Here is a 57,671-nt window from a genome sequence, read left to right as displayed (position 1 = left end):
ATTCGTTCGCGTGAAAAAGTCAGTGCACTAAATAATGTTCCGCTTAAAATCCCGATAAATATCACAACATAAAGAGGTACAAACTGATCAGGTCCCATTCCCATGGCTTTTAAGAAGTTAACAGCAGCATAGCTTTGCTCTGACATTAGAAGCCGAATCGCAAAAGCACCAAAAATAAAACGTAGTGTCGAAGCAGTACCTAACCAACGTGTCATAATTAATGGATTGGCACGGTAGTGTTCGTAAAGTAAACCTAAAACAACTAAGCTAAAACCTGCAATTAATATATAAGCAAGCCATTCGCTATTAAACCACCACAGAATTGGTCCTTGTGTAAGCACAATACATAAGCATGCAAAACCAGGAGCCAGTAAAGCAAAGGTAAAGAAATCCTGCTTCTCAAACACATAAATACGTAAGCTGCGTGGTAGTTTTAATGAAACAACCATAGCTAAACAACAAAGTGCTAAACCAAGCTCAAAGGTATATAGAACAGACCAACTGTCTGTACTAACAAGAAATGGAGAAATAATCCAAGCGAGAGGAACACCTAACTGCTGAAAACCAAAGGCAATGTATATACCTTTTGCCATGTCAGCTTTTTTAAAAGCTTGCATGGTGTAATACATACCTAAGGAGCTTAGTGGTGCACCTGCTAAACCAGCTACAACCCGTGCGAACAGCGCCATTTCATAGGTATGTACAAAAATATGTAAAACAAGAACCGCAATAAAAATGACGAGACCTATTTCTGAAAATACTCTCAGACCATATTGTTGACGGGCCTTAAACAAAATCAGGTTTGAACTGACATTTGCCATAACATATGCAGCAGGCAGCCATGCAGCTTCGGAAGGGGTTAGGCCATACTCACCTTGAATTAAAGGCAAATTTGCCGTGATAAAGCCATTACTTAAGCTTGCCGAAAGAGCAACGAATAGCCCAATGAAAAAATAGATAAAACGTTTAGGTACAGAATGTGCAATCGCTGCTGGTGAACCAGGTAGAGTCGGTTGTTCCTCTGGTGTCCAGTCGGGTGGTGTTTCTAAATAACGAGGCGTTTTACTCATTCTATCCCTCGAATTTTTTGTATTTGAATACCATTAAATAGTAATTCAATTGCTCGTTTTGCTAAGCGAGTCTGTTCTTCTGGCTCATGTCCTTGAAATGAAGAACCTAACATTGCAGTGACCATTGCATAGTCATTAGCAGTCAGATCAGCTCGACACAATTTTTGTTCTATCGCATTTTCAATCAGTGGTTTAAGTGCATTATTTCGCCTTTCATAAATTTTTAACATAATTGGATCTTGTCGATCAATCACTCTCCAAAAATCTTGCAAAATTGCGAGTTTGGGAAGCTGTGCAATATGTCCTTCAATTAAACGAAATAATCCATCCTCGAATTGTTGAAAATGAGCAGCTTTTTGCTCTAGCTGTGTAATCGCGCGCTCTAAAAGAGCGCTAATTAAAGCCTTTCGATCACAAAAGTTTCGGTAAAAGGTTGCTCTACCTACACCTGCATGGTCAATGACAACTTGTAAAGGCACATTAATGCCATGAATACGGAAACATTCTTCGGCAGCAGTGAGTAATTCATCCCGATTATGGGCTGCAATTTTTTGACGCTTACTCATGTCATGGATTGGGGGAGATTTAAAGATGATATATTTAACGGACATTTTTGTCCGTTGTGAAGAGATAAATTGTAAAAACATGAAAATTCAATTTTTATCATTTATATTTTTCCATTTTTATATGTGTCATAAAAAGCTGCTAGAATATCGCCAAATTGCATGATGCTAGGTCAATACAATGTTTGAGTCCCTTATTCCTCTTTTTTCAATTGCGATGGCATTGATGCTTGGAGCAATAAGCCCTGGGCCGAGCTTTATTTATGTAGCGCAAAATTCAATTTCTAAATCACGTAAACATGGTTTGTTTACTGCTTTAGGTACAGGTACGGGGGCTGCTCTTTTTGGTTTTTTAGCCGTCATGGGGTTACAGGCAGTTTTGTTGGCAGTGCCTTCAGCTTATCTAATTTTAAAAATTGGTGGTGGACTGTATTTACTTTGGCTTGCTTTTAAAATTATCAAACATGCCAAAGAACCAATTGCCATGGAAAATGATGGCAAATCAAAAATGACCTATAAACAGGCATATCGATATGGCCTGATTACACAGTTAAGTAACCCGAAAATTGCTGTTGTATTGGCGAGTGTATTTACTGCTTTATTGCCCAAAGAAATCCCAAATTATTACTATGTTGCATTGCCAGTGATTTGTTTTATGATCGATGCGGGGTGGTATTCATGTGTTGCAATGCTGCTATCTTCAGAGAAGCCAAGAACAATGTACCTAAAAGCAAAAACTGGCGTTGACCGGGTAGCTGGAAGTATTGTGAGTATATTGGGCTTAAAGTTAATTTTCTTCAAATGATAAGTCTTTAATTAAAATATCTAAAAAATGCAGAGCCAGATATTTATAGACTGGCTTTATTTTTGAGTAAAATATATACAAATTGAAATATCTTTTTTAGTTCTTAACCATTTAAAAAGTGGTAACTTAATAAATAAAACAAAAAGAAATGAGGGTCACGCTATGAAAAAATTAATAGTGAGCATTTCTGTAGCTTTTCTTATCTTAACGACAGGATGTGAGATGAGAACAATGAGCAAGCAACAGCCAGCCAATGAGCGGACTATGAGCATAGTTGGTACTCCTGTTCATGAAAAAGATTACAAAATTTCTGATTTACAAGCCAACAATCATGAGCAATCTAACTATTAAGTTACTCATAGGCTGCATCACTTACTGCATTTTAAATGTAGTAAGTGCCTGTGAGCCTGCATCTTTAGATTGGAAGCTTTTTCAAGAAAAATATGATGTAAATCATGATGGTTTGTACAGCTTAAAAGAGTTTCAACAGGTACAAGATTTCTATCCTTATCGTTGGCCTACGGATAAGCGTTTTCAGGGAGAGAATAAGCAAACAGAACTATTTCATTATTTAGATAAAAATAAGAATGGTTATTTAACAAATGAGGAATTGGGGAATATACACGTTTTACTTAGTAACCCTTGTGAAGGGCGGCCATGGACATAATTTAAATCTTCTTATAGATGTTTCTAGAAAATTTATAGTTAAAAAAAGCCCCCAAATTAGGGAGCTTTTTTATGAAGGCAAATTAAGACACTTTATCGCCAGGTTTTGCACCACTATCTGGAGAAATAATGAAAATACCTTCACCATTTCCAGCAGCAAGTACCATACCGTTTGAAATACCAAAACGCATTTTACGTGGTGCAAGGTTGGCAACCATAACAACCAGCTTACCTTTTAGGTCTTCAGGCGCATATTGACTACGAATACCACTAAATACATTACGTGGTTCAGCTTCACCTACGTCTAACGTCAGTTGTAGCAATTTATCTGAACCCTCAACTGTGCCTGCTTCAACGACTTGAGCAACACGTAAGTCAACTTTTAAGAAATCTTCAATACCGATAATTTCAGCTTCACCCACTGCTGGAGTAGGGGTTGCTTTTTTCTCGGCAGATTTCTCTTTCTTTGCTGTTGCTTTAGTTGCTTGTGGAGCTGGAGCACCTAAAGACTCTTTCGAAGCATCAACCATTGCTGCAACAGCTTTTGAATCAACACGCTGCATAAGTGGCTGGAACTGCGCAATTTCATGGCTTACAAGAATTTGTTTGCGTGACTCGAAATCGAAGCTTTCAAGTTTTAAGAAATCTTGAACTTGCTTAGCCAAAGTTGGAAGAACTGGCGCCAAGTACACTGCGAGTTGACGGAATAAGTTGATACCAACTGAGCAGACATCAAGAACTTGTTGTTCTTGACCTTCTTGTTTAGCAAGAGCCCAAGGCTTTTTCTCATCAATATATTGGTTTGCGCGGTCAGCAAGCGCCATAATTTCACGAATGGCTGTAGAGAATTCACGTGCTTCATATGCTTTAGCAATTGAATCACCGGCATCAATAAAGCTTTGTACTAACTCAGATTCAGCACATGTACTTGATAGCGTATTGTTAAAGCTACTATTAATGAACTTCGCACAGCGACTTGCAATATTGACGACTTTACCAACTAGATCTGAATTTACTTTCTGAACAAAGTCATCAAGGTTCAAGTCAGAGTCTTCAACTTTATCTGAAAGTTTAGAAGCGAAGTAGTAACGTAAATACTCTGGGTTTAAATGCTGTAAATACGTCTCGGCCTTAATGAAAGTACCGCGAGACTTAGACATTTTTTGTCCATTTACAGTCAAGAAACCATTTACGAACAAGCCTGTTGGAGTGCGATAGTTCGCACCTTCAAGCATTGCAGGCCAGAATAAAGCATGGAAGTAAACAATATCTTTACCAATAAAATGGTAAACCTCATTTTGACTATCTTTTTTCCAGAAATCATCAAAGTTTAAGTCTGGACGTTTAGTTTTGATATAGTTTTCAAAACTAGACATATAGCCGATTGGGGCGTCTACCCACACATAGAAATATTTATTTGGGGCGTCTGGAATTTCAAAGCCAAAATATGGTGCATCACGAGAAATGTCCCAGTCTGCTAAACCCGCTTCAAACCATTCGTCTAATTTATTGGCAATTGAAAGAGGTAGACGACCTTCATCACGCGTCCATTTCTGTAAATATTCAGAGAAGTTTGGAAGCTTAAAGAAATAGTGATCTGATGATTTTTCAACAGGTGTTGCACCACTTAAAGTCGAACGCGGGTTAAGTAATTCGGTTGCGTTATAAGTTGTACCACAAACTTCACATGAGTCGCCGTATTGATCTTCTGATTTACATTTCGGGCATGTGCCTTTAATGAAACGGTCAGACAAGAACATACCTTTTTCTGGATCAAATAATTGAGTTACAGGGCGAACTGCAATATTTCCAGCTTCACGGTTTTTAATATAGATATCTGTTGAACGAGCTTTGTTTGCATCACTATGAGTTGAATCATAATGATCGAAATGTACGCCAAAACCGTCAAAATCACGAATGTGCTCTTTTTGAACATTCGCAATTTGCTCTTCTGGGCTAATACCATTTGCTTCGGCACGTAGCATAATCGCTGTACCGTGAGCATCATCCGCACATACATAAGTCACGTCATGACCCATTGCCCGCATGGCACGAACCCAGATATCTGCCTGGATATAACCGAGTAAATGACCCATATGAATTGGACCATTGGCATAAGGGAGGGCATTGGTGACTAAAATTTTACGCACGGATCTCATTCTCTCATTCGTATTTATAAGGTGGAAGATTTTAACTGATGCAGGGAGATAAGCAAAGATTAATAATCTTTGTCTAAAGAGAAGAGGTAGCTACAGAAATGGGCCTAAAGCCAGAAAGGATTTCTCTTTAGAACAGATAAACAAATCAAAAAATATTTGAATCTTCCTGTATTGTCTTTGTTTCAAATTGCAGTTACGGTCAGAAAACAAGCCATAACGATGTATAACTAATAACTTATTCAGGTAATTTTTTTAATTAACGATGAGGATAACAACGATGACTACTGAAAATAAATTAGATGAATTAAAGGCAAAAGCGGCTGATGCAAAAGTACAAGGTGAAAAAGCTTTGGACGATTTAAAAGAAAATATAAAAGAGAAACAAGCTGCTGGCAAAGAAGCAGTTGAAGATAAAGTAGATGAATTGAAAGCAAAAGCAGCAGATGCAAAAGCCCAAGGTGAAAAAGCCTTGGAAGATTTAAAAGAAAATGTAAAAGAGAAACAGGCCGATGGTAAAGAAGCTGTTGAAGATAAAGTAGATGAACTAAAGGCAAAAGCAGCAGATGCAAAAGCCCAAGGTGAAAAAGCCTTAGATAATTTGAAGGATAATGTAAAAGAGAAACAGGCGGCTGCAAAAGAAGCAGTGGAAGAGAAAGCCAGTGATTTGAAGAGCAAACTTGATGATGCTCAGCATAGTCTGCAAGACAAATTTGATCACCTGCGAACTGAAGCAGCTCATAAACTTGATGATGCTAAAGCAAAAGCAGCAGAATTAAAGGAAGAGGCTGCATCAAAATTAGATGAGTTAAAAACTCAAGCAACTGCAAAGTTTGATGAATTGAAGAAAACGGCAACAGATAAACTCAATAAATTGAAAAATCACGATTCTGCTGAATAAGCTGATTTAAACAAAAATTCGTGCTCCTCACTCAAATGATGAGGCTTTAAAATTAGCAATTATTCATTTCGAGTTGAGCGAGTGCGGATCAATACTGTTACACTAGCTCCAACAAGCTGTAATGATCTGTTTTTGGAGTAAACAATATGTCTTGGCTTTCTTCATTAAAGTCCGTTTTTTCACCCGCACAAGAAGTGAAAGAAGATGAAATCCAAACCGTACTCCAAAACTATTTACTACCCCATTCAAAAGATGCCTTAAAAGAGCGCATTAGTCAGCTTCAGGTACAAGGCCGAGTTTTACAGCTCACCATTAATACCTTTCCAGATGAAAAAGAGTATTTGCAACAAATTCATGATGATTTGGCTGGAGCTTTACAAAAGTGTGGTATTGAAGAACTTAACTTACATGTAGTTCAACAAAAACGTCCTGCTCAAGAAAGTTCAGGCCAAGGCTGCTCATCTAAAGCACCTAAAGAAAGTGCGAACTTACCTCCTGTGCTTGATGCCTCACCTAAATCTGAACCTGATCCAAACAATCCTCCGATTCAAAAAGCTGCTCCACAACAAAGAGATGTTCCACTTCATCCTCGGATTAAAAACGTCATTTTAGTTTCATCTGGGAAAGGTGGAGTTGGTAAGTCAACAACTACTGTCAATTTAGCACTTGCCTTACAGAAAATGGGGCTTAAGGTTGGGGTATTAGATGCCGATATTTATGGCCCAAGTATTCCAACTATGCTGGGTAATGCAGGCAAAACACCTCTTATTGAAAGTGAAAACTTTGTACCTTTGGAAGCATATGGTATGGCTGTGCTTTCTATTGGACATTTAACAGGTGACAACAATACTCCTGTTGCATGGCGTGGACCAAAAGCAACCGGTGCTTTAATGCAATTGTTTAACCAAACACTTTGGCCAGATTTAGATGTACTCATGATTGATATGCCGCCGGGTACCGGTGATATTCAACTTACGCTTGCACAGCGTATTCCGGTTACAGGATCAATTATTGTCACTACACCACAAAATGTTGCTTTACTGGATGCGACCAAAGGAATTGAGCTGTTTAATAAAGTTGGCATACCTGTATTGGGTGTAGTTGAAAATATGTCGACTCATATTTGCTCGAATTGTGGACATGAAGAACAAATTTTCGGCATTGGTGGTGGTGATAAGCTTTCCGAGCAATACCATATTCCATTATTAGGTCGTTTGCCTTTAAATGCTCAAATACGTGAACACGCTGATGAGGGTAAACCAAGTGTTGTAGCAATGGATGACGCAGCTGATAGCTACATTGATATTGCGAAAGCTGTGTGGCAACAAATTGAAAAAATTCCTCAACGCACGCGTGATGATAAACGAATCTTTTGATTCCACTGACCCAGCTTTAAGCTGGGTTTTTTATTGGTTGGTTAAAAGAAAAAATTAAATTACTGAATCTAAATAACAAAGCTGAACTTGAAATTGGCATATAGATTGCTACTTTACGCTTTTAAAAAGAAATAGGTGAGAAATGCAATTTAAATATACTTTTGGCGTTATCAGTTTATGTAGCGCTTTATTTTTGGTTGGATGCAACGACGATCATTCAACAGTGTCCCAAACAACGCCAGTTGAAGAGCAAAAACAGAAATTACAGCCGATTATTATTCAAGGCGCCTTACCTGTAGAGTCAAAACAGATGGCTTCTAAATTACAGAATGTGACTGTTGAAACAGTAGGTGGGTGGACATTCTGGAAAGGAACTTACAATGGTTACCCAATTGTGATTTCTAAAACACGCATGGGCATGAGTAACTCTGCTGCTGCAACAGCTTTGGCCATTGAGCGCTATAAGCCGATTGCAATTATTAATCAGGGGACGGCAGGTGGTCATGACCCAGATCTACACGTTTATGACATTGTTTTAGGAAAATATGCAACCAATATTGGTGCGTTTAGAACGCCTAAAGAGCCATTAGGTGGCGGTTCAAACTCACTTACATGGGTTGAGGCCTTTGATGTTTTGCCAACAGATGAATCTGACCCAGAACCGATCGCAATACGCAAATTTGAAGGTGATCAAGAGCTATTAATGGCGGCGCATAAAGTCCGTTATGATAAAGGTGAGGTAGTCGAAGGAACGATTGGCTCGGCAGATGTGTGGAATAATGAGCTTGACCGAATTCAATTTTTCCATCAGCGTTATGGTACTTCTGTTGAGGAAATGGAAGCAGCATCTGTTGCACAAATCGCAAGTCAGTTTAATGTTCCTTTCTTAGGAATTCGGATTTTATCTAATAATATTACTAATAATGGAGCGTATGATCCTGGTACAGGAGAGGCTTGCCAAGACTATGTGCTTAATGTGGCAGAAGAATATATGAAATCTAAACTACCAAAATAATAATTTAACTATAGGCAAGAAGATGGGTTCTTATAGGGCATCTTCTTGTCTTTTATGACCAGGTCTACTTTTCCAATTTCGGATGACCATCCAACGCCAGAAAACTTCAGTCACTATGTACAGTATGATTGCAAAGACAAAAGCTTCAACTATAAGCCCGGTCATTAAAATTTTAGCGAGGCTGAAATCTATATGACCATGACCCAAATGAGTAATCCATCTAGAAATCTGATGAAGTACGCCTAGGAGCATCTTTTTATTGATCATATGTACATGATAAATATGTGAACCAAACCAGAATCCAACATATAAAATAGGAACTAATGTGAGAGGGTTACTAAGCCAAGCAAGCATTAGGCTGATGGGTAAATTCACCTCAAACAGCAATACGGCCATCACAATAAAAACGCTATGAAATGGAATAGGCAGTAAACCGAAAAATGTTCCTACAAAAACCGCTCTTGTAATCGATTTACGGTTGACATACCAAAGCACTGGATTAAGGGTTTTTTGCCCAAAAATCCTTAAAAATTTCATATTTGAAACTTTCTCTGGAGAAGGAAGCCAAGACTGAAAAAATTGCTTTGCCATAATCATAGGATAGTAGAGTCTGGTGACTCATATAAACACAAAAAAACAATATATTAATTGAAACTTATTAAAAGCTTAAAAATTAAACTTACTGCTGTAATAATTCATTATAGATCTTTTCAACTTAAAAATAGATTTAAAATAAAAATACTTATATTACTTAATACAATTTGGCACGCAAAGCTCGACAACTGACTCTAAAGTTTTTTAGCTTAAGCTTCTTTACTTTTTTGTATCTATTTGTTTAATAATAATATTTACTTTTACCGTGTTAGTGTTTTAAAAAATCGTCTTACAATTAGATTTTGCCTTCATAAAAGATATCTATTAATCTGAGATGACTACATTGTGAGGTCATTCAATGATTTCATGGCTTTTTATTGGCTTAGTTGCCACAATTTTACTTACCCCAGGCCCAACCAATACTTTACTGGCATCATCTGGTGTACAAGTTGGTTTTAGGAAGTCTGCTAAGTTAATTCCAGCAGAAGTTCTTGGATATATTATTTCGATTTCCGCTTGGGGCATGTTAATCGGGAAAGTTTCTGCAACACTTCCTTTCTTACCTCCTATGCTTAAATTGCTAAGTGCTTGTTACATTATTTTTTTAGCGATTAAGTTATGGCACACAGCAAATCAACAATTTGAGTTAGATCAGCCAACTATTCGACCACGTGAATTATTTTGTGCAACTCTATTGAACCCTAAAGCATTACTTTTTGCTTCTGCAATTTTTCCTGTTACAGCATGGACTGATTTTCATATTTATCTCATTCATATGCTGGCTTATTTGGCTTTAATTACACCGATTGCTTTATTTTGGATTTTTTTAGGATCAATCTTGGCGGCTAATAAAGTAAGTTGGTTAAATCAGACGAATTTACAAAAAACAGCTTCGCTGGTTTTGGTCAGCTTCTCAATTCCGATTAGCTATTCTGCTTTATTAAACCTTTAAAAGTCTTGCTGGGCTATTCTTGTCACGAAGAGTAGCCACCATTGTTTTCATAATTGCTTTTTTACGTTAAAGTACGTCGCAATCAATGAAATTACCTTTTGGATAGAAAATACATGGCTATTAAGTCTGATCGTTGGATTCGCGAAATGAGCGAAAAACACGGCATGATTGAACCTTATGCAGAGAATCAAGTCCGTTTTGATAAGAATGGCGAAAAATTGATTTCGTACGGGGTCTCTAGCTATGGTTATGACGTACGCTGTGCACGTGAATTTAAAGTTTTCACCAACGTACATTCTGCAATTGTTGATCCGAAAAATTTCGATGAAAAAAGTTTTATCGATATTGAGTCTGACGTTTGTATTATTCCGCCAAACTCATTTGCCTTGGCGCGCACAATTGAATATTTCCGCATTCCACGTAATGTTTTAACTGTATGCTTGGGGAAATCAACTTATGCACGTTGCGGAATTATTGTAAATGTGACGCCTTTGGAACCAGAGTGGGAAGGTCACGTTACTTTAGAGTTTTCAAATACGACGAACTTACCTGCACGTATTTATGCGGGTGAAGGTGTTGCACAAATGTTGTTCTTTGAAAGCGATGAAGTTTGTGAAACATCTTATAAAGACCGTGGTGGTAAATACCAAGGACAAACTGGTGTTACACTTCCTAAAACCTAAGTTGTTCTAACGTAGATTAAATTCTAAAAAATGGGTCACTTGAAGTGGCCCATTTTTGTTGAAAAATAAAGAAAGTGGCATTCATCGGAATATTTATAAATGAACGTTTTCTTTTGTAAAAAATGATATAAAATGATCAATAATTGATTTGTTTCTTTGAGTTGTATCACACAATTTAAATGGACTTAAATCATAAAAATCAGCTATAGGCATTTCTTTGTTTATTCAATTTAAGATTAGATTAAAGAAAGGAAAGCCAAATAAAAAGAAATTAAATTAGATTATGCCCCCAAGGATACGGAGGTCGGTCATGCGACAGTTTAAGTCTCTTCATTTAGCTATTCTAGCGCTTGGAAGTTTATGCTTTTCTTCAGCTTATGCTGGTTCTACCTTAGTTCCAATGTCTGATGCTGAATTGTCAGCTACTCGTGGCCAAGCCTTGATGAGTATGTCTTATATCGCACCTACCGATGCTGCAAGTAACTCAAGTACTAACGGAAATATGGGCTTTTATCGACTTGCCCTAGATGCCCAGTTAGAACTGAATGCCAACATTAAAAAATTACAATTAGGTTGTGGTGGTGTTAATGGAGCAGGGGCTTGTGATATTGATATCGATTATTTGAGCCTAAGTGGTGGTACGGTCGATAGTACCAGTGCGGAACGAGCTGCATCTTCCGCCGTTATTACAAACCCATTTTTAGAGTTCGCGGTTAAAAACCCAAATTCAGCTTCTACACGTGAAATACAAGGTTTCCGATTAAGTGCGAAATCTCTTTCTGGCCTACTTACTTTTGGTTTACAAAATGGCGATGCGGCGAGTGGTATTAACTCTTTGAGTGGATATATGGTAACTAAACCAACGGGTGGGACGGTAACTACCAATCCATACTATGGGATTACTCAAGATGAGACAGGAACAGCAATTACAGGGCGAGCGCAAGTTCTCGGTAATGTATATACAGTTCCGTTTACCTCCAATTCGTATAATTTAAACTTGGGTAGTGGTACTGGAACTCTATCTATGGGGCAACAAGTTATTACGGGTAAACGTATTAATACAGCTAATTTAAATGCGACTGCAAGGGTTGGAGGAATTGCAGTTACGGGCACTTTAGATGCAACTGCTTCAGTACTAGGTCTTCCCGTTGCGATTTCAGGTAATGTAACTGGAACAGTAAATAATTTAGATGTAAATGTAGCTATTAAACAAAGCCTGGGCTATTTCCATGCTGCGCAATTAAATGGATCTGCTGGTTATTTATCTGTGCAGGGGGTGAATATTCTGTGGCCTGAGGCTGCGTCCACCGCTCAAACAGGATGGTGGTTAGAGCTTACAAACCCGATTGATATTGGTCAAATTACTCCTACAGGAAGTGTGGATATTGCTCTAGCTACTATTAATGATGCTTTAGGACAAGTCAGCTCATATCTAAATAGTAATCCTGTTCCATGTGGAGCACTTGCGTACAATTGCTTACTTTTAGGTAATCTTCCAATTGGAAATGTTGATTTAGCAGGAAAAACCCCAGCTTCTATGAGCTTAACTAATGTGGTTTTACAAAAGCAAAATTTCTCAGCTAACTGTTATGGTTCTTTAAAATTCTGCTAATTAAGTTGTTTGTTTTAACCATTTTTCATTCATCGGAAAAATGCATTTTTGCTGATTTAATTTTGCATTTGAATAAATATTCAGCATAATAGAAATGTGGAAAGGTTGGCAATTTTTTTTAAAGTTTGCCCCTTGTGAGATGGAAAAGGAAGTGATTTCATCACACATCAAGGACTGTTAAAGAAAAAGAAATATGGTGCGCGGCATCGTATAAAACAGGAAGGTCACGATGACTACACTTAATTATACGGTCAGTTTTCAAAAAACCGTTTTAGCAAGTTTAATTGGACTTTGTTTAAGTCAATCGAGTTTTGCTCTTGAAGAACTTTCTGATGCTGGTTTAAGTGAAACTACGGGTGAGGGGATCGCAATATTACCCCAAAATGCATTTATGGTGTTTCGCGGTGCTGGTCCCAATGAATCTGTAAATCAAATTATTACCGACCGTAGTAAAGATACTGGTTATATTAACTATGTACCTGTAGGCCCTTTAAGTGTCGCAGCCGCTGATACTAGTGGTAATGGCTCTGTTGGGCCCGAGGATAAAGCAGTCGGGAAAGCGGATATCTTTCTTTATGGTTTAGCACTTTCCAAATCGGACGGTGATGCAAACTCACGTATTGCCAATACTGCAACAGCAGCAGCGATTTCAAGCTGGGGAACAGGTGCGAACCCTTGGGTATTTAAAGTAAAAACTGTCAACAATATTCCTAACTTTAGTACTACAGATAGTGGGGGGTATCCTGTTACCTATTTATCTTTAGAGGCTCCTTTATATCAACCTACTATTGATGGTGCAGAGGGTGCAGACGCATATAATTTAAAATTAGGTTTATGGGCGGATGCATTTGTACGGAATCCTAATATTGTGGCAACGACAAATGGTTCTTTAGCACAATTCCAATATGGCGATAGTAATGGATTAATTGGTACCAGTATTGATACAAGTCGTGCGAACCGTTTACGGTTACAAGGAATTCTAAATGGCTTTAGTCTCAATGGCAGCCAGATTAGCATGTTCCAAACACTAGGTGGCGCAACCTCTGTTGGTGGAATGAGTCCTTTTTATAACAATACCTTGGGGATGTCTGGCTTAGTTCGCTTAAATACAGGTGATAGTAAAGACACAAGTATTGTGACTGAAAATGTTACGAGTCAAACCCAAACCTATGCAACGAGTGCGAATAATGGTTGGCAAACAGTACATGCTGGGGCAAATTCGACTTTAAGTACAAGCAGTAGTGGCGACTGTGGTAATAGCAGTACAGGAAGTTTTAGTACATCACGTGGCTGTCGTTATTATGTAGAAAATCGAACTAGAACAGATACAAAAACATCAAGTAAGACACGAAGTGCCTTTAACGATACCAGTAAAGTTTTACGATTGAGTACTCGTGAAACCTCTGACTCTCCGAATGCATCAAATAACTTATATACGCCAGCGTTGGATTCGACAGGTGCTATAGCACCGAAATTTGCAGATACTGAAGGCTTATATCTATATAATCCCAATATTAACTTAGTGTTAGGTAATTTATATCAACCCCTTATTTTGGGTTCTGATGGTAAAAATTTTAGTATAGAAATTGCACGAATTGCCAATAAGCCAGAAATATATAAGCAGATTTATACCGATTACACGGGTGCTGATGCTACTTACAAAGGATCTACCTGTAACGTTTACTCATGTGCTAATCCAACACACAGTAGTATTGCAATTGGGACAGTTTATAGCCCTGATAATGGGAAAACCTTGTTAGCAAACACAAGTGAAGGCGCAATTGGAGTTTCCTTTGGTCGTTTAATTTCAACTGGAACACAAGTTTCTGGAACTTCAGCTGGTAGTTTAGTGTCATTGACTAACTCTGTGTCTGGTACTACATCTGCTACCATGACAGAAGTACGTTTTAAACAAAGAGAGCAAAATACTCAAACATGGAATCAAACCTATAGTTGTGGTTTATTTAATTCCAACTGTGGTTATACCACTGTCGGGTATTTATATCAGTGGGAATATAACCAAGGTACAGGCTCTTGGGTGATTACAAATCCAACAGCTAAACCAGCTGACGCAGCGAAGTGTTCTGGTGCATTAGGATGTACGAGTACATCAGGTTCAACCCCAATGTATGGAACGGTTTCAAACCGTGACTGGAGTAACTCTTCTATTCCATGGCTCACATCAAGAAATGCTGTGGTCAACGATTTAATTGGAAGCAGTAACGGCACCACAGGCTATGTGATTCCAACTGCTAATCAGGCACCAGCATTAAATAACATTACTCCTCTCAATAATTTAGGTTCTGCTGTGGTGGATGGCTTGCTCATTCAGCATTTAAAGCTCACTACAAAAGGTCTATAAGAGGAGAATAATGCGATGAAAAAAATAACTGCTTTACTCCTTGCTCTTTGTGCAACTGTGACTCATGCAGAATTACAAACTTTGGACAACGACGCTTTACAGGCGATTAATGGTCAAGCTGGTGCTGATTTGTCTTTAATGCTTAATTTAAACCAGACCAGTAACGGTATATTTGATAATGGTAGTGGCGGCGTTTGTGAAAACGTAGAGTTCTGCCACATTGGTTTAGCAATTAATAAACGCTTTGTGCAAGCAGACGCGACTAAACCAAGTGGTTGGGCTGAAAATAGTGATAGTGGTAATAAGCTTTGGTTGGTGTTTAAAGGTGTACAAGGAACTTTAAACATCCAAAAAATGGGTTTGGATGGTGCTGATTTGAAGTATCTCGATAAAACCAATACCGAAATTATAAAACCTGCTATTCAACTAAGTTTTAGTGCTGCACAACCAATTTTAATTCGTAATTTTGGTTTTAATGCTTTATCCATTGAGCAAGATAACTTTACAAGTTCAACAACGACCCAAGGCTCGAGTACGAATATGTATGATTATGCATATTTCAAAAAACCAACGTATGCTGCAACTGCAAACAGTGCGACTCAGCAAGTGGCCACAGCAACGCCTTCAGCCTATGACTATGGACGTGAAACAGGTTTTATGGGTTTAATGATGAACGGCAACTTGGCTATTCAAGGAAAAGTCATGGTGTTTAGCTGTGATGGTAGCCATCCCCGTTGTTAACGGTTAATGTAGATTTCAAAGGAACTGAAGTGATGAACAAAAATAAAGAAAGTCACGGCTCAAAGTTTATTTTAAATACATTAACAGCCAGTATGTTGTTAGTGAGTGGACAAGTTTTTGCTTTAGAAGCTTTAACCGATGCCGATCTGAGTGCAGTCAATGGTCAAGATGGGATTTCAATTCAAACGACTTTCAACGAAATTAATGTTGATAATGCTTATTGGGATGATCATGCGGGCACGCCAACAAGTGCTGATCAGGTTTTAAGAGCTCAAGCGAGCGGTGTAAAAATACAAAAAAGTAATGCCTCTACACAAGCTTTAGGAACGAACTACCGTTTAGATGTGGGGAGTAATACGACTACAGGTAAAGCTGGTGTTGATTTTTCTATGCAAAGTAGTCCATCCCTCATTACGGTAAATAGCGTTAAAGTTTGTAATAGTTCTGCTACATGCTCACCTACGTTAGGGCAGTTGGCTATCCAAACAACATCACCTTTAAATCTAGCATTGACTACTCAAGATGGCCTGTTTACTCCAAATAGCCAGTCAAATATGACATTGGGTATAAATAACGCAAATATTTATTTAGGACAGTTAGATGCTCGTAGTCAACTCAACCAACTAATTTTAAAGAATTTTAACTTTAATTTTGTGGGTAAAGGTGTCATGTTTATTGACCCTATCCGTGGCTTAGTTTTACAAACTAATACTGGGTCAAATGTGGCTGCTATAGGACAAACACCAAATAGTACGTATGGCTATGTCGACTTTAATCGGGTGGCAGACTCAGCTTCGGGTTTAACGGCAGGTACCTATGTTGATAGCAATGGCAAAGTGACTAATTCAGGTCTGAACATTGAAGTAATGCTCAGTTCTAATGTAGATAAAACCAATCCTTATGGGCTAGATGCTACGAATACACCGCAAAATTCAAAAGGTTTAATTCGTGTAGGCGCAAGCGGACGTATGGTAAATAGTTATTTACAAGTCCGTGGTATGGATGGCTCTTCGGACACGACAACCTTAGGTACAGCAAATACTGCCTCAGGCACCACCTCAAGTAATAGTATTTTGGGTAATACTGGAATTGCCTTTCGTATGAAAGGTGAGTTCACTAAAGATAACGATTCTATGCTAGGCGCCGATGGCAAAGCCACGACTTTAGAAATTGGTGGGGCAGGGCTGAATGCTTATGGTTTTGAGTTTGGTAATTTAACTGGGCTGAACTCAGCTACACGTGGTTACTTTGATAGCGGGAATATTTATCTAAATCTTGCTGATACAAAAACTTTATTAATGCCGAATAACGCAACGTTAAATGCAATTCGTTTAGGATCTGGCACTTTAACAACCGCTGCCGATTATCAACATAATATTCACCGGGATACGGTGACTAATCCATTTAGTCTAATTCTTGCGATGCGTGGAGCAGAGTTTCAGGCATTTTCTAGACGTGGTCGCTTTACTACCAGTGCAAATGTCGCTGCAGCTAATCAATTTGCAGATAATGGCTTAAGTAATCAATGGGGCTTGGCGTTACCTTTTTATAATTTAAATGCTAATGCCGCAGTTTATGGGGTAGATGCACCTGCGAATAGCGCTTTTTACTATACAAAAGATGCTAATGGTAGACCTGTTCAGAATGCTGTAGGTACCTCGGGAACGACTTCGCGTTTAGGATTTGGTGTTGCTGTTGGCACAACAGGACGTGACTCAGGCGGTACAAAAACAACTTCAATTTTATTAATTGATGGTTCTCCAAATGCCAATAATGCGGGTAATCCTACCGATTACTATATGGGCTTACGTAATATCGATATGTTCTTAAAAGGTAATGGCACTATCGGTTTAGAAAATGGCAGTTTAAATATCGGTTTAAAAGATATGTTACTTGCCTTATCAACTGAAATTGCAGCGGGTTATTTACCTGGGGCTAAATATAAGACTTGCCCGGCAACAGGATCTTGTACTTCACCAATTGATAACTTTGCCAGAAATAATGACGTTTTATTTGGTCTTAAACTACGCTTAGGCGGTGATTTAAATTTATCGATTGTACCAAATAGTTCAATTGCCGATGGTAGTGCGCTCACTGTTTTGGGTGATTTTACAATGCCTGCCACAGCAACCGGAAACTCAGTTCAAATTAGTGACCCGATTGATGGCTCTGCAATTGGTCTGGAGAACATGACTGGAAAGCTTGCGTTCAATACAGCATTAGTTGTTGGAAAAGACAGTGCGAGCGGACTAGGCAAAGTGGGTGTAAATACCGCAGTGTACTTTAACCCTGATAAGAATATTGATGGTGCTTTACGTGTTAAAGATATTAATTTCTATCCACCTTCAACAGGGGCGGGTGCACGTTTAGGTGAACTTGCAATTACTGGTGGACGTTTAAATAGTAACTTTAGCATTGTGCCGAGAAATGGTGCTTTTAACTAATAAATAAAAGTGGAGATATCGCCACTTTTTTAAAATTTAATTTTTGAATGTGATTGGATTTGCATTCGTCGGGTTATAGGGATAATTGTTTTGTACTCATCTATTATTCTGATAATCTGAACAAATAATAAACGTTTGTCTCTTAAGGATTAGAGCAACATGAAAAATAAAAATATAGCCTGTTGGTTATTATTTGCCAGTAGTTCAAGTGTTTTTGCGATGCAGCCTTTAGATGACCAAAGTCTTTCAGCAACGACGGGTCAAAATGGTTTAACGCTAGGCATTCAGGCAGATAAAGTTAAATTTAATCAAGTCGCCTTGATTGATACCAATGGTATTGCGTCTACGTCTTACAACAGCAAAGCTGGTCTCGTCATTGCGGGGAACTCTACTAATCCTGTTCCAAGTATAGAATTTATTAAAGCAGCTGTATCGACCAATCCGTCTTTCAATATTGCTATAGATACCGATGCAGGTGCAGGTAAGCCTTTTGTGAACTTGGCTGTCACAATGGGAAGTGACGTCAATGGTATTCGGCTTACACCATTTTCAGTTTATTTAGCGCCTAATACATCAGTTTCTAGTCCTTCGGATTATGCGGTGACTAGTTATGCACCAAAATCAATTTTCAGTTCGGGAACAACGGTAAATACAGGAGTGAAAGAACTTATTCGCTCTACCGGAAATTTAGATATTAACTTTGTACAGACCAATAAACCTCGTTTAAACATTCAATTGGGGCATGCTGCCCAGTCTGTCATGGTCAAATTTGGTGGAGCTATTCAATCGATTTGTTCTGCTGCATCTGGTTGTCCAATTACTTTAGTTTCTGATAATACCGGTGCGAATTTTGGATTTAAATTTGCGGGAACAAATACATCTACAGGATTTGTTCTTGATGGGTTTTATGCTGGAGTTGACCCAACAGGGCTAACTTTTGGCAATACAGGTGTCTCTAGTAAATTTGATGCATCACTTAACAATATAACTTTAGGAAATGTGGGAATACAAAGTCCAACAACGTTTAATAATTTACCTAATGGGTCGATGGGAAGTTTTGGAGTCACGGGTGCTTCGGTAACCGACTTTAAAATGAAAGTAAGTGGTTTTTAAAAATAATCACTGAACCTGAAATACAAAAAAGAGGGTGGTTGTCTAAACAGCCACCCCCTTTTATAAATTTTAAGTAATTAGTTATGTGATGAACTGGTTTGTTGTAACTGTTGAACAATTTCATCTAAAGCTTTAATACGTTTTACTTGGTCCCATAATTCTTTCGCTTGTGGATAGGCTTTGGTCATCATACCTAACCATTGCTTATAACGACCCACCATTCCAATTTCTGTTTTTGCTTGTCCGTTTAAAAATCGAATTTGTAAGTCAACCAGTTGCTCCCAACTAAATAATGCCTCATCCATATTATTACGAATGCATTGTGTTAAATCTGGAGTCGTCACAGCACCACGGCCAATCATTAAATCTTCACAACCAGATTGTTGTTGGCAGGCTTTGGCATCGGCATTGGTCCAGATTTCGCCGTTAGCAATCACATTAATTTTTAAAGCTTCTTTAATCGGTAGAATTTTTTCCCAATAAGCTGGTGGCGTATAGCCATCTGCTTTCGTTCGCGCATGTACTGTTAGCCAGCTTGCGCCAGCATCTTCGACCGCATGCGCATTTTCCATGGTGTGGTTTTCATCAAGATAACCCAAACGCATTTTTGCTGAGACCGGAATATGTGCTGGTACTGCATCGCGAACAGCTTTAATGAGCATATGTACCACGTCTGGTTCATCAAGAAGTACCGAACCACCTCTATGACGATTAACTGTTTTGGCTGGACAACCAAAATTAAGGTCGATCGCTGGAGCACCTAGTTCAACCACTTTTGCTGCATTTGCAGCCAGCATATCTGGATTGTTCCCTAAGAACTGAACATGCACAGGTGTTCCAGCAGCTGTTTTACCATCATTTTTAAGTTCAGGGCAAAAGCTATAGTAAATGTGGTCTGGCAAAATACTGTCTGTAACGCGAATAAACTCGGTTACACACCAGTCGAAGTGACCAACAGATGTGAGTGTATCCCGCATGATCGGGTCAGTTAAACCTTCCATTGGAGCGAGTATGAGTTTCACAGCCTGAGTCACCTGAGCAAAACAAAAACAGCGTTATACGGGATATGTATAACGCTGTCTAGTAGTGCTGAAATTTTAATTATTTTATCGGCCCAATATCATCTCAAGCACAAATTTACTGCCAATAAAACCAATCGCTAATAATGCAAAACCAATTAAAGTAAAACGAATCGCTTTTTGACCGCGCCAGCCAAGTTTGTAATGGCCAATGAGTAATGAGCCATAAATAATCCATGAAATGATACTAAATACGGTTTTATGAGCGAGATGCTGAGCAAAGAAACTATCAACTGTTAAGAAGCCAAATGCCAGAGCAATGGTTAATAAAATAAAACCGGTAATAATTAAATCAAATAACAAGGACTCCATGGCCTGAATGGGCGGGAGTAAATTGACCCAGAAGCGTTTTTTTTGTTTCTTTTTGAGTTCACGGTTTTGGAACCATATCAAGATTGCATGTATGGTTGCCATGAGTAGAACCGCATAGGCCGAAAGTGAAAGAATAATATGCGTATCTAAGCCTAATGAGTGTTGTTCAATAAACTGATTTGGTTTACTAAATGCAAAACCTAAAATAAGACCAATGGCCGCTACAGGAATGCCTAATAAGTTTAAAGGTACAATCGGACGAAAAGTACTAAAAATTAAACTTAACAACAACATAAGCCATGATGTAAAAGAGACTAAATTAAAAACATCATAGTTAATTCCTAAAGGCGTGAGCATTGCATGGCATAGAACTGTGCCGTGCAGTAGCAGAGCTAAGGTCGTAACAAGAGCAAATAACCATGGGTTTGGTTCACGTTTTGACATTAAACGTATGAACAGATACCAGAAAGAAGTGGTATATGCGATGAGTGCCAAAATTGTGTAAACCAAGGGGAGGCTAATCATGTCAAACCTTTTTCAGGATTAATTCATCTAGATAAGATATAAATTCGCTGCGAACTAAAGTATCCTATAGCATTCTATGCATAAATTTTCTATTTCGAGAAAGATTTTTTTGCAACTAGCCATTTTAAGCGGATTTTGCAATGTTTGATACCTTAACAGAACGACTCACGCAGAGTTTAAGAAATGTTACTGGCTCAGGGCAGCTGACCGAAGACAATATTAAAGATACCTTACGTGAAGTACGTATGGCTCTTCTTGAAGCCGATGTCGCGTTACCTGTAACTCGTGAATTTATCGCGAAAGTTAAGGAAGAGGCATTGGGCCAAGAAGTGATGACCCAGTTATCTCCAGGCCAGGCATTTGTAAAAATTGTCTATGACGAACTCACCAAGATGATGGGTGAGGCAAATGAAACACTGGATTTAAGTGCTAAGCCTCCAGTTGTTGTATTGCTTGCTGGTTTACAAGGTGCAGGTAAAACTACAACTGCTGCCAAGCTGGCACGTTTTTTAAAAGAACGTCAAAAGAAAAAAGTAATGACCGTTTCTGCCGACGTTTACCGTCCGGCAGCGATCAAACAGTTAGAAACTGTATCAGCAGAAGTTGGTGCAGGCTTTATTCCTTCAGATCCTTCTGAAAAGCCTATTGATATCGTTAACCGTGCAATTGAACAGGCAAAAATCCAGTTTGCCGATGTGTTGATTGTCGATACAGCAGGTCGTTTACATGTCGATGAAGACATGATGGACGAAATTAAAGAATTGCATGCAGCAGTTAAGCCGACTGAAACTCTGTTCGTGGTTGATGCTATGACAGGTCAGGATGCTGCAAATACTGCTAAAGCATTTAACGATGCTTTGGCACTTACGGGCGTGATTCTTACTAAAACTGATGGTGATGCACGTGGTGGTGCAGCGCTTTCTGTTCGTGCTATTACTGGTAAGCCAATCAAGTTCTTGGGTATGGGCGAAAAGCTTGATGCCTTAGAGCCATTCCATCCGGATCGTGTTGCTCAACGTATTTTAGGTATGGGTGACGTACTTTCTTTAGTCGAAGAAGTTGAACGTAAAATCGACAAAGAAAAAGCCGAAAAAATGGCGAAAAAATTGCAAAAAGGCGGTAGCTTCAACTTTGAAGATATGCTGATGCAATTTGAGCAAATGAAAAAAATGGGCGGCATGATGGGCTTCTTAGACAAGTTGCCTGGCATGAGCGGTGCAGGAATCCAGCAAGCGATTGAGCAAGCGAATCCTGAAAAACAAGTCAAAAAAATGGAAGCAATTATCCAGTCGATGACTGTTAAAGAACGCCGTAACCCAGACTTGATGAACCCAAGTCGTAAAAAACGTATTGCGGCAGGTTGTGGTATGGATGTTGCTGAAGTGAATAAGCTTATTAAGCAACAAGCGCAAATGGCTAAAATGATGAAGAAGTTTGCGAATCCATCTGGTATGAGCAAAATGATGCGTTCATTAGGCAATATGCAAAAACAATTTGGCGGTGGTGGCGGTATGGGACCACTGTTTGGTAACAACGACCAAAAGAAATAAAACCATAAAATAAAAGGCGCTTAGAGCGCCTTTTATTTTGTTCTGTATTTTAGTCTTTAGGATAATGAGCAATATATTGTTGTAGCCCTTTAAGTAAAAGATCTTTTTCAACAGTTGGCTGGTACTTCTGTAGAAATTTAGCAAAAAGAGGAGCATCTCCACCTGTGAGGAGCAGCTTTTTAGGAGATTGCTGCATGATGCTTTCAATTGTACTAATCAGGCCTAACAAAATACCGTGGTGTACTGCATCGACTGTGTTATTGCCCGGGTTTAGATTATCAAAAGCTGAATCGGGAATTTTAATACCTTTAGTATTTTGAATGAGTGCATCGCGCTGCAAATAAAGGTTTGGCAGAATATAACCGCCTAAATGCTGTTTGCCCTTGGTTAAATCAATAGTAAGCGCTGTTCCGCAACCAATAATACAATAGTTTTCTTTTTCCTCAGCAACAGCCAATACTTGTAACCAGCGGTCAATCCCGAGCTGACTCGGGACTTCATAGCCACATTGTAAGCCTGCATATTCCGAATGAACTTTGGCAAAAACAACAGGAATTTCAAGCCATTTTAAAATCTGCTGAATACGCTGATTGTTTTCGGTATCGAGAACCGAAGAAATCCCAATACGATGTAAACCTTGATGCTTAAAGTGTTGGATTAATCCAAGTAATAAATCGGCAGGCGACTGCAAATGTAACTCAGCTGCATGCTCAATAATTTGCTGATTTTCAGTAATCCAGTATTTTAAACGGGTGTTTCCGATATCAAGCCATAAACTTTTCATGGGAAAAATACCTGATTACTGAGTGGTTTGTGGTCTTAGACGACCTTGATAAAACTGCTGTGGTTCAGGAGTTTCAAGAATCACCGCACCTTCATTAGAGATTCCAACGAAACGGCCATATATCAGTCCTTGACTATGTTCGAACTGAACTAACTGATTAAGCCATGCTGCATGGTGGTTAAAACGGCCTGCCAAGTTGTAGCAACCATGATCAAACCAGCGAGCTGCATTTTGAATTGCAACATAAAGTTCTGAAATTAACTCAAGACGACCCATTTGTTCTAGACCTAAATCTTCTAGAGACGTGATCGATTGATCGCTATCAGTTACTGGAGGTGTTTTTAAATTAATACCTACACCCACAATAGCCTGATGCTGGGAAAGTGGTTCGACCAAAATTCCGCCCCATTTTCCTTGCGTACTGTACAAATCATTCGGCCATTTTACTTGTAAGCTTAAAGGCTGTAACTGTGGAATTTGCAGAATATTTAGAGCAACTTCAAGTGCTAAGCGACCATCTAAGGGTGTTCGAGTTTGCACCAATGTGCTTAAATAAATGTTTCCTTCAGGTGAAATCCATTGCCGTTGATGTTGACCTCGCCCTTGAGTTTGTTGAGCACTGCAAACCAAGCCTGTTGTAATGCCTTTTTGGGCAATTTCACGAATATCATCATTGGTCGAAGTTGTGGTTGCTTTTAATAAAACCACTTCTGGAAGCTGGTTTTTTGCGCTTAAAAGTTGTTGTAGTTGGCGAGTCTCTAAATCCATGTTGAATATGAGCAGAGTGGTAAAACATTTATGGAGTTAATCATATATTTACTCATTGGCGCAATTGCTGGTTTTACTGCCGGATTGTTTGGAGTTGGCGGTGGACTAATTATTGTACCAATCCTCTATGTCGTTTTTACCCAGTTGCACTATGATCCGGCAGTAATCATGCATATTGCAGTCGGAACCTCCTTAGCAACCATTATTGTGACGTCTTTTAGTTCTGTTTCTGCCCATCATAAAAAAGGTGCAGTTCTTTGGCCTGTTTTTCGTAATCTAGCACCCGGTCTTGTTCTAGGCTCATTTTTAGGCGCAGGCATTGCCGATCTTTTATCTGGTCAGCATTTACAGCTTCTGATTGGTGTTTTTGCAGTTGTGATGGCCTATCGCATGTTTAAAGGCGCAAATGTGGTTGTTGACCCAACACGTCAGCTTCCTTCAACACCTATGCAATTTATGGCAGGTGGTGGTATTGGTATTGCCTCTGCAATTTTTGGTATTGGAGGCGGTAGCTTAACTGTTCCATATTTAAACCGTCATGGTGTAGTCATGCAAAAAGCAGTCGCGACTTCTGCCGCTTGTGGTTTACCTATTGCTGTAGCGGGTGCAATTGGCTTTATGTGGTTTGGTGCTAAAGAGCACATTTCTGTACCTAATACGATTGGGTATGTGCACATCTATGCTTTTATTGGTATTAGTGTCATGAGTTTTGTGACCGCTAAACTTGGGGCCAAGGTTGCACACGCATTGTCACCACAAATGCTAAAAAAATGCTTTGCTTGTTTGTTAGTCGTGGTAGGCAGTTATTTTATTTATAAAGGTTTTATGAATTAAAAACGTTTTATTAAAAAATATAGAAAAGGAAGCTTAGACTCTCACAGTTTAAGCTTTTTTTATTTGAAGATTTAAACAGACTAAAGCTGAGTTTTTCATCCGATTTCTGTATGGATTTTGGGCGGGTTGGCTTAAAATGCAATAAAATTGTCAGACAATGACATAGTTTTTAATGGATGGGATCAGTTAAAAACAAGGATGCGAAAGAAAAGCATGGATTAATGCATATAAAAAGTAGCGGGTGATTTATGAATCTCGAAGAGACAGAGAGTCTTTCTGAGCAAATTGTCAAATATATTAGCGAACAGATTATTAGCGGCGAATTGGTCGAAGGCGAACGCATACAAGAGCTTCGTATTGCGAAAGAGCTTGATGTAAGCAGGGGGTCAGTTCGTGAAGCATTATTATTGCTTGAACGTACGCATCTCATTGAAATTTTTCCACGTCGGGGTGCAATTGTTTCAGAAATGTCGGCACAACAGGTTAAAGCGTTATTTGATACAAATATGATGTTATTGGGGCATATTGTACAACGCATCAGTGAAACATGGCGCGCCCATGAAGCTGATCAATTACAGCTCTTGTTAGAACAGCTTCTTGAGCATGTAAAAGCAGGCGATATCGAAAAATTCTACGATGCCATTTTCCAATATCTGGCTGAACAGCAAGATATGGTCGGTAATCCTTATTTAATGAAATTTTATAAAGAATTATTACCTTCGCTACGTCGTAGTTATTTTTTGACGCTAAATACCTCTAAAAGGGAACTGCAAGAAGCGTTTGCATTATTTAAACTCGTGACTGATGCAATTTTGATCCGAAAATCACAACAAGCCGCTTTATTTATGGAAGATTTTTGTCGACACTTACGTAACCTTGTGTTGGAATCGCTGACACGAATGAAACAGATTGAATTGGCTTGGGCGAGACGCTCACGCCGTTAGTTAGGGCATTATGCGTTTAAGCAGTTTAAAACTTTCCGGCTTTAAATCTTTTGCAGATAGTACAACTTTAAATTTTAAGGCGAACCGCACAGCAGTGGTTGGTCCAAATGGTTGTGGCAAATCCAATGTTATTGATGCGATCCGCTGGGTGATGGGGGAGTCAAACGCTCGTCAGCTGCGTGGTGGTAGCATGCAAGATGTTATTTTTACCGGAACATCCAAGCGTAAGCCAGTGGGTGTTGCCAGTGTAGAACTGCGTTTTGACAATACCTATGGCAAATTAGGCGGAGCTTATAACGCTTATAATGAGCTCGCTGTTCGTCGTCAGGTGACTCGAGAAGGTAAATCTGAATATTTCTTAAATGGTACACGTTGCCGTCGCCGTGATATTACTGACATTTTCTTGGGAACGGGTTTAGGGCCACGCTCTTACGCAGTCATTGAACAGGGCATGATTAATCGTTTGGTTGATGCCAAGCCTGAAGAAATGCGTATTTTCATTGAAGAGGCAGCGGGTGTTTCCCGTTATCAGGCACGTCGCCGCGAAACCTTGCAGCACCTTGAACATACGGAGCAAAACCTTTCACGCTTGGAAGATATTGCGCTTGAGTTAAAATCTCAGCTTAAAACACTTAAGCGTCAGTCAGAAGCTGCGGTTCAATATAAAACATTAGAAAGCCAGATTCGTACACTCAAAATTGAAATTTTGTCTTTCCAGGCAGAGAAAAGTGTACGCCTACAAGAAGAATATACAGTTCAAATGAATGAACTGGGCGAAACTTTTAAATTAGTTCGCTCTGAGCTAAGTACGATTGAACATGATTTAGAATCTACCAGTGCTTTATTTCAGCGACTTATTCAGCAATCTTCACCACTACAACAAGAGTGGCAGCAAGCTGAAAAAAAATTATCTGAACTTAAAATGACTCTAGAACAAAAACAGAGTTTATTTCAGCAAAACAGTACAACTCTTGTTCAATTAGAACAACAAAAAGCTCAGACGAAAGAGCGTTTACAACTTTCCGAACTACAGCTTGAAACACTGAATAGTCAGTTAGAAGAACAAACTGAAGCTTTAACGGCAATTGAGCATACAGCAGCTGAAGCAGAGCAAAATTTTGCCGGTTTACAATCACAGCAGCGGCAAGCGCAGCAACAATTTGAGCAAGTAAAAGCTCAGGTTGAAAAACAACAGCAGCAAAAAATGCAAATGTCTGCTCAAATCGAGCAATTAGGCAAAAATGTTCAGCGCATTGAACAGCAAAAAGAAACACTGCAACATCAAGCCAACCAGATCCAATCGAAAGTACATGAAGATGAACAAGGCGAGCTTGAGCAATTGCAACAGCAGCTTAGTCGTGAAATCTCGACCTTAGAGGCTGATATTGAGCAGTATGTGCAGCGTATTGAACAAGCTCAACAAGTGCATCAAGCAAATAAAAACCAGCAGCAAACGTTAAAAACAGAAATACAGGTTTTATTATCTGAGCAGAAAAACTTAAGCCAGCTTGTTGCTAAACAAAGTCCAAAGCAAAACCAAGATACGCTACGTTTAATGCAGGCTCTAGAGTTAACGGAGCAGGGTAAGCCACATGCACAGATTATTGAAAAGTTTTTAGCAAAATGGTTGCAGGCACATATTGTTGAAACTGAACAAGCCTTTCAGGAAGGAATTGCTCGCCAGTTAAAACCTTCAGAGCAATCAAGCAAATTTAAGGGCAACCTGACTTGCTTGAATGATTGGATTGCGTCACCACAGCTTTCAATATTTTCCAATGTGGCGATTGCACAAGATTTATCTCATGCTTTAAATGAACAAAAGCAATTGCAACATGGCCAGTCTATTTTGACTTTAGATGGTTATCATGTTGGGCAAGATTGGGTAATTGCTCTTATGTATGATGACGAAAGTCAAAGTGCGCAAGGTATGCTCAGTCATCGTATTCGTCTAGACGAAATTGAACAAGTTCTTCACAAGCAGCAACCTGAACTACAAGCATTAGATGAAACGGTAGTTCAGGAAAAAGAAAAACTTACACAGCTACAAGCTGACTTACAGCAGAAACAACAAACCATTAAACAAAAGCAAAAAGACTTGCAACAGCTAGATGTTCAAATTGCTAAACAGCAAACCGCAGCACAAGCATTTTTATTACAAAAACAACAATTGAAAGATCAACTCGCTCAGTTAGATATGCAGCTTGAAGAAGATGCAATGCAAAAAGACGATCTTGAAATTGATTTGCATGCATTAGCAATGAAGCTTGAAACCATTTTACCTGACTATAAAACTTTGCAATTTCAGGTAGAAGAATTAACAGAGCAGCTTGAAGAACAGCAACAAGTCTTGCAACAGCAACAACAAGAACGTGAGATTTTACGACGTAATAGTACGCAGACAACTCAACAGATTGAACTACTTGAAAAAGATATTTCGTTCTTGCAGAGCCAATATCAACAAATTACAGCGCAAATGGAACAGGCGAAAAAGTTTGTTGACCCTATTCAGTTAGAGTTGCCAAACCTTGAGTCAGAGTTTCAACAACAATTTGCTCAAACCGAAAAGCTGCAAAAGACATGGAATGAATGGCAGATTGAGCTTAATAGTGTCCAAGAGAAGCAACAAACGCTTACAGACCAACGCCATCAATACCAACAGCAAGATGAAAAGCTTAGAGAGCAGCTTGAAGCCAAACGTTTAGCATGGCAAGCAGCCAAGTCGGATCGTGAACACTATCAAGAACAGCTCAAAGAGTTAAATGCCGAGCTTCAAACGGGCTTGAAAATAGATTTAACTGAACACCAGCAAAAACTGGAAAAAGTACAGAAACAGTTTGAAAAAATCGGTGCAGTTAACTTAGCTGCTTCACAAGAGTTTGAAGAAGTTTCTCAGCGTTTTGATGAGTTGAGCCACCAGATTCAAGACTTGGAAAATACGGTAACTCAGTTAAAAGATGCGATGAAAAGCATTGACCAAGAAACCCGTAAGTTGTTTATGTCGACTTTTGATCAGATTAATCAAGAGTTACAAAATCTATTTCCAAAAGTTTTTAATGGCGGTGAAGCCAGTTTAAGTCTTGAGGATGATTGGCAATCTGGGGTTAAGCTCATGGCGAGACCACCGGGTAAGAAAAACAGTTCTCTAGCATTACTTTCCGGTGGAGAAAAAGCGTTAACAGCGTTAGCATTAGTATTTGCTATTTTCAGGTTAAATCCGGCACCGTTTTGTGTACTCGATGAAGTGGACGCTCCACTCGACGATGCGAATGTACAGAGATATTGTAATTTGGTAAAAGAGCTTTCTGAACATGTACAATTCATTTACATTACACATAATAAGCTGGCGATGACCATGGCAACTGACTTGTTGGGTGTAACCATGCCTGAACCGGGTACATCAAAATTAGTCACTGTCAATTTAGAACAGGCAAAAGAATACGGGTTAGTTTCGGAGTCATAGAATGGAAATCAATACGATTATTGGCATCGTTGTTGCCATTATTATCATGCTAATTGGCTTAAGAATGATTTTAAAAAAGCCGAACCATGCTGAACCCTCGCTAGACAGTGATTTACATATTAATCCTGAAAGTAATCAACCGGTTATCCCTCGTCATGTACGAGATCAACTTGAACAGCCAGAAGTTACTGTTGCGTCAGCAGCCGTTGCTGAACGAGTGGAACCAACTTTAAGAGAGCAGGAACAGCCAAAAGAAAAGGGAACAAAAGAACTAGAACAAGCTTCACAAGCTCCAACAGTCCAGACACAAGTACCCGTTGAAAATACGCCAGTAGAAGTAGAAGAAGTTAAAGCTGAAGAAAATACTGTTAGCCCAACTGTAAGCGAAAATAGTTCAGTTGAGTTAGTCGATACCGTTTCTGCTGAACCAGAAGTTGTTAGCTCATCAGAACCAAAAGTTGCAGAAGGGCAACCGAAAACTGAGCCGGAATTAAGCTTAAATCCAAATATCGAAACTGCTGAAATTGCTGAGTTTGAAGGTGAAAGTAATATTCTTGATGTACATTTACATGAGCAGCAGCGTTTTGATGACGAAAGTGCATTAGCAATGGCTGAGCAGATTATTGCATTAAATGTTTATCCAAATCCGCGCCGTGCGTTATCGGGTGATAAAGCACTGAAAGTACTTTTAAAATATGGTCTACGTTACGGTGAAATGTCTTGTTTCCATCGCTATGAAAATACCGATGAACCAAGTGCACTTATGTTCTCTGTACTGCGTATGACTGATAATGGTCCTGCTGGTTTCGATTTAGAAACTTTATCGACTGAACAAGTTCAAGGCTTAGCATTTTTCCTTGCACTTCCAAACAGCAAAGCTGTTACCGGTTTTGACATGATGACCAGTATTGCAGGCCTTATTGCTCGTGAAATTGATGGTAAGGTTTATGATGAAAATAACCTTGAGTTTACGCCACAGTTAAAAGAACATTGGCGTCATCATGTGATTGATTATCGTCCAGCACAGGCAACAGCCTAGTTTAAATTTTTGATATAGGTTGCGATAATTGCAATATATCTAGTCGCAGCTCAGGGTGGAGAAATTTCCACCCTTTTTTATGGTGAATAAAATAATGGCAATAACTTCCGTGATCGAACAGATGCGTCAGCTTATTCAACTGATTGCAAAGCATAACCATGCCTACTATGTCATGGATCAGCCGACAATCTCGGACAGTGAATATGATCATTTATTTCATCAGTTAAAAGCTTTAGAAGAGCAGTATCCGGAACTTGTACAAGCCGATTCACCAACAACGAAAGTAGGTGGTCAAGCGCTTTCAAAATTCGAAAGTGTGACGCATGTGGTGCCAATGCTTTCACTGGGTAACGTATTTAATCAAGAAGATTTATTTGCATTTGCACGCCGTGTAGAAGAGCGACTACCAAACCAGAAAGTACAATATGAAGTTGAGTTAAAACTCGATGGTCTTGCAATTTCACTATGGTATGAAAATGGCGTACTGGTTCGTGGTGTAACTCGTGGGGATGGTGAAACTGGCGAAGATATTACTCAAAACGTTAAAACCATTCGTAACTTACCTAAAGTTCTGCATTCAGAAAAATACGAAATTCCGCGCTTGCTCGAAGTACGGGGTGAAGTACTCATGCCGAAGTCTGGTTTTGAAAAACTCAATGCCGATCAGGAAGCAAAAGGGGAAAAAACCTTCGCTAACCCTCGAAACGCAGCTGCAGGAAGTTTAAGACAACTTGATCCGAATATTGCTGCTGGCCGACCTTTGGCATTTTACGCGTATGGAATTGCACAATGTGAACCAAATCATGGCCTCACCACTATGCATGATAGCTTGCAATGGTTAACGGAACTTGGGTTTCAAATTGCTGAGCGTCAGTACTTGTGTAATTCAATTCAAGAAGTACAGCAGCGTTATGAGCAAATTCAGCAAGAACGTCCAAGCCTCCAAGTTGAAATTGATGGCATGGTCGTAAAGGTCGATGACTTAAAACAACAACAGCAGCTTGGTTTCTTAAGTCGTGAACCACGCTGGGCAACTGCTTATAAATTCCCGGCTCAAGCTGCTCTTACGACTGTTGAGCAGATTGACTGGCAAGTAGGGCGTACAGGGACTTTGACCCCTGTAGCACGCTTAAATCCTGTTTTTGTAGGTGGTGTAACTGTTTCTAATGTCACGTTGCATAATATTGGGGAAATTCATCGTCTAGATGTACGCGTTGGCGATACGGTAAGTGTATATCGTACGGGTGACGTGATTCCTAAAGTAGAAAAAGTTTGGCCAGAGTTCCGTCCTGCTGAAGCAGAAGTTGTTCATTTACCAGAGTCCTGCCCAGTATGTGCTTCGCCTGTAGTGATGCCTGAAGGTGAGGCTCTTGCACGTTGTTCAGGCGGTTTATATTGTGCTGCACAGCGTATTGAAGCCATTCGTCACTTTGTATCGCGTAAAGCGATGGATATCGAGGGCTTGGGAGATCGTTGGGTAGAATCTTTATTACGTCTCGATTTACTCAAAGATGTTGCTGATATTTACCATTTGCATGAGCACAGAGAAACTCTGTTGGGCATCGAGAAAATGGGAGAAAAGTCAGTACAGAACTTAATAGATGCGATTGAAGCAAGTAAGAAAACAACTCTAGCACGTTTTATTTATGCATTAGGTATTCGTGGAGTAGGTGAAACAACAGCTAGAATGTTAGCAAATACATTTCAGACGCTAGAGGCACTTAAAGCTGCGAATGTAGAAGCTTTAAAGAAAACCCCAGATGTCGGGGATATTACAGCAGAGTGGATTGCTGACTTTTTCTTGGCACCGCATAACATTGAAGTACTCGATCGTTTAATTGCCGCAGGAATTCATTGGGATGCGCCAACAGCACCAACGCGTCAACCTTTAAATGGTGAAAGCTGGGTACTTACGGGTACATTAGAGCAAATGACCCGTGATCAGGCCACTCAAATGCTACAAGCATTAGGTGCACGAGTAAGTGGGAGTGTTTCTAGCAAAACAAAATGTGTAGTCGCTGGTGAGAAGGCGGGTTCAAAATTAGAAAAAGCTGCGAAGTTAGGTATTCCTGTCATGAATGAAACAGATTTCTTATCACTCATGGCAGGCTATGGGCAAACTTTGAGCTAAAAGTATAGCGAAATAAGAACCATTGATTTTAGTTACAAATTTATAAATTGATGGTTTTTGCTATATTTGAACGCTTGTCTGAGGTTATAAATCGGACAAGCGTTTCTTTTTGCAAAAGAAATTTAAATAACTTAAACTGCAAATGCGTATGTTTCTCATTTTAATTTGATAAAAATCATAAACTTAACTATTTTCTGTTTTGCAATCATTTTTAAGTTTGCCCATAATAGACTCATACGATAGGAGATTTATTATGCGTGGCAATCCAGAAGTCATAGACTATTTAAATATGCTCATTGGCGGAGAGTTGGCTGCCCGTGATCAATATTTAATCCATTCTCGTATGTATGAAGATTGGGGCTTAAACAAGATTTATGAACGTATTGACCATGAGATGCAAGAAGAAGCGTCTCACGCCGATGCGATTATTCGTCGTGTATTATTTTTAGGTGCCAAACCAAACATGCATCGTGAAGATATCAATGTTGGTACAGACGTTGTATCTTGCTTAAAAGCTGATTTAGCACTTGAATATCATGTGCGTGAAAAATTAGCGACAGGTATTAAACTTTGTGAAGAAAAAGGCGACTACATCAGTCGTGACATGTTACGTCAACAATTATCAGATACTGAAGAAGACCATACTTATTGGCTTGAAAAACAGTTGCGTTTAATTGAACTGATTGGCCTACAAAATTATATCCAGTCTCAAATTTAATGACTTGAAAAACCCAGCTTAGGCTGGGTTTTTTATTGGCTCATTTTAATAAAATGAAGTCACCGTTTAAATGTTAATTCTGCCAAATTGAATATATTCAAAGCCTTACTACATAAGGCTTTGGCAGTTACAAAAAAGTCAGAAAATTTGTATCAGACCCCATGTTTTTTTTGTGGAATTGGATATAATTTCGCCAACAAAAACCCTTGCCTAGAAATTTAATGAGGCAAGGGTTTTTCTATGGGGAATCGGTTGGTATGGATCGCCAATGGTTTTATGGTGAGCTTCGCGTATATGTTATTTTCCAAACCTGCTGTTTTAGATACAGCTACTCTCTTAAGCACACAACGATTAGCAACTCGTCTTAGCTTTTTTAGCTTGGGCTTTGCGATATCTGCTTGGGCACCACTCATTCCTTATGCACAGCAACGTTTAAACCTAAATCATGCAAATTTTGGTTTATTGCTGCTTTGTATGGGAATCGGCTCAATGATTGCTATGCCTGCGACAGGGGCTTTAGTTAAGCGTTGGGGATGTCGTCCATTAATTGCTGTGGCGACCATACTCTTAATGGTATTACTACCAAGTTTAACGATCTGGCATAGTCTTGTATCGATGGCTGTGGCGTTATTTATTTTTGGTACAGCAGCAGGCAGCCTTGGCGTTGCTATCAATTTACAAGCAGTTGTGGTGGAAAAACACAGCTTACGTGCGCTTATGTCTAGTTTCCATGGTATGTGCAGCCTTGGTGGTTTAATAGGCGCCATGCTCGTCACCACGCTACTAGCAATTGGCCTTTCACCACTCATGAGTACGCTATCTGTGGTCATGATTTTAATGGTCGTGAGCTTTGTTGCTATTCCATCTGCTTTAACAACATTTGAGCAAGATGAACAAGGTGCAGCTGAAATAACTGACGCACCTAAAAAAACTTCGCGCCCGAATGGTGCGATCCTGTTGATTGGAATGATGTGTTTTATTGCTTTCTTGTCAGAAGGTGCAGCAATGGACTGGGGTGGTATTTATTTGACCAGTAAATATCATCTTAACCCTGCTTTTGCTGGGCTGGCCTATACTTTCTTCGCGCTTAGTATGACAAGTGGTCGTTTTGCAGGGCATCTCTTGTTAAAACAATGGGGTGAGAAAACTATTGTGACTTATAGTGCAATTGTTGCAGCCCTTGCTATGGTTACTATTGTGATGGCACCTGTTTGGCAAGTTGTCGTATTGGGTTATGCACTTTTGGGTTTAGGCTGTTCTAATATTGTACCAGTCATGTTTTCTCGTGTTGGACGCCAAAATGATATGCCTAAAGCAGCGGCACTGTCTTTAGTGTCAACAATTGCTTATACAGGTTCATTAAGTGGCCCAGCCTTAATTGGCTTGATTGGCCAGTGGACTAGCCTAACCACTGTCTTATCAGGAGTGGCGGTTTTATTAACCATGATTGCCATACTCAATCGCTTTACTCTTGTGAAGGCAAAATAACTTAAGTCAATTTACCAACCGATAGAACATCGAGAAAAATTTCTCGATGTTCTATCAGCTTAAATCATTACAAAACATGATAAGTGGGTTGATACTTGTCTTGTAATGACAACTTAGTCTTCGTAAAAGTTGGAGCATTTTCAAGATCTTTCAAGAAATTATTTCTCCAATCGCTAAGGTCAGTGGCTGCCAGACCTTCTATTAACTGTTCATAACGATTAATACGTTCAGCTTTAGGCATTTCTAGAGCGGTTTTTAGAGTATCCATCATCGCTGCCCGATCTAATGGGTCAACAATTAAGGCCTGAGTCATTTGCTCAGCAGCACCGGCATATTTAGATAAGATCAGCACACCTGGATTCTCTGGATCTTGGGCTGCAATATATTCTTTTGCGACCAAGTTCATACCATCCCGTAATGAGCTAATCCAGCAAATATCAGAGCGACGATAAATATGCATTAGACTGTCATGTTGAACAGTGTCGTAGCAACAATCAATTGGACGCCAGTCTTCGTGTGCAAACTCTTCATTAATCAGTTCTAACTTAGTTTTAAAACGTTGGTATAGGCGTTGATAAGCCGGAATATCTGTACGTGAAGGTGTTGCAACTTGAAGGTGGCGTACTAGTCCATGATATTCAGGGTTAGTTTCCAAGAAGGTCGCAAATGCATTGAAGCGTTCAAGCAGACCTTTTGAATAATCAATCCGGTCAACACCAATAATGGTTTTTTGACGTGGTATATCTTCAAAGTTAAATACATAGGGAGTATGAAATGCCTGTTGTGCTTGGCGCTGAATAAGTTCTGGTTGCACGCCAATAGGGTAGGACTTTATGAGTACTTGACGTTTTTTATAGCTGATTCGGTCACTTAGTATTTTTTGAGCTTCAAGTAAGCCCATACACGTTTGCATACAGGTGTTTTGATCGGCTTGGGTTTGTAGGCCAACTACATCATATTGGCAAAGGTCTTGTACCAACTGCAGTGCAACTGGAATTTTGCGCCAAATGTTTAAGCTTGCGAAAGGAATATGCAAAAAGAAACCGATTTTATTTTGCATACCTAATTCACGACAATGACGAGCTACACTAAAAAAGTGATAGTCATGTACCCAAATCAGATCATCAGGCTGAGCAATCTCTTTTAATTTTTCAGCAAATAAACGATTAACCCTTTGGTAAGTATTATATTCTTCAGCATCATATTCGATCAGTTCATCTCGATCATGCATGGCAGGCCATAAAACTTTGTTAGCAAAACCGCAGTAGTACTGTGCATATTGCTGATGTGTAAGAGGGCAGGTAATGTAGTCAATTCCATGAGAATATGCCTGATCGAATTCAGGCGCTTCAGTATCGGTAATTTGCTGACCGTTCCAGCCTAACCAAATGCCGTTACTGTCATTTAATGCGTCTTGTACAGCTACTGCAAGGCCACCTGCGGAGGCCTTACCTGATGGCATACTTATTCGATTCGATAACACGATTAATTTAGACATATTTGTTCTCCATTCTGATCTTGACTATTTTTGACGTATAACTTTTTTATTTTTTCTAGAAAGAAAAAAAGAAAATTAGAAACGCTGTTAATATCTTTTAATCTATATTGAGCTTCTGTTTCACCAGAACCTACTTTAATTGAAGTGCCAAATTGTTGATTAATAAAAGTGAAACCCGATTCATCCGTTAAATCATCTCCAATAAATATTGGGTGAATTAATGGTAAATCAAGATGGTCTAATATTGTTTGAATTGCTTTACCTTTATCTGCCTGTTTAGGTAATAACTCAATGACAAATTTACCTCTATTTAATTTTAATTGAGGATAGAAATATTTAATTTGTTGCATAATATAAATTGCATTATCTTCTAATTCTGGTTTTTTTCGATAATGTAAAGCAATAGAATGTCCTTTATCCTCAATTAATAAATCGGGATATTTTTCACAAGATTTTATAATATCTTCTTTTAATTTTTTGAAATTAATATTACTTAAATCTGGACGAATATAATTGTCGGAATCAAAATAAATATCTAAGCCATGTAAGCCAGCTATAGGAATTTCAATAGACTGAAATAGCTTACTAGCTGTTTCAACATCACGTCCTGTTACAGCAATCACTGGTATATTTAATTCAACAATTTTTTTTATAACTTCTAATGTAGTATTAGGTATAAAACTATGCTCAGGATGAATTTGAAATGGAGCTAATGTTCCATCAATATCCAGAAATAAACAATAATTTTTATCTATAGGTAAGGTGTTTATAATATCGTTGGGTGTAACAAAATATGTATCTTTTTCTCTCCCGTCAGATATTTCACTTTGAGTATGCATATTAATCCGCCCATTATTTTGATCATTAATTAATCTTCTAACATTAAAATGAATTGATGAGTCATTTTTTTTAATAAAAAAACATAAGTATTAACATTAATTACATTGCACAATGGATTTATGGGGGAAGTGTGGATTATGTTGTTTTTTGATTTGTTTCAATGTTTAGATAATTAAAGTTTTGTATATTTCATATAAATATTTTAGCTCTTGTATATCAATATATTTCAGAATATTTATTGACTATAAATGACTGATTTTACTTTTTGAAATTCAAGCGTTCTGTTGATTTTAAAAGATATTTAGAATTGAACTTCATATATAATCTTCCTAAAGTTGACTGTGGATAGGCACATGAAGTTACAAAATAAAATTTTATTGATTACAGGGTGGGGAGTAGGTATAGAACCTCTGCAATCGTTAAAATTAGGTTTGAATAAATTTGGCTATGACACACAACTGATTAATATTTTTAATGTTTTAGATAGTAGCTTTCAAGCACAGCTTGATTTAGTGGCTGAAGTTGATGTGGTAATAGGCTGGTCCTTAGGTGGGCAGTTAGCAACTCAACTGGTTGATATTTTTTACAAGCAAACAGGGCAAACAAAAATATTAATTACGCTCGCGTCGAATCCTTGTTTTGTTGCTCATGATAATTGGCAAACTGCAATGCCTGCTGATGTATTTAGTCAATTTAAAGGGTCTTTTTTACAGAACCCACAAGCCACTTTAAAGCGTTTTTATTATTTGATTACACTTGGCTCATCTCAAGCGAAACAAGATTGGATGAGCGTACAAAACATCGCAAATCCACCCCCAAAGGAAATACTGGTAGACGGTTTAAAAATGTTAGAACAGTTAAACTTGGTAGGTAACTTGAAAAATTATCCAGGTCTACAGCTTCACCTGTTTGCTGAGCAAGATAATGTCATTCCTTGCAAAATTATCGAGAATTTTAAGGATTTCGCTACAGAAAACATGACTTATAAGTTGCTAAAAGACGCTACGCACGCTTTTCCTTACTTGCAGGCTGAAAGAACAATTGAAGAAATCTGCCAATTTTTAACAATTCATCAGCAAAGTTCATAAGCTTTGGTTGATCTCGCAATTTTCTTTCATTCTTAACAGGTTTAACATGTGTTAAATGAAAGATTTGATTGCTGTAAAAGGGTATAGAGGATGACCGATAATTTTGATTTGGAACATATTTGGCATCCATATACTTCAATGACCCAACCTTTACCCACATTTAAAGTGAAGCGTGCCTATGGGGCAACGATTGAACTTGATGATGGTAGAACTTTAATTGATGGTATGTCGTCTTGGTGGTGTGCAATACATGGTTATAACCACCCTGAACTTAATCAAGCAGTGACCGATCAACTACAAAACATGTCACATATCATGTTCGGTGGTTTGACTCACGATCCTGCTATTGAGCTTGGTAAAATTCTTTTAAAAATTACCCCACCAAGTCTCGATAAAATTTTCTATGCAGATTCAGGTTCGGTCGCTGTTGAGGTTGCTTTAAAAATGGCTGTGCAATTCTGGACAGCACAGGGAAAACCACAAAAAACAAACTTTATTACCACACGGTCCGGTTACCACGGCGATACATGGAATGCGATGTCTGTGTGTGATCCTGTGACAGGTATGCATCAGATTTTTGGTACCAGCTTACCGAATCGTCTTTTTGTAGCAGCACCACAAACTAAATTTAATGAAGAATGGAACCAAGAAGATATTGCCGAGCTAGAGCAAGCTATTCAGCAAAATCATGAAAACCTTGCTGCACTCATTATTGAGCCGATTGTTCAAGGTGCAGGGGGTATGCGCTTTTATCATCCTGAATATTTACGTCAGGCTAAAGCGCTTTGTGAAAAATATCATCTGTTGTTAATTTTCGATGAAATTGCTACCGGTTTTGGTCGTACAGGTAAGCTTTTTGCTTGGGAACATGCTCAAGTCGAGCCAGATATTATGTGTCTAGGTAAAGGGCTAACGGGCGGTTATATGACTTTGTCTGCGACTTTAACGACAAAGCATGTTGCTGAAACCATTAGTCGCGGTGAGGCTGGGGTATTTATGCACGGCCCAACTTTTATGGCCAATCCACTCGCTTGTGCCGTTGCTTTAAAAAGTACGCAATTATTAATTGAGCAAGATTGGCAGGCCAATATTAAGCGAATTGAGCAACAGCTTAGCCAATATCTAGCACCTTTAAGCCAGCTTGATTATGTTGCTGATGTAAGAGTGCTCGGTGCAATTGGTGTGGTAGAACTCACCTTTAATGTCGATATGAAAACTTTACAGCAACAATTTGTAGAGCGTGGAATCTGGATTCGTCCTTTTGGAAAATTAGTTTATGTCATGCCGCCTTATGTCATCACTCAACAAGAGTTAAGTGGCTTGCTCGAACAGTTGGTTGAAGTAGTTAAAACGATGCAGGGGGCACATTAAGATGTCATTGCTCGATCATTTTGCTACAGAGTTAGATGAGTTAAAACAACAAGGTAATTTCAGACAATTTACCCAAAATGTGCAGCATGGCCGTTTTATTACAATTAAAAATAAAACAATGCTCAATTTAGCTTCAAATGACTATCTTGGGTTGGCAGCTGATATTGATCTTCGCCAAGAATTTTTAGATTGCTATCCATTAGGACGCAGCTATTTTAGTTCTTCATCGGCCCGTTTATTGACGGGTAATTTTGATGAATATGAACAGTTGGAAAATAGCCTAAGCCAAGCATTTGGTGGACGGGCAGCTCTATTATTCAATAGTGGCTACCATATGAATATTGGTATTTTGCCCGCTGTTGCTGATAGTAAAACTTTAATTTTGGCAGATAAGTTAGTTCATGCCAGTATGATTGATGGGATCCGTTTGTCTGGTGCCCAGTATGTACGGTATCGACATAATGATTTAGAGCACTTAGAACAGCTTCTACAAAAGTATCATGATGATGACAAGATTGAACGAATCATTGTGGTCACGGAAAGTATTTTTAGTATGGATGGCGATGAAACAGATTTAACCGCTTTAGTCCAGCTTAAAAAACGTTTTGCTAAAACCATGCTATATGTCGATGAAGCGCATTCAATTGGCGTACGTGGACAGCAAGGTTTAGGGTGTGCTGAACAATATAATGTAATTCAGGAAATTGATTTTCTAGTTGGTACCCTAGGTAAAGCATTAGCAGCAGTCGGTGGTTATATTATTTGCCATCCAATTATTAAAGATTATCTCATTAATAAAATGCGCCCGCTTATTTTTAGTACCGCTCAACCTCCGATTGTTATGGCTTGGGCAAATTTTATTTTTCAAAAAGTATTAGTGGCTCAACCTCAGCGTGAACACTTAAAAAATATTAGCCAATATCTTCAACAAGCAGTGGTACAAAAGGGTTATCTGAGTCCATCGACCAGCCATATTATTCCAGTGATTGTGGGAGAAAGTCAGGCTGCTATCGATAAGGCGAAGCAGGTTCAGGAAAGTGGTTTTTATGCCATGCCTGTACGCCCACCAACAGTACCTAAAAATAGTTCGCGTTTACGTATTTCTTTAACGTCAATGGTCGAGCAACACGAGCTTGAAGCACTGGTGAGTTTTCTGTGAGTCTGAATAAAAATTTAGTTGCCGAGCGTTTTGCTAAAGCAGGTCAAAGCTATTCAGAGCACGCGGTTGTTCAAAAACAAATTTGTCAAAATTTAACAAGCTTACTCAAACAGTTTTGCCCAAGTAAGATACGACGTGTTTTTGAAATTGGTTGTGGTTCTGGCAATTTAACTCGTCTGCTTGTTGAAGCTTTTCAAATTGAAGATTTAATTTTGAATGATCTGTACTCAGAGGTGCAGGAGCACTTCAATCACGAAGAGCATTTAAAATGGTTAATTGGAGATGTTGAAACCTTAGAACTTCCTCAGCAGCTCGATATGATTGTTTCAGGTTCTGCCTTGCAATGGATGCAGGATTTGCCGCTTTTGCTTAAGCGTTGTAATGATGTTTTAACTGACAGTGGTTGGCTATGCTTTTCAACATTTGGCCCTAAGAACCTAATTGAAATTAAAGAGCTAACCGGACAGGGCTTAAGTTATTGGAATCTTGAAAGTTGGAACAGTGCCTTAACTGAGGCTGGTTTTGAAGTTCTGTATCTATCTGAGTCAGAAACTCAGCTTTATTTCGATTCGCCTAAAGCTGTATTACAACATTTAAAAGCGACTGGTGTAACAGCGACAGCGCAGCACCGTTGGACCAAGCAAACTTTACAGCAGTTTTATCAAGATTATGATCGGTATAAGCACGCCGAGGGATATGCCTTAACATATCACCCAATTTATTGTATTGCCCGGAGAATGAAGTAAATGAGTGGTCAGATCTATTTTGTCAGTGGGATTGATACCGAAATTGGTAAAACCTACGCGACAGGTTTTTTAGCAAAATTATGGACTGAGCAGGGTAAAAAAGTAATCACCCAAAAACTCATTCAAACAGGTAATGCTGATATTTCTGAAGATATTGAAAAGCATCGTGAAATTATGGGGCAAGGTTGGTTTCAAGAAGATCACGATAAGCTGACTATGCCCGAAATCTTTAGTTATCCTGCTTCACCTCATTTAGCAACGCGTCTTGATAATCGAGAAATCGATTTTCAAAAAATTGAAAATGCGACTCAAACATTAGCTGAGCGTTTTGAAATTGTATTATTAGAAGGGGCGGGTGGCTTAATGGTGCCCTTAACCACCAGTTTACTCACCATTGATTATGTTGCTCAGCATCAGTTTCCTGTTATTTTAGTGACATCTGGTCGTCTAGGAAGTATTAATCATACTTTGCTTAGTCTCGAGGCACTTAAGTCACGCGGTCTGAAATTAAAAGCTTTGGTTTATAACTTAAAAGATGAATCAAAAGATCCATTAATTTCGCAGGATACTTCAAATTATTTAAAGAACTACTTAGCTATTCATTTTCCAGAAGCTGAATGGATTGAACTAGCAAAAATGAATTAATTGAAATTAAATAATAAAAAACCGCTCTAAAGTGAGCGGTTTTTTTGATTTAAAAATTTTACTTAGAACTTTTTAAATCCACGGTTAAAACCAGTCGATTTACGCTGATTACCTGTGTTAGCTGATGCTTCTTTTTCATCATCACGACGTTGTTGACGTAAATAACCACCACGACGTGCTGCCATTGGTTTTTCGGTCATACGATCAGTACGACGTTTTGCCATACCAAATAAACCTGTACCTTGACGTGGTTTCAACTCAACAGATTTAGCTAAGTTGTCGATATCAGTTTTATCGAGTTCCATCCAACGACCAGTACGTAATTCGCGTGGTAAAATAACAGTACCGTAGCGAGTACGTAATAAGCGGCTTACTTTAAGACCTTGCGATTCGAAAATACGGCGAACCTCACGGTTACGGCCTTCTTTCACTACAACTTGATACCAGCGGTTAATACCTTCACCACCAATTTCAGAGAAAGATTCGAACTTGGCTGGGCCATCTTCAAGCTCTACACCATTGACCATGTTTTGGCGTAATTGTGGTGTTACTTCACCCATTACACGTACAGCGTATTCACGTTCAATTTCATTAGATGGATGCATTAAGCGGTTAGCAAGCTCACCATCGTTTGTAAATAGTAATAAACCTGTACTGTTAATATCCAGACGACCTACCATTACCCAACGGTCATTTGCAATTTGTGGCAAATGATCAAATACAGTTGGGCGTTTTTCTGGGTCATTACGTGAACAGATCTCACCCTCTGGTTTATAATAAATCAGTACACGACGACGAATTTCATCTTCGATCTGGAACTGAACTTTACGGCCATCAATGCGTAATTCATCGCCTGGTTCAATGCGCTCACCCACTTGGGCAACGCGGCCGTTTACACTCACGCGTCCTGCGGCAATAACCTCTTCCATATATCGGCGAGAACCTAATCCGATTCGCGCTAATACTTTTTGCAATTTTTCACTCATGACAGCACAACCTTAGACATAATGATCAACAGTCCACCTCTTTATGATTTCGGTGCATTCGCATCGAGAGCCATAAATGCTTCCTTGGCGTTCTGTAGGGGAGGCAATTGGCCTAAAGAGGCTAGACCAAAAGCATTCAGAAATTGAGGCGTTGTAATTAGCAACGCAGGTCTTCCGGGTAAATCTCTAAAACCGGCTTCTTTAATCCAGTTCCAGTCAAATAGCGTTCTGAGAATCTGACTATTATTAGATACACCACGAATTTGTTCAATATCAGCACGCGTGACTGGTTGATGATACGCAATGACAGCCAAGGTTTCTAGTAAAGATGGCGACAGTTTTGTTGGTCGCTCTGGCCAAATCTGCGCAATAATATTGCGATATTTGGATCTTACCTGAAAACGAAAGCCTTGCGCGGTTTCAATCAACTCAATAGAGCGGCCATGTTGTAAGAGGGCAAGTTGTTGTAAAAGCTGACGAAGCTGTTGTTTGTTATATTGATTATTAAAAGCTTCTTTTAAACGAGCAATCGAAACAGGTGCTTCACTGGCAAAAATAATCGCTTCAAGTTGCAATAAAACTTCGTGATGAATGTCAGCTAATGACAAATCATTATTATTTTGTTCAAAACTCATGCCGCAGACCCTTGAATAGCCAATGGAGCTTCAATACCTGTAGCAATAATTTTAATCTTTTGTTGTCGGGTTAATTCTAAAACAGCCATAAAAGTTACAACCATTCCCATACGGCCTTGTTGGGGATTAAGTAATTCTTTAAAACTTAACACGTCGCCTGACTCTAATTTCTCTTCAATATAAGCAATACGTTCTTCTAACAGTACAGGCTCTTGCGCAATTGTGTGTGTTACGGGTTCAGGACGATTAAATACGCAAAACAAAGCGTCATGTAATGCTGAAACATCATAACCTTCATAAACAGGCGCGATATGACCTAAGCTTACATTGGCACTAAATGTATCACGGTCAAGAACTGGCATTTGACCTAAACGCTCAGCAGCTTGTTTAATACGTAAATAAGTTTCAAGTCGATCAATAAGATCCTGTTTAGGATCTTTTTCGATACTCACTACTGTAGGTTTAGGTAAGAGTAAGCGAGATTTCAAATCAGCCAATAGAGCAGCCATCACCATATAGTCGGCAGTCAACTCAATATTTAAGGATTTCATGCTATCCATATAAGCTAAATATTGAGTTGCAATAGGTGCAATATCGAGCTGAATTAAATCAAAACCGTTTTTCTGAATCAGATAAATTAAAAAGTCGAGTGGTCCTTCAAACTGTTCGAGTAAAATCTCAAAAGCAGCCGGAGGAATATAAAGATCTTCAGGAATTGTGTCGTGCCACTCATCTAAAACACGGATGTGTGGAACGTCTTCCATGGATTGATGAAGTGATTGGTTCATTACGATTATAAGCCACGCGAATTTTCAAAAGCATGAGACTTGTTTTCAAGTCAATAAGAGCTGTAGCAGAAGAACAGCAGATAGTGAAAAATATTCTAAAGGAATTGTGGCTTTTAATAAATTGCTTAACGACTAAAGTGTAAAAAAAATCCAAACTAAATAAAGAGTATTTTTTTTCTTGATAATACTTTTTTTTTAACTATTGGTAAAAAGGAGAATAAGTGCTTATTCGAAAGCACTTACATCTCCAGCACCGTGACGTATAATTTCCGGATGTTCACCCGATAAATCAACAATACTAGTTGTTGTTAAAGTACCAAAACCACCATCGATAAAGACATCAATACGTTTAGACAACTGACTTTCAATATCGTAAGGATCATCAAGTGGGTCTTCTTGTCCGGGTAAAATCAATGTACTTGTAAGTAAAGGCTCACCAAGTTCTTTTAATAAAGCCTGACAAATCGGGTTACTTGGAATGCGTAAACCAATCGTTTTCTTTTTAGGATGCATTAACCTGCGTGGAACTTCACTTGTTGCAGGTAAAATGAAAGTCGTAATGGCAGGTGTATTTGCTTTTAATAAACGATACGTCGCATTATCAACTTTTGCATAAGTCGCGATATCTGATAAATCACAACACATAATTGCGTATTGATGCTTAGGGCCTAAATCACGAATCTGGGCAATACGTTCCATCGCATTTTTATTACCAATCTGACATCCGATTGCATAGGCAGCATCGGTCGGGTAGACCACAACATCGCCTGCACGAATACGCTCAACAGCTTGATCAATGAGGCGTTGCTGTGGATTTTCAGGATGTACATGTAAATGCAGCATATTTTAGAGACTCCATCACGCCAGTATTAAAAATAGTATTAGACTTTTCAAACTTGGGAAGCAAGTAACTTACGTAGTTTTTTTGTCATTTAATCAAGGAGTTCACGTTTAAATTCATCTAATTGTAACGCTGTACCTGCTCGTGTACATTGGCAAATACATTCAATGAATCTTGCTGCATCAACAGGTAGTTTAGCTTCACCAGAAAAGTAACGTTGGACTTGGGTATAAACATTATCTTTAAACTTTTTGCCATCTCCGCTATCACCTGTCAGGTTATCTAGAGATACTCTAAATTTTCTGCCAAAAGATTGGGCAAATAACCATTCAATGGCTTGAGGTTTGATTTCTACTTGTTCAAATAAATCCTGCTGTTCTTTAGTTCGGCCATCTGGCGCATACCAATAACCTAAATCGGGCAACAGACGTCGTTTTGCACCTGCAATTGTCCAATGGCTAATTTCATGCAAAGCGCTATTGAAAAAACCATGAGCAAATTGGATTTTAGCTGGCTCATGTTCATTTGCTGGGAAATATTCTGGTTCAAATTCTCCACGAACTAATGTCACATTATGGTGGGAAAACCAGTGATTAAAGTGTAAAATAAGCCAATCAACTTGCTCAGACTCTAATTTTGAGCTTGGCCATGGTGAGAGTTGCACCACGTCTGGTAAAAGAGTGTTTTGGTGAGTTGAATGGGTGCAAACGAGTAATGAAGTGTTAACTTCAGGTTGCGGCTGCAACAGGTGCATTGCTTAATTTACCCCGAGTTCTGTCTAAAGAAGTACAAAATTGTATCTTAATCTTTGACAGAGTACCGATGAATTTGTAGAATTGCCGCCTTAATTATGTCAGCAAATACCTTTCCGGCACAGATTGAGCCGTTTAAATGGGCTGAACAAGGCTTTACATGGTCAGGTCAACTGCCATTGTCTCGTCTTGCTCGTATTGCTCGTGAAGCTGTTGGATCAATTGATAACCAATTGATCAACATAGACTGTAAGCTATCAATGGATGCCTATCATCGCATTGTGTGGTTAGATGGTCACATGGAAACAAAAGTTCCAATGGAGTGCCAACGTTGTTTGGAACCTGTTGAAATGCCAATTGTTTCTGACTTTCATATTGCACTTGTAGATGATGAGTCACTGATAGAGCGCTTGGATGAGGATGCTGATTTCATCGTTTTAGGTGAAAGTGAGTCTTCGACAAAAGGTGATTTTGATACACCTGCTTCGATCAACTTACTCGCATTACTAGAAGATGAACTGTTATTGTTGATGCCTTTATCTCCCAAGCATGATGCTTGTGAACATAAACATCAACCTACCATTCAGAACGTTGTCGAAGAGAAACGGGATAACCCGTTTGATGTTTTGGCAGGTTTGAAGGGTAAACTTAACTCATAATTTGTGTTATGATTATGAGATAAGACAACTGAATTTGTTCTGATCCATTTTTTCGATCTTTGTAAGGAGCCATCATGGCCGTTCAGCAAAACCGTAAAAGTCGCTCTCGCCGTGACATGCGCCGTTCACATGACGCTTTAACCGAGAATGCATTAACAGTAGACCAAGCAACTGGTGAAACTCATCGTCGTCACCACGTGACTAAAGACGGTTTCTACCGTGGTCGCCAATTATTCGCTAAAGCAGCTGATGCTGAATAATTGCATGATATGCATTAAGCGTGATGCTTAAGTATAGAAAAAATGGGAGCGAAAGCTCCCTTTTTTTGTTGTTTTTCGCAATTATAAATATACAAATTAAATGTTAAATTTCCGCTCCAGAGAAATGAGTGAAAACCCAAAAAGGATTTCTTATGTCTGCTAAACGTCTTGAACAAGTAGCTTTAGCCACAAAAACTGCATTTGTGTTTCCAGGTCAAGGTTCACAAAAAGTTGGTATGCTCGCTGAACTCGCAGAACAGTTTAGTGGAGTTGGGCAAACTTTTGCCGAAGCTTCAGACGCGCTAGGATTTGATCTTTGGCACATTGCACAAAGTGGTGAAGGTTTAGACCAAACAGAAAATACCCAACCTGTATTATTAACTGCCAGTATTGCTTTATGGCGTTTATGGTTAGATTTAGGTGGTTTAGCCCCTAAATACCTTGCAGGTCACTCTTTAGGTGAATACAGCGCTTTAGTTGCAGCAGGTTCAATGAGTTTGGCGGATGCAGTTAAATTAGTTAATTTGCGTGGAAAACTCATGCAAAATGCTGTTCCTCAAGGGGAAGGCGCTATGGCTGCTATTCTTGGTTTAGCTGATGATAAAGTAGTTGAATTGTGCCAGAGCGTGAGTGCATCAGGTCAAGGTTCAGTTGAAGCAGCAAACTATAATTCACAAGGTCAAGTTGTGATTGCTGGTAGTACTGCATCTGTACAGCAAGTTATGGCACTTGCAAAAGAACAATCTGCTAAAGCAATTGCTTTACCGGTTTCTGTTCCATCGCATTGTTCATTGATGAAACCTGCAGCAGAAAAATTTGCAGAAGCTTTGGAACAAACTGCCATTGAGCTACCTACCATTCCTGTAATACAAAATGTCAACGCGGGAATTGCTACCGATGTTGCTCAATTACGTCAGGCTTTAACGGCACAATTGTACCAGTCTGTACAATGGACACGTACCATGCAGTCTCTACAAGACCAAGGTATTCAGTACATTGTTGAGTGTGGTCCAGGTACAGTATTGAGTAATCTCGCAAAGCGTTTACCAAATATTGAAAAAGCTTTTTCTATTGATAGTAAGAGCAAAATGGAAGATGCCCTAAATGCTGTTTTAGTGGCAGAAGGAAAAATTGCATGACACAAGAACGCAAAGTTGCATTAGTAACGGGCGCGAGTCGGGGCATTGGCGCTGCAATTGCCCAGCAACTTATTCAAGACGGTTATTTTGTCGTAGGTACTGCGACTTCTGAATCTGGTGCACAAAAGCTAACTGATAGCTTTGGTGAACAAGGTGCAGGTTTGGCTCTCGATGTGCGCAATCTCAATGAGATTGAAGCAGTCGTATCTCATATTGAACAGAACTATGGTCCTGTACTTGTTCTCGTTAACAATGCAGGTATTACGAAAGACAATTTGTTGCTTCGTATGTCTGAAGATGATTGGGATGACATTCTCAATATTCACCTTAAAGCCGTTTATCGTTTATCTAAACGTGTGCTTAAGGGTATGACGAAAGCACGTTTTGGTCGCATTATTAATATCAGTTCTGTTGTAGCTCATTTTGCAAACCCAGGCCAAGCGAACTATTCTGCTGCTAAAGCAGGTATTGAAGCATTTAGCCGTAGTCTTGCAAAAGAGATGGGTAGCCGCCAAATTACTGTAAACAGTGTGGCACCAGGTTTTATTGCAACAGAAATGACAGATGCACTTAGTGAAGACATTCGCAAAAAAATGAGTGATCAAGTGGCTTTAAATCGCTTAGGCGAGCCACAAGATATCGCAAATGCGGTGAGTTTCCTTGCAAGTGATAAAGCAGGTTACATTACCGGTACGGTATTACATGTAAATGGTGGTTTATACATGGCCTAACGCCGATGTATAAACTTTTAAAAATTTTTATATTCAATTAAACTAGTGGCAAATCAAACGCCACAAGCAATGAGGAGAATTCCTGTGAGCGATATCGAACAACGCGTTAAACAAGCGGTTGCAGAACAACTTGGTCTTAAAGCTGAAGAGATTAAAAACGAAGCATCTTTCATGGATGACTTGGGTGCTGACTCTTTAGATTTAGTTGAACTTGTTATGTCTTTCGAAAATGACTTCGACATCACTATCCCTGATGAAGATTCAAACGAAATCACTACAGTTCAATCTGCAATTGACTATGTAACTAAAAAACTTGGTTAATTCGCATATTGCTGATTAAAAAGAAGGCCACCGTAAGGTGGCTTTTTTTATTTATGTAAAATAATTGAGAGAGATACATATTTTTACAAGATCAACCTCAATTGATAGCAGAGGTGTCTCTTTTTTCAAGTATAACAATAAGGGTCAGTTTAATGACTTTACTATAAACAATAAGATGAGGACTAAAAATGGGTCTTTTTGATTTTGTAAAAGGTATTGGTAAGAAAAATACCGCACCAGCAGAACCACAACCAGCTCCAGCAACGCCAGCAGAACCTTCTGCACAAGAAGTAGCGAATAAATTATTAGGATTAATTAAAAGTTTAGGCCTCGGGGTGGAAGGCTTATCTGTAACATATAATGGTTCAACTGATACTGCGACTATTAATGGTCAAGTACAAAGCCAAGCGGATAAAGAAAAGATTATTCTTATTGTTGGTAACGTCGATCATGTTGCACATGTAGATGACCAGATGACCGTTGCTACGCCTGAACCGGAAAGCAAATTTTATACGGTAAAATCTGGTGATAATCTTTCAAAAATTGCGAAAGAGTTTTATGGTGATGCTAACCAGTATCCGAAAATCTTTGAAGCAAATAAACCAATGCTCAAAGATCCGGATGAGATTTTCCCTGGGCAAGTTTTACGTATTCCACAGTAATTGGAATAAATAAAAAGGCGCTTTAAGCGCCTTTTTATTTAGTTGTTAAAATCGTTTTGGAATCTTTTGTCCATGAGGTACAGGTGTTTCGGCATTTTTTAAAACACCAAATAACCATGTTTCTGCATGCTGTACTGCAATTTTTAGGGAATCACCTAAAGCTAAGCGACCTGCAATAAAACTTGCTAATGAACACCCTGAGCCATGATATTCACCTTCAAGGCGAGGGCAAGTACTACTCGCTGCAAGTTCACCATCAATATATAAACTATTTTTAATGAAGTTAGGGGTATCTTCATGTCCCCCCTTTACTAATACAGCTTTAGCACCCATTTCAAAGAGCTTGTGAGTCGCTTCTTCTAAGTCATTGATACCTGTTAATGCACGTAATTCAACTGTATTTGGCGTAATAAGTGTCGCTAGGGGAATCAGCTCAACAAATGCTTTAACTAAAGTTGCCTGATCTCCTAAAGAACCACCGCTATTAGCAACTAATACTGGGTCTAATACATACTGATAGTCAGGATGGGCACGTAAAAATTCGGCTAGAGCCGCAATATTATCTGTTGTGCCAAGCATACCGGACTTAACACATTTAATCGGTAAATCGCCTACAACAGCATTTGCTTGGGCTAATAATAGTTCTTTTGAGGTTGCTTCAAAGCCAAATACTTGTTGTGAGTTTTGAATGGTAAGAGCTGTACATGCAATTGCTGCATGGGCACCACTTTGTCCAATCGCTTCAATATCGGCTTGTAAACCTGCACCACCTGAAGGGTCTAAACCCGAGAAACAAAGTACGGTTGGACGCACGGTTATTTCCTTTTCAATTTAAATTTACGTTAGTATAAGAGAGTTTAATTAAACTCTCGACCAATTGAATTAAATACTTTACTGGGTTAGTGATTGAATGGCTATAAAACATATTTTGATTGATTTAGATGGAACCTTAACAGACCCTAAAGTTGGCATCCATACATCAATTCGTTATGCAATGGGGAAGCTTGGTTATCCTTTAGCTGCAGATTTAAATATTGATTGGACAATTGGACCGCCATTAAAAGCATCATTAGCAAAATTATTAGCTACCCAAGATGATGCTCTAGCTGAGCAAGCTTTACTTGCTTACCGTGAGCGTTTTTCGGTGATTGGCTTATTTGAAAATGAAGTATATCCATCTGTTGCAGAAACCCTTAAAGCTTTAAAAGCAGAAGGATATCGTTTGTTCGTTGCTACTGCTAAACCAACGATTTATGCAAAACGAATTTTAGACCATTTTGAATTAAGCCAATATTTTGTAGATATTTATGGCAGTGAATTAACGGGTGAGCGGACCAATAAAGCTGAGCTTATCCATTATATTCTTGAACGTGAGCAATTAAATCCAGAAGAGTGTTTAATGGTGGGTGATCGTCAATATGATATTTTAGGTGCTCGCCACAATGGTATTGAGGCGGTAGCTGTGACTTATGGTTATGGAACAGCAGAGGAACTTGCTCAAGCACAGCCAAAAGCAATGATTAATCAATTCTCTGAACTTTTGGACTATGTTGAAGAACTGGCAGCACAAAAGAAAGTTTCTTAAATATAAGTAAGTTTTAATTTATAGGTTTGGCTCTGATCTGATCTAAAGCCAAACCTTTTTTATTTAAATACCGTGTTGTTGACGGTATTGAACAAGTTCTTCAATTGTAATCACTGTTAAGTGATGAGTTTGTGCATATGCTAAAACTTGAATGCCGGATGCCATAGTGCCATCCGGATTAGTTAATTCACATAACACACCAGCAGGTTTTAAACCCGCTAATCTTGCTAAATCAATTGTTCCCTCAGTATGACCACGTCGAGTAAGCACGCCGCCATTACGTGCACGTAATGGGAAAACGTGACCAGGACGGTTAAGATCACTTGCGACAGCGCCATCTTTAATTGCAGTTTTAATTGTGGTTACACGGTCTTTAGCAGAAACGCCAGTGGTAACGCCTTGAGCAGCTTCAATAGTCACTGTAAATGCAGTGTGAAACTGACTTGAGTTTTGAGAAACCATCGGAGGAAGTTCGAGATGATCTGCTAACTCTTCAGTAAGACATAAACATACAATACCTGAGCCATCACGAATCATACGTGCCATGGTCTCAACAGTTAGGGTTTCCGCTGCAACAATTAAATCTGCTTCATTTTCACGGTCGAAGTCATCCATCACCAAGACAGGTTTGCCTTGACGGATATCTTCTAATGCTTGTTGAATGCGTTGCTCAGCAGGAGAGAGGGCTGAGAAAAAAAGTTCTGGTTGAATTAAACTAGACATAATGAAACGCTCTCGTAAGAATACGGTTGAACATTTCAGGACTGATGCAAAAACAGGCTGGCACTGAAATAAAATGAATTTATTCCAGTTCGTCGTCTTCTTTCATCCGGACTATACCGTCGGCTTTGGAGTTTCACCAAATCTGCTCAAATTACATAATTTAAGCTCGTGGGCTTGTTAATTTAACAATAAAAATTAACTTTACCACCGGTGGGGAATTACACCCCGCCCTGAAGCGATGGGTTTTATTATAGCGCGCTTGGCAAAATTGGCTAGATGCTTTTGTAGAATGCTAAGTCTCTTTAATGAATAAGTATTTTCATAAATTGAAATAGGCTTTTTAACAAGAGCTTACTTGTTGAGCTTAAAAGTGAGTGTTATGTTTTTTCTAGAAAATTATAAATAAAACAGGTGCTTCATGCAGATAAGAGATTATTATCCTTTTAGGAATACTTTATTTATTCAGCATCTCCATATTTTCAGTTATGTATTTATGGCGCTCAGTATTCTGTACTTAATTGCTGCTAATTGGTTGATGCTTCCTGATAGCATTCAACTCATTATTCCACCTGTTATATTGCTTATCACAGCTTGGATGAGCATAAACGATACCTTAAGCGAGGGAATACGGCAGACTTTACATGGTACTTGCGGCTTAATGATCGGTTTGAGTTTGGCTGTAATTGGACAAGTTTATCAAACTGGTGCAGACAGTTATTTACTTTTCTTGATTTGGACTTTGCTTTTATTGCCGTGGCTATATCGACCAAATATTGGAATCTTTGCTTTAATTTGTATTACAAGCCAACTCGCCCTATTTTTATTTTTAAAACAGACTTTCTGGGTAGAAAAGTTTCCTTATCTTTATCTTTATCTTTTTGCTCTAAATTTATTAAGTCTTGTACAGTTCTGGATCTGTCAAAAGAAATATATAGCCTTACGTTTTGTTTTTATTGCTTGGTTTGCTGTCATTTCAATAACAGGGATGATTCAATTCTTATCAAGTGAAAATTTACCTTATCTGATATCGGCGTTCTTACTAGGAATTATTGCTTTTTATTATTTCTTCAAAAAGAATGATCAGCTATGTGCCAGTTTAATGGCTGCTGTTCTTGGCGTGACAGCTACAATATGGCTTGTAGATGGTATTAATCATCTATTTAAAGATTCTAATGAATTCATCTTTTTATTGATCGCGGGCATTATTTTCATTTGGTTTGCACTCATTAGTTATTTCTTAATAAGAATTTTTCGCCAAAGCCGTTTTTATATCATTCCTTTAGCAATTGGTGCTTGGCTTGCTGGCTTAGTACTTGCAGCATTTACTTTAGTGTTTTGGGAGACTATTTCCTTAGTTATTGGAATCATCTTTGTTGCTATAGCTATAACTTTACTAACAAAATCGCAAAGCTATTTCATTCGGCAATTTGCATATTGTTTATTTGTGAGTGGACAGACTGCTTTTTTATTTCATCTTGGTTCTGAAACAAATCAAATTTTATGGGTATTGATTGCCCAGATTTTTATTCTATGCGTCAGTTATTTTCTTAAGCCTCATTGGTTCTTTGTTTTAATTCAAATGCTCGCAACTTATGGCATAGCATTTATCTACATACTGCAACTAGACCATTCATTGTGGTCGGTACATTCTACTCAAACTTATTTCAATTTAACTTTACTTAACTATTTGATTTTTAGCTTGATAATACTGATAGGGAGTAAAGCGGTTATATCGTATGAGCGGAGTATTTTTTTATGTGTACTTAGTGTCATTTTTGTGAGCTCATTCTTTAACAATTTTATGGGGCTTGCGTTGATTGATACTGCTGATCAGCCATTATGGTTTATCTATATTTTTCCAAGTCTATGGTTATTGTGCTTTAGCCTTTTCTATTTATATAGGCAGCTTCAAGCTCTCACTTTCGTTGCTTTTTTAATTTTTGGCATAGCACTTATTGCACTCGGCTATTTTGATGTATTCATTTTATTTGTAATTTTGACATGGGCTTTAAAAAATCAAGATCGCATTGTTTATGGTGTTACGCTAATAGTATTTACCTTTGTGCTTTGGCAACTTTATTACAGTTTACAATTAAGTTTTTTAGCTAAAAGTGCATCAATCTTGGTGTCAGGAATTATATTGTTGGCTTTATATGGATTGCTTCTGAAGGAAGCTAAAAGCAATTTTATTGAGGGGGAAAAGTAATGAAAAAGTATTTCTCCCTTATGCTTGCAGTAACCACTGTATTATTTTTTGCAGGTTTGGTTGCGAAAAATGAATGGCACCTGCATCAGAGTAAAAGTATTTTTATTAAGCTTAAGCCGGTTGACCCTCGCTCTATTTTACAGGGGGACTATATGGCGCTCGCATATGAATTAAATTTACAATCTCTCAAAGCGCTTTCGGGAAGTGAAAGTGAGGCTTTAGATCAAGTGATTTTTAATCATGCTTCTGTTCCAGCAAAAGTTATTTTAGATTCACAAAATCGAGTAGTTCGTACCATTTTAGATACTCACAATTCATTTGCTGGGCAGCGTTTAATTTTAAAAAATCCTGAAAATCGTTTACAGGCTTTATATCCAGCTTCTCGAAGCTTCTTATTTGCCGAGGGTCTAGCTCAATGCTATGGGAAAGCAAAGTATGCTGAATTTAAGGTAAATACAAAAGGAGAGGCGATTTTATTTGATTTACGTGGAGAAGAGCTACAGCCTTTAAACTGTAAGCAACAGCACAGTTGGTGGAAGGGGACTGCTAGAAGTTTATAAAGGCGTATAAAAAAGCCCGTATTTACGGGCTTTTTTACTTTTAAATCTTTAATTAGGCAACTTGCACAGGAATGCAGTTCGCTGTGTGGTTGACTGTATTGTCTGGGTTTGCATATACCAAACGTGGTTTGTGAGCATTTGCTTCAGCTTCGGTGAAATCACCAAAAGTAGCAATAATTACAAGATCGCCAACATCTGCTTGGTGAGCAGCACCACCATTTACTGAAATAATGCCAGAGTTATCTTCACCACGAATCGCGTAAGTTGTGAAGCGCTTGCCATTAGTTACGTTCCAAACGTGGATTTCTTCGTATTCACGAATACCAGCTAAATCCATTAATACGCCATCAATTGCACAAGAACCTTCATAGTGAAGTTCAGCATGGGTTACAACTGCACGGTGAATTTTGCATTTTAATAAACGAGATAGCATGGCTAGCGTCTCCTGAGTAGACCTAAGAAGATCTTATAGTGAAATCTTTTGCCCTTGCCGTTCTGGCAATGTGGCTGATGCGCATTTTGCTCCTAAAAAAGCAAGATAGCAAGCTTGATTGTTCAACAATTTAAGCTGGTTTATACGCATTAATTTGGTTCATGGCCTGTGATACTTGTCCTTGAACAAGTAACTTCACTTTAGAAAGAGCGTGATCAATTGCTCCATCCATCAGGCTTTGTTCACTACTTGGCGCTTTTCCGAGTACATGCCCAGAAACTCTTTCTTTTGAACCTGGATGTCCAATACCAATTCGTAAACGATGAAAATTTGGACCAATATGTGGGACAATATCACGTAAACCGTTATGACCGCCGTGCCCACCGCCTGTTTTAAGACGAATTACACCAGGGTTCATATCAAGTTCATCATGAGCAATCAGAATTGCTTCAGGAGCAATTTGATAGAACTTTGAGAAAGGAACAACACTTTGTCCGGAACGATTCATATAAGTCGTTGGTAGAAGTAAACGAACATCGTGCCCTTCTATATTACCACGACCACTAATTCCGTGAAATTTTGGATCATTTTTTAATGTAATGCCATATTTATCTGCAAGCTGTTCAACGAACCAAAAACCTGCATTATGGCGGGTTTGGGCATATTCTGAACCAGGATTGCCCAAACCAACAATTAGCGAAATATTTGACACTAATTTACGCCTTTAAACACTTATGCGCGTTTGAAGTCAGCGTGCATAGGAGTGTTTTTAGATGGATGACGTTGTAACGCTTGGATTTTAACGTTTTCAACTTTATCGCCCACTTTGATTTCTACAACTTCTTCAAAGAAAGCATTGCTTTCTAAAGCTTTTACAAGCTCACGAAGTTCTAAAGTAACACTTACAGGTTCAGCGTTACCACCGTAGATGATAGCTGGAACTAAAGATTCGCGACGAAGGCGGCGGCTCGCACCTTTCCCTTGTTTGTCTTCAGCACGCGCTTGAGCGTTGAATACGAAGTTTGCCATGAGATAAATCCTCATTAAAGATTAAATAAACTAAACTTGCGACCAGTTTAGTGATAGAAAACCCCAGCCAAGGCCAGGGTTAAGAAAAAGCTGCAATATTATAAACTATCGAACATCGCGCTGATAGACTCTTCGTTATTAATACGACGAATCGTTTCAGCAACCATGCTAGCAACAGAAACTTGACGGATTTTGCCCAAGTTCAATGCTTCTTCAGAAAGAGGAATTGTGTCAGTTACGACTAACTCATCAATTACTGAGTTACGTAAGTTCTCAATTGCTTTACCTGAAAGTACAGGGTGAGTTGCATATGCAACAACACGACGTGCACCGAATTGCTTAAGTGCATCAGCTGCTTTACACAATGTACCAGCAGTATCAACCATGTCATCTACAATAACGCAATCACGATCTTTTACATCACCAATCAAATGCATAACTTGCGATTCGTTGGCTTTTTGACGACGTTTGTCGATAATTGCTAAATCGATGTCACCCATCTGTTTGGCAACAGCACGAGCACGTACTACACCACCAACGTCAGGAGAAACCACCATAAGGTTATCATGTTGTTGTTGACGTAAGTCAGCAAGCAAAGCAGGAGTACCGTAGATGTTGTCGACTGGAATATCGAAGAAACCTTGGATTTGGTCAGCATGTAAATCAATCATTACGACACGATCAATACCAACAGTGGTAAGCATGTCTGCAACAACTTTAGCTGTAATCGGCACACGTGCAGAACGTGGACGACGGTCTTGGCGAGCATAACCAAAATAAGGAATAACAGCGGTAATACGACCAGCACTTGCACGACGCAAAGCATCTGCCATAACCAAGATTTCCATAAGGTTATCATTGGTAGGCGCACAAGTAGGCTGAACGATAAATACGTCTTTACCACGAACATTTTCAGTAATTTCTACTGAAATTTCTCCATCAGAAAAGTGACCGACTGATGCAGCACCTAGAGGGATATGTAAGTGACTTACGACTTTTTGAGCGAACTGTGGATGAGCATTTCCACTAAAAACGACAAGATTGGGCATGAAGCACCCTTGGCGGTTGGTATGTAATGAAATAGATGGCAGGGGCGGCTGGATTCGAACCAACGGATGGCGAGATCAAAACCCGCTGCCTTACCACTTGGCGACGCCCCTAATGCGGCAGAACTTTAATATTTTTGCAATGCAATGTCAAGAATAATCAACAAAAAGCAAGGCAATTAAGTCTGTCTTTAAAATAAGAAGAATGGCAGGGGCGGCTGGATTCGAACCAACGGATGGCGAGATCAAAACCCGCTGCCTTACCACTTGGCGACGCCCCTAA

The 57,671-nt window shown here is 38.9% G+C and carries 56 protein-coding genes, 2 tRNA genes and 1 riboswitch (1 of these 59 running past the window's edge); of the genes, 35 read left to right on the top strand and 23 right to left on the bottom strand.

Annotation, left to right across the window (positions count from 1 at the left end; genetic code table 11):
- Positions 1 to 1,070, bottom strand: partial view of an MFS transporter gene (locus tag MKL35_RS02615; protein WP_002050275.1) — the 5' portion only. The gene continues 574 nt to the left of window position 1, outside the view; the window shows 1,070 of its 1,644 coding nt (coding positions 1-1,070); its start codon is at positions 1,068 to 1,070; its stop codon lies beyond the left edge, outside the window.
- The gene (locus tag MKL35_RS02610; protein WP_022575897.1) at positions 1,067 to 1,636 is read right to left on the bottom strand and encodes a TetR/AcrR family transcriptional regulator; all 570 of its coding nucleotides are present in this window, start codon (positions 1,634 to 1,636) and stop codon (positions 1,067 to 1,069) included. Before MKL35_RS02610 ends, MKL35_RS02615 begins: the two co-directional genes overlap by 4 nt.
- A 178-nt stretch (positions 1,637 to 1,814) precedes the next feature.
- Between MKL35_RS02610 and MKL35_RS02605 the strand changes: the two genes are divergently transcribed.
- The 3 genes from MKL35_RS02605 to MKL35_RS02595 all read left to right on the top strand — a co-directional run bounded on the left by MKL35_RS02605 (position 1,815) and on the right by MKL35_RS02595 (position 3,105).
- The gene (locus tag MKL35_RS02605) at positions 1,815 to 2,438 is read left to right on the top strand and encodes a LysE family translocator (RefSeq protein ID WP_002050276.1); all 624 of its coding nucleotides are present in this window, start codon (positions 1,815 to 1,817) and stop codon (positions 2,436 to 2,438) included.
- Between the two features lie 162 nt (positions 2,439 to 2,600).
- Complete coding sequence (locus MKL35_RS02600) at positions 2,601 to 2,789, top strand: NF038215 family lipoprotein (protein ID WP_022575896.1); 189 nt, start codon at positions 2,601 to 2,603, stop codon at positions 2,787 to 2,789.
- A complete protein-coding gene (locus MKL35_RS02595; protein ID WP_002050345.1) occupies positions 2,770 to 3,105 on the top strand; it encodes an EF-hand domain protein in 336 nt (111 codons plus the stop codon). The genes MKL35_RS02600 and MKL35_RS02595 overlap by 20 nt, the downstream gene beginning before the upstream one ends.
- A gap of 82 nt (positions 3,106 to 3,187) precedes the next feature.
- Here the strand turns inward: MKL35_RS02595 and metG are convergent, their stop codons facing one another.
- Entirely contained in the window at positions 3,188 to 5,254 is a 2,067-nt protein-coding gene (gene metG, locus MKL35_RS02590) for a methionine--tRNA ligase (RefSeq protein ID WP_032011316.1), read from the bottom strand.
- A 379-nt stretch (positions 5,255 to 5,633) separates the two neighbouring features.
- On the opposite strand from metG, the gene MKL35_RS02585 reads away from it, so the two are divergent.
- The 3 genes from MKL35_RS02585 (at position 5,634) to MKL35_RS02575 (ending at position 8,552) form a co-directional block, all read left to right on the top strand.
- Positions 5,634 to 6,161 carry a hypothetical protein gene (locus tag MKL35_RS02585; protein ID WP_050598861.1) on the top strand — a complete coding sequence of 176 codons (528 nt, stop codon included), beginning with the start codon at positions 5,634 to 5,636 and terminating at the stop codon, positions 6,159 to 6,161.
- Between the two features lie 146 nt (positions 6,162 to 6,307).
- Positions 6,308 to 7,537, top strand: a complete 1,230-nt coding sequence (apbC, locus tag MKL35_RS02580) for an iron-sulfur cluster carrier protein ApbC (protein ID WP_006581131.1) — start codon at positions 6,308 to 6,310, stop codon at positions 7,535 to 7,537.
- A gap of 142 nt (positions 7,538 to 7,679) precedes the next feature.
- Positions 7,680 to 8,552, top strand: a complete 873-nt coding sequence (locus MKL35_RS02575) for a 5'-methylthioadenosine/S-adenosylhomocysteine nucleosidase (RefSeq protein ID WP_032011318.1) — start codon at positions 7,680 to 7,682, stop codon at positions 8,550 to 8,552.
- 30 nt (positions 8,553 to 8,582) lie between these two features.
- Here the strand turns inward: MKL35_RS02575 and MKL35_RS02570 are convergent, their stop codons facing one another.
- The gene (locus tag MKL35_RS02570; RefSeq protein WP_006581130.1) at positions 8,583 to 9,149 is read right to left on the bottom strand and encodes a DUF2062 domain-containing protein; all 567 of its coding nucleotides are present in this window, start codon (positions 9,147 to 9,149) and stop codon (positions 8,583 to 8,585) included.
- Between the two features lie 355 nt (positions 9,150 to 9,504).
- On the opposite strand from MKL35_RS02570, the gene MKL35_RS02565 reads away from it, so the two are divergent.
- The 7 genes from MKL35_RS02565 to MKL35_RS02535 all read left to right on the top strand — a co-directional run bounded on the left by MKL35_RS02565 (position 9,505) and on the right by MKL35_RS02535 (position 19,053).
- Complete coding sequence (locus MKL35_RS02565; RefSeq protein ID WP_022575894.1) at positions 9,505 to 10,098, top strand: LysE family translocator; 594 nt, start codon at positions 9,505 to 9,507, stop codon at positions 10,096 to 10,098.
- Positions 10,099 to 10,211: 113 nt separating this feature from the next.
- Positions 10,212 to 10,781 (top strand): dCTP deaminase, encoded by a 570-nt coding sequence (dcd, locus tag MKL35_RS02560; protein WP_000985728.1) that lies wholly within the window; start codon positions 10,212 to 10,214, stop codon positions 10,779 to 10,781.
- Between the two features lie 310 nt (positions 10,782 to 11,091).
- Positions 11,092 to 12,393, top strand: a complete 1,302-nt coding sequence (locus MKL35_RS02555; protein WP_031982387.1) for a hypothetical protein — start codon at positions 11,092 to 11,094, stop codon at positions 12,391 to 12,393.
- A gap of 229 nt (positions 12,394 to 12,622) precedes the next feature.
- On the top strand, positions 12,623 to 14,755 hold the full coding sequence (locus MKL35_RS02550) for a hypothetical protein (RefSeq protein WP_031982386.1): 2,133 nt from the start codon (positions 12,623 to 12,625) through the stop codon (positions 14,753 to 14,755).
- A gap of 15 nt (positions 14,756 to 14,770) precedes the next feature.
- The gene (locus MKL35_RS02545) at positions 14,771 to 15,496 is read left to right on the top strand and encodes a DUF6160 family protein (protein ID WP_032011322.1); all 726 of its coding nucleotides are present in this window, start codon (positions 14,771 to 14,773) and stop codon (positions 15,494 to 15,496) included.
- 32 nt (positions 15,497 to 15,528) lie between these two features.
- A complete protein-coding gene (locus MKL35_RS02540; RefSeq protein WP_032011324.1) occupies positions 15,529 to 17,940 on the top strand; it encodes a DUF6160 family protein in 2,412 nt (803 codons plus the stop codon).
- Between the two features lie 159 nt (positions 17,941 to 18,099).
- A complete protein-coding gene (locus tag MKL35_RS02535) occupies positions 18,100 to 19,053 on the top strand; it encodes a DUF6160 family protein (protein WP_032011326.1) in 954 nt (317 codons plus the stop codon).
- Positions 19,054 to 19,130: 77 nt separating this feature from the next.
- Here MKL35_RS02535 and MKL35_RS02530 read toward each other — a convergent pair whose 3' ends face one another.
- Both MKL35_RS02530 and MKL35_RS02525 read right to left on the bottom strand, forming a co-directional pair.
- A complete protein-coding gene (locus tag MKL35_RS02530) occupies positions 19,131 to 20,075 on the bottom strand; it encodes a tRNA dihydrouridine synthase (protein WP_002050334.1) in 945 nt (314 codons plus the stop codon).
- Positions 20,076 to 20,159: 84 nt separating this feature from the next.
- A complete protein-coding gene (locus MKL35_RS02525) occupies positions 20,160 to 20,969 on the bottom strand; it encodes a cytochrome C assembly family protein (protein WP_000624644.1) in 810 nt (269 codons plus the stop codon).
- 140 nt (positions 20,970 to 21,109) lie between these two features.
- Here MKL35_RS02525 and ffh point away from each other — a divergent pair, with 140 nt between their 5' ends.
- Positions 21,110 to 22,519 carry a signal recognition particle protein gene (gene ffh / locus MKL35_RS02520; protein ID WP_000460622.1) on the top strand — a complete coding sequence of 470 codons (1,410 nt, stop codon included), beginning with the start codon at positions 21,110 to 21,112 and terminating at the stop codon, positions 22,517 to 22,519.
- A 49-nt stretch (positions 22,520 to 22,568) separates the two neighbouring features.
- On the opposite strand, the gene MKL35_RS02515 is transcribed toward ffh, so the two are convergent.
- Positions 22,569 to 23,303: a pantothenate kinase gene (locus tag MKL35_RS02515; RefSeq protein WP_004710340.1), complete on the bottom strand. Its 735-nt coding sequence runs from the start codon at positions 23,301 to 23,303 to the stop codon at positions 22,569 to 22,571.
- A gap of 15 nt (positions 23,304 to 23,318) precedes the next feature.
- Complete coding sequence (locus MKL35_RS02510) at positions 23,319 to 24,071, bottom strand: biotin--[acetyl-CoA-carboxylase] ligase (protein WP_004710337.1); 753 nt, start codon at positions 24,069 to 24,071, stop codon at positions 23,319 to 23,321.
- A gap of 30 nt (positions 24,072 to 24,101) precedes the next feature.
- On the opposite strand from MKL35_RS02510, the gene MKL35_RS02505 reads away from it, so the two are divergent.
- The 7 genes from MKL35_RS02505 to MKL35_RS02475 all read left to right on the top strand — a co-directional run bounded on the left by MKL35_RS02505 (position 24,102) and on the right by MKL35_RS02475 (position 34,685).
- Positions 24,102 to 24,905 carry a sulfite exporter TauE/SafE family protein gene (locus MKL35_RS02505; protein WP_004710335.1) on the top strand — a complete coding sequence of 268 codons (804 nt, stop codon included), beginning with the start codon at positions 24,102 to 24,104 and terminating at the stop codon, positions 24,903 to 24,905.
- A 248-nt stretch (positions 24,906 to 25,153) separates the two neighbouring features.
- On the top strand, positions 25,154 to 25,849 hold the full coding sequence (locus MKL35_RS02500; protein ID WP_001047228.1) for a GntR family transcriptional regulator: 696 nt from the start codon (positions 25,154 to 25,156) through the stop codon (positions 25,847 to 25,849).
- Positions 25,850 to 25,859: 10 nt separating this feature from the next.
- Positions 25,860 to 29,309, top strand: coding sequence for a chromosome segregation protein SMC (smc, locus tag MKL35_RS02495; protein ID WP_032011331.1), 3,450 nt, complete (start codon positions 25,860 to 25,862; stop codon positions 29,307 to 29,309).
- A 1-nt stretch (position 29,310) separates the two neighbouring features.
- Entirely contained in the window at positions 29,311 to 30,348 is a 1,038-nt protein-coding gene (locus MKL35_RS02490; protein ID WP_032011333.1) for a cell division protein ZipA C-terminal FtsZ-binding domain-containing protein, read from the top strand.
- A 94-nt stretch (positions 30,349 to 30,442) separates the two neighbouring features.
- On the top strand, positions 30,443 to 32,479 hold the full coding sequence (ligA, locus tag MKL35_RS02485; protein ID WP_032011335.1) for an NAD-dependent DNA ligase LigA: 2,037 nt from the start codon (positions 30,443 to 30,445) through the stop codon (positions 32,477 to 32,479).
- Between the two features lie 253 nt (positions 32,480 to 32,732).
- On the top strand, positions 32,733 to 33,197 hold the full coding sequence (ftn, locus tag MKL35_RS02480; protein ID WP_001214863.1) for a heteropolymeric bacterioferritin subunit Ftn: 465 nt from the start codon (positions 32,733 to 32,735) through the stop codon (positions 33,195 to 33,197).
- Positions 33,198 to 33,491: 294 nt separating this feature from the next.
- Positions 33,492 to 34,685, top strand: a complete 1,194-nt coding sequence (locus MKL35_RS02475; protein ID WP_002050338.1) for an MFS transporter — start codon at positions 33,492 to 33,494, stop codon at positions 34,683 to 34,685.
- 67 nt (positions 34,686 to 34,752) lie between these two features.
- Here MKL35_RS02475 and MKL35_RS02470 read toward each other — a convergent pair whose 3' ends face one another.
- The gene (locus tag MKL35_RS02470; protein ID WP_016804234.1) at positions 34,753 to 36,183 is read right to left on the bottom strand and encodes an alpha,alpha-trehalose-phosphate synthase (UDP-forming); all 1,431 of its coding nucleotides are present in this window, start codon (positions 36,181 to 36,183) and stop codon (positions 34,753 to 34,755) included.
- The gene (gene otsB / locus MKL35_RS02465) at positions 36,171 to 37,022 is read right to left on the bottom strand and encodes a trehalose-phosphatase (RefSeq protein WP_032011336.1); all 852 of its coding nucleotides are present in this window, start codon (positions 37,020 to 37,022) and stop codon (positions 36,171 to 36,173) included. Before otsB ends, MKL35_RS02470 begins: the two co-directional genes overlap by 13 nt.
- Positions 37,023 to 37,376: 354 nt before the next feature.
- Between otsB and MKL35_RS02460 the strand changes: the two genes are divergently transcribed.
- The 5 genes from MKL35_RS02460 (at position 37,377) to bioD (ending at position 42,032) form a co-directional block, all read left to right on the top strand.
- Positions 37,377 to 38,111, top strand: coding sequence for a hydrolase (locus tag MKL35_RS02460; RefSeq protein WP_032011338.1), 735 nt, complete (start codon positions 37,377 to 37,379; stop codon positions 38,109 to 38,111).
- Between the two features lie 90 nt (positions 38,112 to 38,201).
- Positions 38,202 to 39,482, top strand: a complete 1,281-nt coding sequence (gene bioA / locus MKL35_RS02455; RefSeq protein WP_032011340.1) for an adenosylmethionine--8-amino-7-oxononanoate transaminase — start codon at positions 38,202 to 38,204, stop codon at positions 39,480 to 39,482.
- 1 nt (position 39,483) lies between these two features.
- Entirely contained in the window at positions 39,484 to 40,641 is a 1,158-nt protein-coding gene (locus MKL35_RS02450; RefSeq protein WP_032011341.1) for an 8-amino-7-oxononanoate synthase, read from the top strand.
- On the top strand, positions 40,638 to 41,387 hold the full coding sequence (gene bioC / locus MKL35_RS02445) for a malonyl-ACP O-methyltransferase BioC (protein WP_032011342.1): 750 nt from the start codon (positions 40,638 to 40,640) through the stop codon (positions 41,385 to 41,387). Before MKL35_RS02450 ends, bioC begins: the two co-directional genes overlap by 4 nt.
- Positions 41,388 to 42,032, top strand: coding sequence for a dethiobiotin synthase (gene bioD, locus MKL35_RS02440; RefSeq protein ID WP_002050388.1), 645 nt, complete (start codon positions 41,388 to 41,390; stop codon positions 42,030 to 42,032).
- A gap of 62 nt (positions 42,033 to 42,094) precedes the next feature.
- Here the strand turns inward: bioD and rluB are convergent, their stop codons facing one another.
- The 5 genes from rluB to MKL35_RS02415 form a co-directional block, all read right to left on the bottom strand.
- Entirely contained in the window at positions 42,095 to 43,018 is a 924-nt protein-coding gene (gene rluB, locus MKL35_RS02435) for a 23S rRNA pseudouridine(2605) synthase RluB (RefSeq protein WP_032011344.1), read from the bottom strand.
- A gap of 41 nt (positions 43,019 to 43,059) precedes the next feature.
- Complete coding sequence (gene scpB / locus MKL35_RS02430; RefSeq protein ID WP_002050325.1) at positions 43,060 to 43,653, bottom strand: SMC-Scp complex subunit ScpB; 594 nt, start codon at positions 43,651 to 43,653, stop codon at positions 43,060 to 43,062.
- Positions 43,650 to 44,441, bottom strand: a complete 792-nt coding sequence (locus MKL35_RS02425) for a segregation and condensation protein A (RefSeq protein ID WP_006581110.1) — start codon at positions 44,439 to 44,441, stop codon at positions 43,650 to 43,652. Before MKL35_RS02425 ends, scpB begins: the two co-directional genes overlap by 4 nt.
- Positions 44,442 to 44,666: 225 nt before the next feature.
- Positions 44,667 to 45,284, bottom strand: coding sequence for an L-threonylcarbamoyladenylate synthase (locus tag MKL35_RS02420; protein ID WP_002050309.1), 618 nt, complete (start codon positions 45,282 to 45,284; stop codon positions 44,667 to 44,669).
- An 89-nt stretch (positions 45,285 to 45,373) separates the two neighbouring features.
- A complete protein-coding gene (locus tag MKL35_RS02415; protein WP_032011347.1) occupies positions 45,374 to 46,036 on the bottom strand; it encodes an elongation factor P hydroxylase in 663 nt (220 codons plus the stop codon).
- 96 nt (positions 46,037 to 46,132) lie between these two features.
- On the opposite strand from MKL35_RS02415, the gene MKL35_RS02410 reads away from it, so the two are divergent.
- From MKL35_RS02410 to lysM, 6 genes are all read left to right on the top strand, one after another.
- Positions 46,133 to 46,693: a YceD family protein gene (locus tag MKL35_RS02410; protein WP_002050389.1), complete on the top strand. Its 561-nt coding sequence runs from the start codon at positions 46,133 to 46,135 to the stop codon at positions 46,691 to 46,693.
- 74 nt (positions 46,694 to 46,767) lie between these two features.
- Positions 46,768 to 46,953 (top strand): 50S ribosomal protein L32, encoded by a 186-nt coding sequence (rpmF, locus tag MKL35_RS02405; protein WP_000290730.1) that lies wholly within the window; start codon positions 46,768 to 46,770, stop codon positions 46,951 to 46,953.
- Between the two features lie 152 nt (positions 46,954 to 47,105).
- A complete protein-coding gene (gene fabD, locus MKL35_RS02400) occupies positions 47,106 to 48,092 on the top strand; it encodes an ACP S-malonyltransferase (RefSeq protein ID WP_001274818.1) in 987 nt (328 codons plus the stop codon).
- The gene (fabG, locus tag MKL35_RS02395) at positions 48,089 to 48,823 is read left to right on the top strand and encodes a 3-oxoacyl-ACP reductase FabG (protein WP_032011349.1); all 735 of its coding nucleotides are present in this window, start codon (positions 48,089 to 48,091) and stop codon (positions 48,821 to 48,823) included. The genes fabD and fabG overlap by 4 nt, the downstream gene beginning before the upstream one ends.
- 84 nt (positions 48,824 to 48,907) lie before the next feature.
- A complete protein-coding gene (gene acpP / locus MKL35_RS02390; RefSeq protein ID WP_001279871.1) occupies positions 48,908 to 49,144 on the top strand; it encodes an acyl carrier protein in 237 nt (78 codons plus the stop codon).
- Positions 49,145 to 49,332: 188 nt separating this feature from the next.
- Positions 49,333 to 49,806 carry a peptidoglycan-binding protein LysM gene (lysM, locus tag MKL35_RS02385; protein WP_002050305.1) on the top strand — a complete coding sequence of 158 codons (474 nt, stop codon included), beginning with the start codon at positions 49,333 to 49,335 and terminating at the stop codon, positions 49,804 to 49,806.
- 45 nt (positions 49,807 to 49,851) lie between these two features.
- Here the strand turns inward: lysM and MKL35_RS02380 are convergent, their stop codons facing one another.
- Positions 49,852 to 50,619, bottom strand: a complete 768-nt coding sequence (locus tag MKL35_RS02380) for a hydroxymethylpyrimidine/phosphomethylpyrimidine kinase (RefSeq protein ID WP_106479683.1) — start codon at positions 50,617 to 50,619, stop codon at positions 49,852 to 49,854.
- A gap of 97 nt (positions 50,620 to 50,716) precedes the next feature.
- Between MKL35_RS02380 and MKL35_RS02375 the strand changes: the two genes are divergently transcribed.
- Positions 50,717 to 51,391: an HAD-IA family hydrolase gene (locus tag MKL35_RS02375; protein ID WP_032011352.1), complete on the top strand. Its 675-nt coding sequence runs from the start codon at positions 50,717 to 50,719 to the stop codon at positions 51,389 to 51,391.
- Between the two features lie 63 nt (positions 51,392 to 51,454).
- On the opposite strand, the gene ribB is transcribed toward MKL35_RS02375, so the two are convergent.
- Positions 51,455 to 52,114 (bottom strand): 3,4-dihydroxy-2-butanone-4-phosphate synthase, encoded by a 660-nt coding sequence (gene ribB / locus MKL35_RS02370; RefSeq protein ID WP_000096537.1) that lies wholly within the window; start codon positions 52,112 to 52,114, stop codon positions 51,455 to 51,457.
- A 90-nt stretch (positions 52,115 to 52,204) separates the two neighbouring features.
- Positions 52,205 to 52,355, bottom strand: a riboswitch (FMN riboswitch).
- A 177-nt stretch (positions 52,356 to 52,532) separates the two neighbouring features.
- On the opposite strand from ribB, the gene MKL35_RS02365 reads away from it, so the two are divergent.
- Together MKL35_RS02365 and MKL35_RS02360 are read left to right on the top strand one after the other, a co-directional pair.
- The gene (locus MKL35_RS02365) at positions 52,533 to 54,320 is read left to right on the top strand and encodes a DUF2157 domain-containing protein (RefSeq protein ID WP_032011354.1); all 1,788 of its coding nucleotides are present in this window, start codon (positions 52,533 to 52,535) and stop codon (positions 54,318 to 54,320) included.
- Positions 54,320 to 54,880: a GDYXXLXY domain-containing protein gene (locus MKL35_RS02360; RefSeq protein WP_032011356.1), complete on the top strand. Its 561-nt coding sequence runs from the start codon at positions 54,320 to 54,322 to the stop codon at positions 54,878 to 54,880. Before MKL35_RS02365 ends, MKL35_RS02360 begins: the two co-directional genes overlap by 1 nt.
- Positions 54,881 to 54,932: 52 nt before the next feature.
- Here the strand turns inward: MKL35_RS02360 and panD are convergent, their stop codons facing one another.
- From panD to MKL35_RS02330, 6 genes are all read right to left on the bottom strand, one after another.
- Complete coding sequence (gene panD / locus MKL35_RS02355; RefSeq protein ID WP_000952664.1) at positions 54,933 to 55,313, bottom strand: aspartate 1-decarboxylase; 381 nt, start codon at positions 55,311 to 55,313, stop codon at positions 54,933 to 54,935.
- 130 nt (positions 55,314 to 55,443) lie between these two features.
- The gene (gene pth / locus MKL35_RS02350) at positions 55,444 to 56,025 is read right to left on the bottom strand and encodes an aminoacyl-tRNA hydrolase (RefSeq protein WP_002050315.1); all 582 of its coding nucleotides are present in this window, start codon (positions 56,023 to 56,025) and stop codon (positions 55,444 to 55,446) included.
- Positions 56,026 to 56,045: 20 nt separating this feature from the next.
- Complete coding sequence (rplY, locus tag MKL35_RS02345; protein ID WP_002050375.1) at positions 56,046 to 56,342, bottom strand: 50S ribosomal protein L25; 297 nt, start codon at positions 56,340 to 56,342, stop codon at positions 56,046 to 56,048.
- Positions 56,343 to 56,440: 98 nt separating this feature from the next.
- On the bottom strand, positions 56,441 to 57,391 hold the full coding sequence (locus MKL35_RS02340) for a ribose-phosphate pyrophosphokinase (RefSeq protein ID WP_002050293.1): 951 nt from the start codon (positions 57,389 to 57,391) through the stop codon (positions 56,441 to 56,443).
- A 36-nt stretch (positions 57,392 to 57,427) separates the two neighbouring features.
- Positions 57,428 to 57,502: transfer RNA gene (locus tag MKL35_RS02335), tRNA-Gln, on the bottom strand.
- A 92-nt stretch (positions 57,503 to 57,594) separates the two neighbouring features.
- Positions 57,595 to 57,669 (bottom strand) — tRNA-Gln (locus MKL35_RS02330).
- Between the last annotated feature and the right edge of the window lie 2 nt (positions 57,670 to 57,671).

Source organism: Acinetobacter sp. AOR41_HL (assembly GCF_027854645.1).
GTDB lineage: Bacteria > Pseudomonadota > Gammaproteobacteria > Pseudomonadales > Moraxellaceae > Acinetobacter > Acinetobacter nosocomialis.
The sequence above is the reverse complement of the archived record's forward strand: the minus strand, read 5'-3'. Positions and strand labels throughout refer to the sequence as shown.

What these genes read in the sequence shown, in the direction of transcription:
- MKL35_RS02460 (WP_032011338.1), top strand. Translation starts at nt 37,377, where the DNA reads ATGAAGTTACAAAATAAAATTTTATTGATTACAGGGTGGGGAGTAGGT.
- MKL35_RS02420 (WP_002050309.1), bottom strand. Translation starts at nt 45,284, where the DNA reads ATGCTGCATTTACATGTACATCCTGAAAATCCACAGCAACGCCTCATT.
- MKL35_RS02595 (WP_002050345.1), top strand. Translation starts at nt 2,770, where the DNA reads ATGAGCAATCTAACTATTAAGTTACTCATAGGCTGCATCACTTACTGC.
- MKL35_RS02555 (WP_031982387.1), top strand. Translation starts at nt 11,092, where the DNA reads ATGCGACAGTTTAAGTCTCTTCATTTAGCTATTCTAGCGCTTGGAAGT.
- bioD (WP_002050388.1), top strand. Translation starts at nt 41,388, where the DNA reads ATGAGTGGTCAGATCTATTTTGTCAGTGGGATTGATACCGAAATTGGT.
- MKL35_RS02510 (WP_004710337.1), bottom strand. Translation starts at nt 24,071, where the DNA reads ATGGATTTAGAGACTCGCCAACTACAACAACTTTTAAGCGCAAAAAAC.
- dcd (WP_000985728.1), top strand. Translation starts at nt 10,212, where the DNA reads ATGGCTATTAAGTCTGATCGTTGGATTCGCGAAATGAGCGAAAAACAC.
- lysM (WP_002050305.1), top strand. Translation starts at nt 49,333, where the DNA reads ATGGGTCTTTTTGATTTTGTAAAAGGTATTGGTAAGAAAAATACCGCA.
- MKL35_RS02570 (WP_006581130.1), bottom strand. Translation starts at nt 9,149, where the DNA reads ATGATTATGGCAAAGCAATTTTTTCAGTCTTGGCTTCCTTCTCCAGAG.
- MKL35_RS02565 (WP_022575894.1), top strand. Translation starts at nt 9,505, where the DNA reads ATGATTTCATGGCTTTTTATTGGCTTAGTTGCCACAATTTTACTTACC.
- bioA (WP_032011340.1), top strand. Translation starts at nt 38,202, where the DNA reads ATGACCGATAATTTTGATTTGGAACATATTTGGCATCCATATACTTCA.
- rpmF (WP_000290730.1), top strand. Translation starts at nt 46,768, where the DNA reads ATGGCCGTTCAGCAAAACCGTAAAAGTCGCTCTCGCCGTGACATGCGC.
- ffh (WP_000460622.1), top strand. Translation starts at nt 21,110, where the DNA reads ATGTTTGATACCTTAACAGAACGACTCACGCAGAGTTTAAGAAATGTT.
- MKL35_RS02450 (WP_032011341.1), top strand. Translation starts at nt 39,484, where the DNA reads ATGTCATTGCTCGATCATTTTGCTACAGAGTTAGATGAGTTAAAACAA.
- smc (WP_032011331.1), top strand. Translation starts at nt 25,860, where the DNA reads ATGCGTTTAAGCAGTTTAAAACTTTCCGGCTTTAAATCTTTTGCAGAT.
- MKL35_RS02610 (WP_022575897.1), bottom strand. Translation starts at nt 1,636, where the DNA reads ATGAGTAAGCGTCAAAAAATTGCAGCCCATAATCGGGATGAATTACTC.
- MKL35_RS02605 (WP_002050276.1), top strand. Translation starts at nt 1,815, where the DNA reads ATGTTTGAGTCCCTTATTCCTCTTTTTTCAATTGCGATGGCATTGATG.
- MKL35_RS02425 (WP_006581110.1), bottom strand. Translation starts at nt 44,441, where the DNA reads ATGAACCAATCACTTCATCAATCCATGGAAGACGTTCCACACATCCGT.
- MKL35_RS02415 (WP_032011347.1), bottom strand. Translation starts at nt 46,036, where the DNA reads ATGCACCTGTTGCAGCCGCAACCTGAAGTTAACACTTCATTACTCGTT.
- MKL35_RS02475 (WP_002050338.1), top strand. Translation starts at nt 33,492, where the DNA reads ATGTTATTTTCCAAACCTGCTGTTTTAGATACAGCTACTCTCTTAAGC.
- MKL35_RS02490 (WP_032011333.1), top strand. Translation starts at nt 29,311, where the DNA reads ATGGAAATCAATACGATTATTGGCATCGTTGTTGCCATTATTATCATG.
- apbC (WP_006581131.1), top strand. Translation starts at nt 6,308, where the DNA reads ATGTCTTGGCTTTCTTCATTAAAGTCCGTTTTTTCACCCGCACAAGAA.
- MKL35_RS02470 (WP_016804234.1), bottom strand. Translation starts at nt 36,183, where the DNA reads ATGTCTAAATTAATCGTGTTATCGAATCGAATAAGTATGCCATCAGGT.
- rluB (WP_032011344.1), bottom strand. Translation starts at nt 43,018, where the DNA reads ATGAGTGAAAAATTGCAAAAAGTATTAGCGCGAATCGGATTAGGTTCT.
- panD (WP_000952664.1), bottom strand. Translation starts at nt 55,313, where the DNA reads ATGCTATCTCGTTTATTAAAATGCAAAATTCACCGTGCAGTTGTAACC.
- MKL35_RS02505 (WP_004710335.1), top strand. Translation starts at nt 24,102, where the DNA reads ATGGAGTTAATCATATATTTACTCATTGGCGCAATTGCTGGTTTTACT.
- ribB (WP_000096537.1), bottom strand. Translation starts at nt 52,114, where the DNA reads ATGTCTAGTTTAATTCAACCAGAACTTTTTTTCTCAGCCCTCTCTCCT.
- MKL35_RS02340 (WP_002050293.1), bottom strand. Translation starts at nt 57,391, where the DNA reads ATGCCCAATCTTGTCGTTTTTAGTGGAAATGCTCATCCACAGTTCGCT.
- MKL35_RS02545 (WP_032011322.1), top strand. Translation starts at nt 14,771, where the DNA reads ATGAAAAAAATAACTGCTTTACTCCTTGCTCTTTGTGCAACTGTGACT.
- rplY (WP_002050375.1), bottom strand. Translation starts at nt 56,342, where the DNA reads ATGGCAAACTTCGTATTCAACGCTCAAGCGCGTGCTGAAGACAAACAA.
- scpB (WP_002050325.1), bottom strand. Translation starts at nt 43,653, where the DNA reads ATGAGTTTTGAACAAAATAATAATGATTTGTCATTAGCTGACATTCAT.
- fabD (WP_001274818.1), top strand. Translation starts at nt 47,106, where the DNA reads ATGTCTGCTAAACGTCTTGAACAAGTAGCTTTAGCCACAAAAACTGCA.
- MKL35_RS02375 (WP_032011352.1), top strand. Translation starts at nt 50,717, where the DNA reads ATGGCTATAAAACATATTTTGATTGATTTAGATGGAACCTTAACAGAC.
- ligA (WP_032011335.1), top strand. Translation starts at nt 30,443, where the DNA reads ATGGCAATAACTTCCGTGATCGAACAGATGCGTCAGCTTATTCAACTG.
- MKL35_RS02540 (WP_032011324.1), top strand. Translation starts at nt 15,529, where the DNA reads ATGAACAAAAATAAAGAAAGTCACGGCTCAAAGTTTATTTTAAATACA.
- MKL35_RS02500 (WP_001047228.1), top strand. Translation starts at nt 25,154, where the DNA reads ATGAATCTCGAAGAGACAGAGAGTCTTTCTGAGCAAATTGTCAAATAT.
- MKL35_RS02360 (WP_032011356.1), top strand. Translation starts at nt 54,320, where the DNA reads ATGAAAAAGTATTTCTCCCTTATGCTTGCAGTAACCACTGTATTATTT.
- MKL35_RS02550 (WP_031982386.1), top strand. Translation starts at nt 12,623, where the DNA reads ATGACTACACTTAATTATACGGTCAGTTTTCAAAAAACCGTTTTAGCA.
- fabG (WP_032011349.1), top strand. Translation starts at nt 48,089, where the DNA reads ATGACACAAGAACGCAAAGTTGCATTAGTAACGGGCGCGAGTCGGGGC.
- MKL35_RS02535 (WP_032011326.1), top strand. Translation starts at nt 18,100, where the DNA reads ATGAAAAATAAAAATATAGCCTGTTGGTTATTATTTGCCAGTAGTTCA.
- MKL35_RS02365 (WP_032011354.1), top strand. Translation starts at nt 52,533, where the DNA reads ATGCAGATAAGAGATTATTATCCTTTTAGGAATACTTTATTTATTCAG.
- ftn (WP_001214863.1), top strand. Translation starts at nt 32,733, where the DNA reads ATGCGTGGCAATCCAGAAGTCATAGACTATTTAAATATGCTCATTGGC.
- MKL35_RS02600 (WP_022575896.1), top strand. Translation starts at nt 2,601, where the DNA reads ATGAAAAAATTAATAGTGAGCATTTCTGTAGCTTTTCTTATCTTAACG.
- MKL35_RS02410 (WP_002050389.1), top strand. Translation starts at nt 46,133, where the DNA reads ATGTCAGCAAATACCTTTCCGGCACAGATTGAGCCGTTTAAATGGGCT.
- MKL35_RS02575 (WP_032011318.1), top strand. Translation starts at nt 7,680, where the DNA reads ATGCAATTTAAATATACTTTTGGCGTTATCAGTTTATGTAGCGCTTTA.
- MKL35_RS02515 (WP_004710340.1), bottom strand. Translation starts at nt 23,303, where the DNA reads ATGAAAAGTTTATGGCTTGATATCGGAAACACCCGTTTAAAATACTGG.
- MKL35_RS02525 (WP_000624644.1), bottom strand. Translation starts at nt 20,969, where the DNA reads ATGATTAGCCTCCCCTTGGTTTACACAATTTTGGCACTCATCGCATAT.
- otsB (WP_032011336.1), bottom strand. Translation starts at nt 37,022, where the DNA reads ATGCATACTCAAAGTGAAATATCTGACGGGAGAGAAAAAGATACATAT.